This window comes from Sphingomonas sp. AX6 (assembly GCF_902506605.1).
In the GTDB taxonomy this organism is placed as follows: Bacteria; Pseudomonadota; Alphaproteobacteria; order Sphingomonadales; family Sphingomonadaceae; genus Sphingomonas.
The window spans coordinates 1523612-1578256 of the sequence record NZ_LR733979.1; the positions used below are offsets into that span (position 1 = coordinate 1523612).

61 protein-coding genes, 1 tRNA gene and 1 pseudogene (2 of these 63 only partly in view) are annotated in these 54645 nt (G+C 63.9%); 23 read left to right on the forward strand and 40 right to left on the reverse strand.

What is annotated here, in order from left to right; all coding sequences use genetic code 11:
- Positions 1-1008: the 5' portion of a hypothetical protein gene (locus ENHY17A_RS07365; RefSeq protein ID WP_159711476.1), read on the reverse strand. The gene continues 789 nt to the left of window position 1, outside the view; the window shows 1008 of its 1797 coding nt (coding positions 1-1008); its start codon is at positions 1006-1008; its stop codon lies beyond the left edge, outside the window.
- Entirely contained in the window at positions 989-1126 is a 138-nt protein-coding gene (locus ENHY17A_RS07370) for a hypothetical protein (RefSeq protein ID WP_201296356.1), read from the reverse strand. Before ENHY17A_RS07370 ends, ENHY17A_RS07365 begins: the two co-directional genes overlap by 20 nt.
- 78 nt (positions 1127-1204) lie before the next feature.
- Between ENHY17A_RS07370 and ENHY17A_RS07375 the strand changes: the two genes are divergently transcribed.
- Genes ENHY17A_RS07375 through ENHY17A_RS07385 form a run of 3 tightly spaced genes read left to right on the forward strand, consistent with a single transcriptional unit; the run spans position 1205 to position 3029 of the window.
- Positions 1205-1756, forward strand: coding sequence for a shikimate kinase (locus tag ENHY17A_RS07375; RefSeq protein WP_159711478.1), 552 nt, complete (start codon positions 1205-1207; stop codon positions 1754-1756).
- Positions 1753-2853 (forward strand): 3-dehydroquinate synthase, encoded by a 1101-nt coding sequence (aroB, locus tag ENHY17A_RS07380; RefSeq protein WP_159711480.1) that lies wholly within the window; start codon positions 1753-1755, stop codon positions 2851-2853. The genes ENHY17A_RS07375 and aroB overlap by 4 nt, the downstream gene beginning before the upstream one ends.
- Entirely contained in the window at positions 2853-3029 is a 177-nt protein-coding gene (locus ENHY17A_RS07385) for a DUF2256 domain-containing protein (RefSeq protein ID WP_159711482.1), read from the forward strand. The genes aroB and ENHY17A_RS07385 overlap by 1 nt, the downstream gene beginning before the upstream one ends.
- On the opposite strand, the gene ENHY17A_RS07390 is transcribed toward ENHY17A_RS07385, so the two are convergent.
- The 3 genes from ENHY17A_RS07390 to ENHY17A_RS07400 are packed head-to-tail and all read right to left on the reverse strand — an operon-like array spanning position 2997 to position 5559.
- A complete protein-coding gene (locus tag ENHY17A_RS07390) occupies positions 2997-3338 on the reverse strand; it encodes a DUF423 domain-containing protein (protein WP_159711484.1) in 342 nt (113 codons plus the stop codon). The genes ENHY17A_RS07385 and ENHY17A_RS07390 overlap by 33 nt on opposite strands.
- On the reverse strand, positions 3335-5125 hold the full coding sequence (locus ENHY17A_RS07395; RefSeq protein ID WP_201296357.1) for a cation:proton antiporter domain-containing protein: 1791 nt from the start codon (positions 5123-5125) through the stop codon (positions 3335-3337). Before ENHY17A_RS07395 ends, ENHY17A_RS07390 begins: the two co-directional genes overlap by 4 nt.
- A complete protein-coding gene (locus ENHY17A_RS07400) occupies positions 5125-5559 on the reverse strand; it encodes an iron-sulfur cluster assembly scaffold protein (RefSeq protein ID WP_159714291.1) in 435 nt (144 codons plus the stop codon). Before ENHY17A_RS07400 ends, ENHY17A_RS07395 begins: the two co-directional genes overlap by 1 nt.
- Positions 5560-5657: 98 nt before the next feature.
- Here ENHY17A_RS07400 and ENHY17A_RS07405 point away from each other — a divergent pair, with 98 nt between their 5' ends.
- Entirely contained in the window at positions 5658-6710 is a 1053-nt protein-coding gene (locus tag ENHY17A_RS07405; RefSeq protein ID WP_236547800.1) for a LacI family DNA-binding transcriptional regulator, read from the forward strand.
- A 50-nt stretch (positions 6711-6760) separates the two neighbouring features.
- Here ENHY17A_RS07405 and ENHY17A_RS07410 read toward each other — a convergent pair.
- Positions 6761-6850: transfer RNA gene (locus ENHY17A_RS07410), tRNA-Ser, on the reverse strand.
- A gap of 165 nt (positions 6851-7015) precedes the next feature.
- Between ENHY17A_RS07410 and hspQ the strand changes: the two genes are divergently transcribed.
- From hspQ to ENHY17A_RS07430, 4 genes are all read left to right on the forward strand, one after another.
- Positions 7016-7399, forward strand: a complete 384-nt coding sequence (hspQ, locus tag ENHY17A_RS07415) for a heat shock protein HspQ (protein ID WP_159711488.1) — start codon at positions 7016-7018, stop codon at positions 7397-7399.
- 131 nt (positions 7400-7530) lie between these two features.
- The gene (gene rplU / locus ENHY17A_RS07420) at positions 7531-7941 is read left to right on the forward strand and encodes a 50S ribosomal protein L21 (protein WP_159711490.1); all 411 of its coding nucleotides are present in this window, start codon (positions 7531-7533) and stop codon (positions 7939-7941) included.
- A gap of 29 nt (positions 7942-7970) precedes the next feature.
- Positions 7971-8240 (forward strand): 50S ribosomal protein L27, encoded by a 270-nt coding sequence (rpmA, locus tag ENHY17A_RS07425; protein ID WP_159711492.1) that lies wholly within the window; start codon positions 7971-7973, stop codon positions 8238-8240.
- A gap of 185 nt (positions 8241-8425) precedes the next feature.
- Entirely contained in the window at positions 8426-9013 is a 588-nt protein-coding gene (locus ENHY17A_RS07430; RefSeq protein WP_201296358.1) for a GNAT family N-acetyltransferase, read from the forward strand.
- 60 nt (positions 9014-9073) lie between these two features.
- On the opposite strand, the gene ENHY17A_RS07435 is transcribed toward ENHY17A_RS07430, so the two are convergent.
- From ENHY17A_RS07435 to ENHY17A_RS07445, 3 genes and pseudogenes are all read right to left on the reverse strand, one after another.
- A complete protein-coding gene (locus ENHY17A_RS07435) occupies positions 9074-9727 on the reverse strand; it encodes a hypothetical protein (protein WP_159711494.1) in 654 nt (217 codons plus the stop codon).
- Positions 9720-9938: a helix-turn-helix transcriptional regulator gene (locus ENHY17A_RS07440; RefSeq protein WP_159711496.1), complete on the reverse strand. Its 219-nt coding sequence runs from the start codon at positions 9936-9938 to the stop codon at positions 9720-9722. Before ENHY17A_RS07440 ends, ENHY17A_RS07435 begins: the two co-directional genes overlap by 8 nt.
- A 138-nt stretch (positions 9939-10076) precedes the next feature.
- Positions 10077-10940: pseudogene (locus ENHY17A_RS07445) on the reverse strand (metal-dependent hydrolase).
- A 73-nt stretch (positions 10941-11013) separates the two neighbouring features.
- On the opposite strand from ENHY17A_RS07445, the gene ENHY17A_RS07450 reads away from it, so the two are divergent.
- From ENHY17A_RS07450 to ENHY17A_RS07495, 10 genes are all read left to right on the forward strand, one after another.
- The gene (locus ENHY17A_RS07450) at positions 11014-11610 is read left to right on the forward strand and encodes a TetR/AcrR family transcriptional regulator (RefSeq protein WP_159711498.1); all 597 of its coding nucleotides are present in this window, start codon (positions 11014-11016) and stop codon (positions 11608-11610) included.
- 251 nt (positions 11611-11861) lie between these two features.
- Entirely contained in the window at positions 11862-12923 is a 1062-nt protein-coding gene (gene obgE, locus ENHY17A_RS07455; protein ID WP_159711500.1) for a GTPase ObgE, read from the forward strand.
- Entirely contained in the window at positions 12920-14047 is a 1128-nt protein-coding gene (proB, locus tag ENHY17A_RS07460; protein WP_159711502.1) for a glutamate 5-kinase, read from the forward strand. The genes obgE and proB overlap by 4 nt, the downstream gene beginning before the upstream one ends.
- Positions 14044-14949, forward strand: a complete 906-nt coding sequence (locus ENHY17A_RS07465) for an NAD-dependent epimerase/dehydratase family protein (protein ID WP_159711504.1) — start codon at positions 14044-14046, stop codon at positions 14947-14949. The genes proB and ENHY17A_RS07465 overlap by 4 nt, the downstream gene beginning before the upstream one ends.
- Positions 14950-14989: 40 nt before the next feature.
- Positions 14990-15232, forward strand: coding sequence for an acyl carrier protein (locus ENHY17A_RS07470; protein ID WP_159711506.1), 243 nt, complete (start codon positions 14990-14992; stop codon positions 15230-15232).
- 131 nt (positions 15233-15363) lie between these two features.
- Positions 15364-16626 (forward strand): serine palmitoyltransferase, encoded by a 1263-nt coding sequence (gene spt, locus ENHY17A_RS07475; protein ID WP_159711508.1) that lies wholly within the window; start codon positions 15364-15366, stop codon positions 16624-16626.
- 182 nt (positions 16627-16808) lie between these two features.
- A complete protein-coding gene (locus ENHY17A_RS07480; RefSeq protein ID WP_201296360.1) occupies positions 16809-18002 on the forward strand; it encodes an LptF/LptG family permease in 1194 nt (397 codons plus the stop codon).
- Entirely contained in the window at positions 17999-19099 is a 1101-nt protein-coding gene (lptG, locus tag ENHY17A_RS07485; protein WP_159711512.1) for an LPS export ABC transporter permease LptG, read from the forward strand. The genes ENHY17A_RS07480 and lptG overlap by 4 nt, the downstream gene beginning before the upstream one ends.
- 114 nt (positions 19100-19213) lie before the next feature.
- The gene (locus ENHY17A_RS07490; RefSeq protein ID WP_159711514.1) at positions 19214-19990 is read left to right on the forward strand and encodes a sterol desaturase family protein; all 777 of its coding nucleotides are present in this window, start codon (positions 19214-19216) and stop codon (positions 19988-19990) included.
- Between the two features lie 16 nt (positions 19991-20006).
- Positions 20007-21158: an N-acetyltransferase gene (locus tag ENHY17A_RS07495; RefSeq protein ID WP_159711516.1), complete on the forward strand. Its 1152-nt coding sequence runs from the start codon at positions 20007-20009 to the stop codon at positions 21156-21158.
- Positions 21159-21239: 81 nt separating this feature from the next.
- Here the strand turns inward: ENHY17A_RS07495 and ENHY17A_RS07500 are convergent, their stop codons facing one another.
- The 6 genes from ENHY17A_RS07500 to ENHY17A_RS07525 all read right to left on the reverse strand — a co-directional run bounded on the left by ENHY17A_RS07500 (position 21240) and on the right by ENHY17A_RS07525 (position 27664).
- Positions 21240-21512 carry a hypothetical protein gene (locus tag ENHY17A_RS07500; RefSeq protein ID WP_159711518.1) on the reverse strand — a complete coding sequence of 91 codons (273 nt, stop codon included), beginning with the start codon at positions 21510-21512 and terminating at the stop codon, positions 21240-21242.
- Positions 21513-21690: 178 nt separating this feature from the next.
- Positions 21691-22461 carry an exodeoxyribonuclease III gene (gene xth, locus ENHY17A_RS07505; RefSeq protein WP_159711520.1) on the reverse strand — a complete coding sequence of 257 codons (771 nt, stop codon included), beginning with the start codon at positions 22459-22461 and terminating at the stop codon, positions 21691-21693.
- Between the two features lie 8 nt (positions 22462-22469).
- Positions 22470-22808 (reverse strand): iron-sulfur cluster insertion protein ErpA, encoded by a 339-nt coding sequence (gene erpA, locus ENHY17A_RS07510; protein WP_159711522.1) that lies wholly within the window; start codon positions 22806-22808, stop codon positions 22470-22472.
- Positions 22809-22986: 178 nt separating this feature from the next.
- Positions 22987-24147 (reverse strand): M23 family metallopeptidase, encoded by a 1161-nt coding sequence (locus ENHY17A_RS07515; RefSeq protein WP_159711524.1) that lies wholly within the window; start codon positions 24145-24147, stop codon positions 22987-22989.
- Between the two features lie 344 nt (positions 24148-24491).
- Positions 24492-24956 carry a peroxiredoxin gene (locus ENHY17A_RS07520; RefSeq protein ID WP_159711526.1) on the reverse strand — a complete coding sequence of 155 codons (465 nt, stop codon included), beginning with the start codon at positions 24954-24956 and terminating at the stop codon, positions 24492-24494.
- Positions 24953-27664 (reverse strand): bifunctional [glutamine synthetase] adenylyltransferase/[glutamine synthetase]-adenylyl-L-tyrosine phosphorylase, encoded by a 2712-nt coding sequence (locus ENHY17A_RS07525; protein ID WP_159711528.1) that lies wholly within the window; start codon positions 27662-27664, stop codon positions 24953-24955. The genes ENHY17A_RS07520 and ENHY17A_RS07525 overlap by 4 nt, the downstream gene beginning before the upstream one ends.
- Here ENHY17A_RS07525 and ENHY17A_RS07530 point away from each other — a divergent pair.
- Positions 27663-27923: a hypothetical protein gene (locus ENHY17A_RS07530; RefSeq protein ID WP_236547801.1), complete on the forward strand. Its 261-nt coding sequence runs from the start codon at positions 27663-27665 to the stop codon at positions 27921-27923. The two genes, ENHY17A_RS07525 and ENHY17A_RS07530, sit on opposite strands and share 2 nt — an antisense overlap.
- A 177-nt stretch (positions 27924-28100) precedes the next feature.
- Here the strand turns inward: ENHY17A_RS07530 and ENHY17A_RS07535 are convergent, their stop codons facing one another.
- The 3 genes from ENHY17A_RS07535 to ENHY17A_RS07540 form a co-directional block, all read right to left on the reverse strand.
- Positions 28101-28739, reverse strand: coding sequence for a sigma-70 family RNA polymerase sigma factor (locus tag ENHY17A_RS07535; RefSeq protein ID WP_159711532.1), 639 nt, complete (start codon positions 28737-28739; stop codon positions 28101-28103).
- 70 nt (positions 28740-28809) lie between these two features.
- Positions 28810-28944, reverse strand: a complete 135-nt coding sequence (locus ENHY17A_RS14820; protein ID WP_268893991.1) for a hypothetical protein — start codon at positions 28942-28944, stop codon at positions 28810-28812.
- A gap of 48 nt (positions 28945-28992) precedes the next feature.
- Complete coding sequence (locus tag ENHY17A_RS07540; RefSeq protein WP_159711534.1) at positions 28993-29793, reverse strand: response regulator; 801 nt, start codon at positions 29791-29793, stop codon at positions 28993-28995.
- Positions 29794-29879: 86 nt separating this feature from the next.
- Between ENHY17A_RS07540 and ENHY17A_RS14720 the strand changes: the two genes are divergently transcribed.
- The 3 genes from ENHY17A_RS14720 to ENHY17A_RS07555 all read left to right on the forward strand — a co-directional run bounded on the left by ENHY17A_RS14720 (position 29880) and on the right by ENHY17A_RS07555 (position 32256).
- Positions 29880-30245 (forward strand): NepR family anti-sigma factor, encoded by a 366-nt coding sequence (locus ENHY17A_RS14720; protein WP_236547802.1) that lies wholly within the window; start codon positions 29880-29882, stop codon positions 30243-30245.
- A gap of 10 nt (positions 30246-30255) precedes the next feature.
- Positions 30256-31842, forward strand: coding sequence for a sensor histidine kinase (locus tag ENHY17A_RS07550; RefSeq protein WP_159711536.1), 1587 nt, complete (start codon positions 30256-30258; stop codon positions 31840-31842).
- Between the two features lie 288 nt (positions 31843-32130).
- On the forward strand, positions 32131-32256 hold the full coding sequence (locus ENHY17A_RS07555; RefSeq protein WP_159711538.1) for an entericidin A/B family lipoprotein: 126 nt from the start codon (positions 32131-32133) through the stop codon (positions 32254-32256).
- 56 nt (positions 32257-32312) lie between these two features.
- On the opposite strand, the gene tatC is transcribed toward ENHY17A_RS07555, so the two are convergent.
- The 19 genes from tatC to ENHY17A_RS07650 all read right to left on the reverse strand — a co-directional run bounded on the left by tatC (position 32313) and on the right by ENHY17A_RS07650 (position 50903).
- The gene (tatC, locus tag ENHY17A_RS07560; RefSeq protein ID WP_159711540.1) at positions 32313-33086 is read right to left on the reverse strand and encodes a twin-arginine translocase subunit TatC; all 774 of its coding nucleotides are present in this window, start codon (positions 33084-33086) and stop codon (positions 32313-32315) included.
- The gene (gene tatB / locus ENHY17A_RS07565; protein WP_159711542.1) at positions 33083-33526 is read right to left on the reverse strand and encodes a Sec-independent protein translocase protein TatB; all 444 of its coding nucleotides are present in this window, start codon (positions 33524-33526) and stop codon (positions 33083-33085) included. Before tatB ends, tatC begins: the two co-directional genes overlap by 4 nt.
- A gap of 71 nt (positions 33527-33597) precedes the next feature.
- Positions 33598-33867, reverse strand: a complete 270-nt coding sequence (locus tag ENHY17A_RS07570; protein WP_159711544.1) for a twin-arginine translocase TatA/TatE family subunit — start codon at positions 33865-33867, stop codon at positions 33598-33600.
- Between the two features lie 28 nt (positions 33868-33895).
- Positions 33896-34483 (reverse strand): SMC-Scp complex subunit ScpB, encoded by a 588-nt coding sequence (gene scpB / locus ENHY17A_RS07575; protein WP_236547803.1) that lies wholly within the window; start codon positions 34481-34483, stop codon positions 33896-33898.
- Positions 34480-35205, reverse strand: coding sequence for a segregation and condensation protein A (locus ENHY17A_RS07580; RefSeq protein WP_159711546.1), 726 nt, complete (start codon positions 35203-35205; stop codon positions 34480-34482). Before ENHY17A_RS07580 ends, scpB begins: the two co-directional genes overlap by 4 nt.
- 342 nt (positions 35206-35547) lie before the next feature.
- Positions 35548-35886 carry a GFA family protein gene (locus ENHY17A_RS07585; RefSeq protein ID WP_159711548.1) on the reverse strand — a complete coding sequence of 113 codons (339 nt, stop codon included), beginning with the start codon at positions 35884-35886 and terminating at the stop codon, positions 35548-35550.
- 124 nt (positions 35887-36010) lie between these two features.
- Positions 36011-37018 carry a glycoside hydrolase family 3 N-terminal domain-containing protein gene (locus tag ENHY17A_RS07590; RefSeq protein WP_159711550.1) on the reverse strand — a complete coding sequence of 336 codons (1008 nt, stop codon included), beginning with the start codon at positions 37016-37018 and terminating at the stop codon, positions 36011-36013.
- A 266-nt stretch (positions 37019-37284) separates the two neighbouring features.
- A complete protein-coding gene (locus tag ENHY17A_RS07595; RefSeq protein WP_159711552.1) occupies positions 37285-38040 on the reverse strand; it encodes an SPOR domain-containing protein in 756 nt (251 codons plus the stop codon).
- The gene (argS, locus tag ENHY17A_RS07600; RefSeq protein ID WP_159714303.1) at positions 38040-39764 is read right to left on the reverse strand and encodes an arginine--tRNA ligase; all 1725 of its coding nucleotides are present in this window, start codon (positions 39762-39764) and stop codon (positions 38040-38042) included. Before argS ends, ENHY17A_RS07595 begins: the two co-directional genes overlap by 1 nt.
- Positions 39765-39811: 47 nt before the next feature.
- On the reverse strand, positions 39812-40714 hold the full coding sequence (gene rarD, locus ENHY17A_RS07605) for an EamA family transporter RarD (protein ID WP_159711554.1): 903 nt from the start codon (positions 40712-40714) through the stop codon (positions 39812-39814).
- A 55-nt stretch (positions 40715-40769) separates the two neighbouring features.
- Entirely contained in the window at positions 40770-43568 is a 2799-nt protein-coding gene (locus ENHY17A_RS07610) for a DUF3857 domain-containing transglutaminase family protein (RefSeq protein ID WP_159711556.1), read from the reverse strand.
- 105 nt (positions 43569-43673) lie between these two features.
- Positions 43674-45596, reverse strand: a complete 1923-nt coding sequence (gene uvrC, locus ENHY17A_RS07615) for an excinuclease ABC subunit UvrC (RefSeq protein WP_159711558.1) — start codon at positions 45594-45596, stop codon at positions 43674-43676.
- A 39-nt stretch (positions 45597-45635) separates the two neighbouring features.
- The gene (locus ENHY17A_RS07620; protein ID WP_159711560.1) at positions 45636-45956 is read right to left on the reverse strand and encodes a DMT family transporter; all 321 of its coding nucleotides are present in this window, start codon (positions 45954-45956) and stop codon (positions 45636-45638) included.
- Between the two features lie 178 nt (positions 45957-46134).
- On the reverse strand, positions 46135-48015 hold the full coding sequence (locus ENHY17A_RS07625) for a CHASE3 domain-containing protein (protein WP_159711564.1): 1881 nt from the start codon (positions 48013-48015) through the stop codon (positions 46135-46137).
- A 259-nt stretch (positions 48016-48274) separates the two neighbouring features.
- Positions 48275-48919 carry a F0F1 ATP synthase subunit B family protein gene (locus ENHY17A_RS07630; protein ID WP_159711566.1) on the reverse strand — a complete coding sequence of 215 codons (645 nt, stop codon included), beginning with the start codon at positions 48917-48919 and terminating at the stop codon, positions 48275-48277.
- Complete coding sequence (locus tag ENHY17A_RS07635; RefSeq protein WP_159711568.1) at positions 48912-49406, reverse strand: F0F1 ATP synthase subunit B family protein; 495 nt, start codon at positions 49404-49406, stop codon at positions 48912-48914. The genes ENHY17A_RS07630 and ENHY17A_RS07635 overlap by 8 nt, the downstream gene beginning before the upstream one ends.
- Before the next feature lie 73 nt (positions 49407-49479).
- Positions 49480-49707: a F0F1 ATP synthase subunit C gene (locus ENHY17A_RS07640; RefSeq protein WP_055927075.1), complete on the reverse strand. Its 228-nt coding sequence runs from the start codon at positions 49705-49707 to the stop codon at positions 49480-49482.
- Between the two features lie 55 nt (positions 49708-49762).
- A complete protein-coding gene (locus ENHY17A_RS07645; protein ID WP_159711570.1) occupies positions 49763-50542 on the reverse strand; it encodes a F0F1 ATP synthase subunit A in 780 nt (259 codons plus the stop codon).
- A 43-nt stretch (positions 50543-50585) separates the two neighbouring features.
- Entirely contained in the window at positions 50586-50903 is a 318-nt protein-coding gene (locus ENHY17A_RS07650) for an AtpZ/AtpI family protein (RefSeq protein ID WP_159711572.1), read from the reverse strand.
- A gap of 144 nt (positions 50904-51047) precedes the next feature.
- Here ENHY17A_RS07650 and ENHY17A_RS07655 point away from each other — a divergent pair, with 144 nt between their 5' ends.
- A complete protein-coding gene (locus ENHY17A_RS07655; RefSeq protein ID WP_236547804.1) occupies positions 51048-51788 on the forward strand; it encodes a hypothetical protein in 741 nt (246 codons plus the stop codon).
- 352 nt (positions 51789-52140) lie between these two features.
- Here ENHY17A_RS07655 and ENHY17A_RS07660 read toward each other — a convergent pair whose 3' ends face one another.
- The 3 genes in view from ENHY17A_RS07660 to ENHY17A_RS07670 are tightly spaced (each overlapping or abutting the next) and all read right to left on the reverse strand, a layout consistent with a single transcriptional unit that may run on beyond the window.
- On the reverse strand, positions 52141-52527 hold the full coding sequence (locus ENHY17A_RS07660; protein WP_159711576.1) for a YdbL family protein: 387 nt from the start codon (positions 52525-52527) through the stop codon (positions 52141-52143).
- Entirely contained in the window at positions 52527-52730 is a 204-nt protein-coding gene (locus ENHY17A_RS07665; RefSeq protein WP_443018292.1) for a YnbE family lipoprotein, read from the reverse strand. Before ENHY17A_RS07665 ends, ENHY17A_RS07660 begins: the two co-directional genes overlap by 1 nt.
- Positions 52727-54645, reverse strand: partial view of a YdbH domain-containing protein gene (locus tag ENHY17A_RS07670; protein ID WP_159714308.1) — the 3' portion only. 1231 nt of this gene lie beyond the right edge of the window; only the last 1919 of its 3150 coding nucleotides appear in the window; its start codon lies beyond the right edge, outside the window; its stop codon occupies positions 52727-52729. Before ENHY17A_RS07670 ends, ENHY17A_RS07665 begins: the two co-directional genes overlap by 4 nt.

The window sequence follows — 54645 nt, forward strand, 5'->3', positions numbered from 1 at the left end:
GGCGATCACCGGCGAAAGCGCGCTCCAATGCCCGACATGCCCGCCGACCGTCCGCATCATGTCTTCGGGGATTTCGCTCGCGGTCGCCATCGCCAGCCCGTATCGCCACGCCGTCAATTGCGTCACGCCGTCCCATTCGACGGTCACCGCGCGCCGCCCGCCCGCGCCCGATCCAACGACTTTTTCGGCGAGCACATAATCGATGCCGGTCGCCACGCGTTGCCTGCGCGCCGCATCGGCCAGCCGTCCGGCTTCGTCCGGATTGCCGCCCAGCCCGGCGCACATCGCCTGCGCCATCACCCAGCCGCGCTCGTTCGATACTTCACGCGCGGTGCCTACCAAGGGGCACAAGCCACCCGCATCGCCGGTTGCCAACTGCGTCTGCATCGCGATCTGATAGAGTTTCGGAGTATAATTCTCGACGTCCACGGCCTGCGTGACGCTACGCGCGGCGGTCGATTCGCCCATGCGGATCAGCAGCCACGCGCGCTCGGCAGCAAAGTCCGCGCCGTTGACGCTTGTCGGCGTATCGGTCTGCGCCAGCAGCACGCGACGCAACCCGATATGCAGCCAGCGCGATGCGACCGGCGCATCCAGCCGCCGCATCAACGTTTGCAGGAAGCGCCCATCGGCATCGCCCCACCCGCTCGCATCCACCACCGCGCTGCCGCGAGTGGGCACGCCGACGATCAACAGCGACCGCTTGGCCGATTCGGGCAATTCGTAGCGCAGCAATTCGGACGGATCGAGCGGCGTGGGCGATGCGGTCGGCGTCGGGGTCGGGCTGGGTCCAACGCCCGGCAAGGGCTGGATGATCGGCGACGGGGCCGCAGTCGGCACCGCACCGGGGCGCGGGGTCGCAGCAGGCACTGGCGTCGGGGCGGGCGCAGGCGCGGGATCGCCGAACCCTTCGGGCAACAGCGATTCCTGGCCCGTCGCGGGAAGACCGCTGGCCAGCAATGCGATCGCCAGAACCGGGATCGCGACCTTAGTTGGTGAGATTTTCAAGCGACACGGCCTTTTCGACGCGGACCGGTTCCTTTTCCGAATCGCTTCCCGCCAGCCAGAACAGGCCACCGACGATTGCGACGATTACGACGAGCAGGATGATAAGCGAACGGTTCATCTGTTGTCCGGGGCCAGAGTTTTCTTGGGTCCGCGCCTTTTGCCGGACGCGATTTGCGCATGTATAGCGCCTGCGACGATGCTGCAAACCCATGACACTCCGAATGCGCGAAAAGCGCGGTGGAACGGCGAGCCGATCGTGCTCGTCGGGCTGATGGGCGCGGGCAAATCGACCGTCGGGCGCAGGCTGGCGCAGAAAATGCGGCTGCCCTTCGTCGATGCCGATCACGAGATAGAGTTGGCGGCGGGGATGACCGTCACCGAAATCTTCGACAAATTCGGCGAACCCTATTTCCGCGACGGAGAACGCCGGGTGATTGCGCGCCTGATCGACGGAGAGCCCAAGGTGGTGGCGACCGGCGGTGGCGCGTTCATGAACGACGACACCCGCGCGCTGATTTTGGAGCAATCGATCGCGATCTGGCTCGACGCGGAACCGCATGTGCTTGCCGAACGCGTCCAGCGTCGCGACACGCGGCCCCTGCTGCGCGGCCGCAAACCGATCGAAGTGCTGACCGAATTGTCTGCGGTGCGGAACCCCATCTATGCGCTAGCCCCGATCCGCGTGGTCAGTCAGGACGCGCCGCATGATGCGACGGTGAACGCAATCGTCCAGGAATTGGGGCTGTGACCGTCATCCCCGTTGCCCTTGGCGACCGCAGCTATGACGTGCGGATCGAAAGCGGGCTGCTGGGCCGTGCGGGTGAAATACTCGCAACCCTGGCGCGTGGACGTCGGATGGCAATCGTCACCGATGCCAATCTCTCTCGGCATCTCGCCACATTGCAGGCATCGCTCAGTACAGCGGGCGTGGATAACGAAGCGATCGTGCTGGCACCGGGAGAGGCGACCAAAAGCTGGTCCGTGCTCGAAAGCCTGACCGACCGGCTGCTCGACCTCGGCATCGAACGATCGGACCATGTGATTGCGCTGGGCGGCGGCGTGATCGGCGACCTGGTCGGCTTTGCCACCGCAATCCTGAAACGTGGCTGCAAGTTCGTGCAAATCCCGACGACGTTGCTCGCCCAAGTCGATTCGTCGGTGGGCGGCAAGACGGCGATCAACACGCGCGCGGGCAAAAATTTGATCGGCGCGTTCCATCAACCGGCTTTGGTGCTGATCGACCCCGACACGCTCGACACTCTGCCCGCTAGGCAAGTGCGCGCGGGTTATGCCGAGGTCGTCAAATACGGCCTGATCGACGACCCAGATTTCTTTGCATGGTGCGAAGCGAACGGCGCGAAGCTGATCGCCGGAGAACACGACGCCCGCGCGCACGCCATCGGCCATTCGGTCGCCGCAAAGGCACGCATCGTGGTAGAGGACGAAACCGAAACCAGCGGACGTCGCGCACTGCTCAACCTCGGCCATACCTTCGGCCATGCGCTTGAGGCCGAAACCGGCTTCTCCGACCGCCTGTTCCATGGCGAGGGCGTCGCGGCGGGCATGGCGCTGGCCTATGCTTATTCGGCCGAGCGAGGTCTTTGTTCGCACGAAGACGCCGCGCGGGTCGCAGCCCATCTGCGCGGTATCGGCCTGCCCGCCCGCCTGTCCGACTGCGGCATCGACGCCAACGGAGAGACGCTGGTCGGCCACATGATGCACGACAAGAAGATGGCGAGCGGCACCCTGCCCTTCCTGCTCGCGCGCGGCATAGGCCAGACCTATCTCGACAAGTCGGTGGATTTGACTGCGGTGGCCGCGTTCCTCGACAGCGCAAACGCCTGATGCCGAACGGCGTCGCCAAGCGCGATTTGCCGTCGAAGATTTGCCCGGCCTGCGCGCGCCCGTTCAGTTGGCGAAAGAAGTGGGAACGCGACTGGGAACAGGTCGTCTATTGCTCCGACAGGTGCCGTCGAACGAAAACCGGATCAGCTTCGCATCCCCAACCAGGCCACCCATAACCAGCCCGCGATCATCGCCGCCCCGCCGATCGGCGTGATCGCCCCGAACCAGCGCGGTGCCCCCAGCGCCATCGCATAGAGCGTCCCTGCAAAGATCAGCGCGCCGACCAGCATCGTCAGTGCCGGTGCCCTGCCCGCCTCGCGCAGCATCGCAATAACCGCCACCGCCGCGGCCGCATGGATCAGTTGATAGGTGCCGCCCGTCTGCAACCATTCCACAGCCTTGCCGCTCGCGCCGTGCGCGCCGAATGCGCCCGCCGCGACCGCCATGGCGCCTGACACGCCCGCCAGTCCGATCACCCAGTTCATACGCCCGCTTCTTTCGCTGCCGCCTTACGCAGTCGCTTCTGCCGGGTCTGGCTGAACATATCGTCGCGCCCGGCATAGATGTCCTGCGCCTCGACCTGGCGCGCCAGCCGGCGCGTGTCCATGGTTCGATATTCCAGCTCGGTGCGCTCGATCTCGCCGTCGTCGACGCCGACATGACGTAGTGCCAAGCGCGCCATGTCGATGCCCGATTCGAGCACTTCGCGGACCATGCCGTCGACCGGCGCCGAGCCCAGTTCGACCACCGCACGGCGATCGAACACGCGCAGGAAAATCCCGGCATGCGGAAACGCCTCGCGGACATGACCCAACGCCTCGACGGTGAACTGCTTGCCGTCGAGGCAGAACAGGATCAGCTGCGCGTCCGCCGCCCCTGCCAGCCGCAACAGGTCCAGACGGGTGCCGTCGCCATAATAGACCTTCATCCCGAAATCGCCTGCGATCTCGATCGTCTCCGGGTTGCGATCGATCAGCGTCACCGACAGGCCCTGTCCGATCAGCATCTGCGCCGCCGATTGCCCGAACCGACCATAGCCGACGACGATCGCCGTCGCACCGTCATGCTTCGGCGCTTCCAGACCCGTCGGCGTACGGACGGCTTCGGTCCTGAACCGGCTCGCGAACATCATCAGGAACGGCGTGGTCGCCATCGACAGCGTGACGATCGCGCCAAAGATGCTCGCCGCCTCGGGCTCGATCAGCAACGCGCTTTGCGCCTGGGCGAACAGAACGAACGCGAATTCCCCGCCCTGACTCAGCAACAATCCCATCGCCAGCGCCGGTTTCCACGCCATGCCGAACAGCTTGGCGAGCATCGTGATCACCGCCGTCTTGGTCGCGACCAGCGCCATGGCCATGCCGACGACGAAAATCGGCCGCTCGGCGATCGCACCCAGATCGAGCATCATGCCCACCGCCAGGAAAAACAGCCCCAGCAGGATGGTGCGGAACGGATCGATATCGGCTTCCAACTGGTGGCGATACGGACTGTCGGCCAGCATCACGCCCGCCACGAACGCGCCGAGCGCGGTGGACAGCCCTAGCGCCTGCATCAAAGCGGCGCTGGCGATGACGGTGAACAGTCCAGCGAACACGAACATCTCGCGCTCGCCCAGATTACCGATCAACCGAAACAGGGGGCGGAGCAGGTAACGCCCGGCCAGCACCAGACCGGCGACCGCCAACAGGGTGTAGAGGACAAGCAGCCAGCCCGGCGGGCCGTTCGCGTCCGTCGGATTGCGTGACAGCGCCGCGATGATGGTGATCAGCGGAACGATCGAAATATCCTGAAACAACAGCGTCGAAAACGCCCGCTCGCCCGATGGCGTCGCCAGCCGCCCCGCCGATTGCAACATCGGCAACACCTGAGCCGTCGACGACAGCGCCAGCGGCAGGCCAAGCGCGATAGCCGCGGCGATCGAGAAACTGGTGCTGAATTGTACCAGCAGGATTATCGCGATCCCGCACAACACCACCTGCAACAGGCCGAAGCCGAAAATGTCACGCTTCATCCGCCACAATCGCGCCGGGCTCAATTCCAGTCCGACCACGAACAGCAGCAGCACGATGCCCAGTTCGGCAATCGCCAGCTTGGTCGCGGCATCGCCGACCAACCCCAGCACGCTCGGCCCGACCATCACGCCCGCAACGAGGAACCCGAGCGTCGCGCCCAGCCCGAACTTGCGGAACAACAGGACGAAGAACAACGCCGCCCCAAACATCGGCGCGAAATCGGTCAGGATCGAATGCGCCGCGCCATGATCGTCCATCAGTCGGTTCTTTCGCGCATGGAAATCTCTGCCGCTTCCGCCGCCGCCTCGAACGCCAGCCGGATCGAGGCATGACGCGCGCTATGCGGGCGCGCGGGATCGAAAATGTCGAGGCCCGGCCAGTCGGGCGGAACGTCGCCGCCCGCCAGCCAGCCCGCCAGCGCATCGCGCACGGCGGCGAGTTCGGCGGGTGATTTGCCGATCGCGTGGTCGGCCATCAACGCCGACGCCGCCTGACCCAAGGCGCAGGCGCGCACCTCCAGCCCCAGTTCCGCGACCCGTCCGGCATCGTCGGTCACGACATCGACCGTGACCCGACTGCCGCACACTGGGGATCGTTTCTCGACGCTGGCCATCGGCTCTGCCAATCGCGCATGATGCGGGATCGATGCGGCCAGACGCAGGATGCGGGCATTATAGAGCGGAGCGTTCACGCGAGCCATTTAGGCATGTTGTCGGACAAGCGCGAGGGGGGGATCGACGATTGCCAATCGCCGCACACGATCATATCCCGCCGTCGCAGGAGAAAATGATGAGCCGATCAACCAGGCGCGGTCAGGGCAGTGCCACCGTACAGGATGTGGCGCGCGAAGCCGGCGTGTCGGCGATGACGGTCTCGCGCGTCGTCAATCGCGGTCCCAATGTGCGCGAGGAAACGCGCCAAACCGTGTTGGAGGCGATCGAAAAGCTCAGCTATCGCCCTAATTCGGCGGCGCGCGCGCTGGCGGTGGGCGAAGCGACGCAGATCGGCCTGCTTCATTCCAACCCGTCGGCCGCCTATCTCAGCCAGTTCCTGATCGGTGCTCTGACCGGCGCACGCCGCGCCGGCAGCCATTTGCTGCTCGAGCCGTGCGACGGCGAAAGCGATGCGGAACAGGCAGAGGCGACGCGCCTGTTCGTCAGCGTCGACGTGCGCGGCGTAGTGCTGCCGCCGCCTTTGTCCGAATCGGTCGCGGTGCGCGACGTGCTCGATGAAGCGGGCATCCCCTGGGTCGCGATCGCGATGGGCCAACATGTCCCCGGCACGCTGAACGTACGGATGGACGATTTCGGCGCGGCGCAGGCAATGGCCCGCCATCTGGTCGACCTGGGCCACCGCGACATTGCGGTCATTCGCGGCCATCCCGACCATTTTGCCAGTGCCGAACGCGAGCGCGGCTTCTTCGCGGCACTCGCGGAGGCGGGTATCGAGCCCGGCGCATCGTCGATCGAACAAGGCTATTTCACTTATCGCTCGGGTATCGAAGCGGCCGAACAAATCCTGTCGGCGCCGCGCCTGCCGACCGCGATCTTCGCCACCAACGACGATATGGCTGCCGCTGCGGTGGGCGTCGCGCATCGTCGCGGTCTGCACGTCCCCGACGACCTGAGCATCGTCGGCTTCGACGATACCGCTATCGCCACCAACGTCTGGCCCGAATTGACCACCATCCGTCAGCCGATCGCCGAGATGGCACGGATCGCGGTCGAAATGCTGCTGACCCGGCTGGGACGCGACGACCCCCGCGACCGATCGATCGACCACGTCCTACCGTTCGAACTGGTGGTCCGCGAATCGTCGGGCCAGGCTGCCGACCGCCGCTAGCGCGCGCCAGGCGCATTGCGAAAAAGGGGACCGTGAAACGCAAAAGGAAGTGGCGGAGAGGGTGGGATTCGAACCCACGGTGAGCTTGCACCCACGCCGCATTTCGAGTGCGGTACATTCGACCACTCTGCCACCTCTCCGCGAGGTCATATAGGCGCGGGCTGGGCCGTGCCGGTCGATGAAGGCGGGCGTCTAATCGACAACGTCGCGGCTTGCAAGGGGTGGAACGCCCTGTGCTTGCGACTATCCACAGCAACCTGCTGAACCCCGCTTGTGCGCTGCGCAATTGACATTAGATTGTCGTCATGTCGCACCGTTTTTCTGCCAACACGCTGCCTCTCGACGCCGATGTGCCGGTGCCGCCGATCGCGCACGCGCGCTTCAACGTCGGCGACGTGCTGCGCCATCGGTTGTTTGATTTCCGCGGTGTGGTGTTCGATATCGACCCCGTTTTCGCCAATACCGACGAATGGTACGATGCGATTCCGGAGGATGTCCGCCCGCGCAAGGACCAGCCCTTCTACCATCTGCTCGCCGAAAACGCCGAATCATCCTATGTCGCCTATGTCAGCCAGCAGAATTTGGTGACCGACGACAGCGACGAGCCGGTCGATCATCCCGCCATTCGCGGGCTGTTCGATACCACCGACGACGGTCGCTATCTGCTCAAGCGCGAGCACCGCCACTGATTCGACCGCGAACACCGATTTTGTCGCACCCATAAGGTTGACAGAATCGGACGCATCGCATAGCCGCACCCTTCCTTCCCGCGCGGCCCCGGCCTTGCGCGGGTACATGTATTGAAAAAAGAGCAGAGCCAATGTTCGCAATCGTGCGCACGGGCGGCAAGCAGTATCGCGTTGCCGCAGGAGACAAGATCGTTGTCGAGAAGATCGACGGCGAGGCCGGTTCGTCGGTCAAGCTGAGCGACGTCCTTCTTGCAGGCGACGGCGGCGAGCTGAAGTCGGTCGAAGGCCTGATCGTCTCGGCGGAAGTCATCGCGCAGGCGCAGGCCGAAAAGGTCATCATCTTCAAAAAGCGCCGTCGGCATAACTATCGCCGCAAGAACGGCCACCGCCAGCAGCACACGATCCTGAAGATCACGGCGATCGGCGGCGAAGAGAAGAAGACGAAGACCGCGGCCAAGAAGGCTGACGTCGACGCGGCTCCTGCCGAAACCGAAACCAAGGCAGCGCCCAAAAAGGCCGCAGCCAAGAAGACCGACGCGTAAGCGCCGACCTGATCCGAGGAGTTTAGACAATGGCACATAAAAAGGCAGGCGGTTCTTCGCGCAACGGTCGCGATTCCGCGGGTCGCCGTCTCGGCGTGAAGAAGTTCGGCGGAGAAGTCGTCATCGCCGGCAACATCATCGTGCGCCAGCGCGGCACCAAATTCTACGCAGGCACCAATGTCGGCATGGGCAAGGATCATACCCTGTTCGCGCTGACCGATGGCCGCGTGGAATTCCGCGAAGGCAAACTCGGCCGCAAATTTGCGTCGGTAGCGCCGATTATGGCGGCCGCCGAATAACATCGGACAACCAGCCGGGTTGTCCACCAGGACGACCCGGTTCCGGGATGACACCCGGAACAACCAGACAAGGGAGACGGGTCGCCCCGGCTCCCTTTTTTCTTGTTCCCTCCCCATGGCCATGCGTCGCCATCCCGTCATCAAAATCGGGCATGGCGACGCTGCGAGAGAGGAAGGAGTGCCCCATGTTCGTGCGTACCAAGCGTTTGAGCCTGCGCCCCGGCTGGATCGAGGATGCCCCCGCATTGGCGGCGGCGATGGGACACGAAGCGGTCGTGCGAAACCTCGCCACCGCTCCCTGGCCCTATCATGTCGACAACGCTCGTGACTGGCTGCGCGCCGAACGCGGGGCGACGACGCCGCTGTTCCTGATCACCACCGCTGAAGGCGGCGGGCCGGCGCGGATCGTCGGCGGCATGGGGCTAGGGCCGCTCGGCCACAACGCCTATGACCTTGGCTACTGGATCACCCCCGACGCCTGGGGCCTCGGCTATGCGACCGAGGCGGTACGCGCGCTGATCGACACCGCGCGGCACAGTTTGCGGATCGCACGGCTTACGGCAGGGCACATGACTGACAACCCCGCATCGGGCGCAGTGCTGCGCAAGGCAGGCTTCCGCGCGACAGGCCGGATTGAAAGTGTCCACTCGCTTGCGCGCGGGGCAACGGTGCCATGCCAAACCTATGCGATCGACCTGAGCGACTGCGCGGATGGCCCCTGCCCCGACGGCACCACAGACGATGAGCAAATGAAGCTGCGGTTGGCAGCATAAAGCGCATTGAAAAGGGGAGCGGCGATAAAACTGCCGCTCCCCTCCGATTACCTGTCGAGATCAGGGTTTGCCAAAGCCGAACCGCAGCGAAATCACGAAGCTGACGGCCAGATAAATTGCCATCAACGAGACAGCGAGCGGCCAAAGGCCGATTTCAGGTGCCAGTTCCAGCCGCACCAGCGCCGCGTAAGAGATAAAGACGAGTTGCACTCCGAAAAAACAGACAGCGCAGGTTACAAGCATCGCCTGCCGGACCATCTCGTCGCTCTCTCGCCAGATGCGAAAATTGAGCCGCGTTTCCCATATCAGCAATAGCAGCAAAGCAAGCGCCACAAGCAGCGCGGATGTCCGTCCGGCTCCGGCCAGTCCCAAACCCGCCGACGCGACCGGTAATGCCAGGAATACTCCCGACGCGATAAGCACCAGTGCCTGCAGGCGTGTGCTGTGGATTGCCGCCGGATCGACCACTTCAGGATCGTCGCGCCCTTCGACGCGCTTCTTGAACCGCGCCTCGTCCAGCGTGAACCAGAACACCACTCCTGCCGTCGCGATCATCATTGCCGCAATCAGCAGCGCCGCAACGTCAGCGCCCTGCATCCAATCCAACGAGCCCTTCGGAATGACCTGCCCAAACAGGTAGCCACCTATCGCACCGAAGACACCGCACAATGCAATGCCGCCGCCTTTCTTCGCCCACATGATGCGATCAACCATTTGCCGTCTCCCCCGGTGTCCAATCATCTAGGAAGATATGATCGACGGGCACCCCGAACAGCTTTGCCATGCGCAGCGCCAGCGGCAGGCTGGGATCGTATTTGTCGGTTTCTACCGCGTTTATGGTCTGGCGCGACACGCCCAGCGCCATCGCAAGCGCGCCCTGGCTAAACCCGTGTTCGGCGCGCAAATCGCGCAGGCGGTTTTTCACGCCGTCACCCCAACCAAATAGCCAATCGATTTGCATGTCACCCTCCGCTCCCTCTTAAAGTGTAAAGAGCTCTTGTCACCTCGACTCGCGAGGTGTCAAGAGCTCTTTACTAAATAGGCAGGCTCAGAGGCGTGGCAGTCAGGCGGACAGAGCCATCCGCGCATCCGCGAATTCGCTATCCGCCTTGCCGATCAACGCACGATCATCCTCGTTCCAAGGATGGAAGCCGGGCAGGAAGAACGCGATCCATGCGCCCAAAATCTTGCGCATCATGCCGGGCTTGGCGAGCACGTACCACGCGAGCCGCCCCCATATGCGCGGGCCGGTAAGGCCGTCCTGGCGCAGTAGGTCGAGCACGCCCTTTCGTCGTCCGTTGAAGAAGCGGCCGGTGACGATCAGCATCACCAGCGCCTTGATCCGCCAGCGTTTGAGCCGCGACCAGTCGCGCGTCGCGTGGAGCCAGGTGTCATAGGCGACGCCTTTGTGCTCGACTTCCTCCAGCGCATGCCAGCGTCACATATCGCCTGCGTCGGCGTCCGCCCCCGCCAGATGGCGTGGATCGGAGAGCAGTTCGTGCGCCAGGATCGCGGTGAAATGTTCGAGCGCCATCGTCGCCGCCAGGCTGGCGATCGCCGGACGCCCCTTGGCCAGATCGAGCACACGATCGACTTCCTTGTCCAACCGACTGATGTCGTACCCCTGATCGGTGACGTGGCGGTTGAACGCGACATGCTCGCGGGTGTGCATCACTTCCTGTTTGGTGAAGGCAGCGATTTCGGCAGCGAGCTTGGGCGGCGCGCCGTCACGAAACTTGCGGACGCTATCGATGAAGAAGCCTTCGCCCTTGGGAAAGGTGACCGACAACGCGTTGTAAACGGCGGTCGCGATCGGATCATTGTTCAGCCACCAGCGCCCGTAGCGCGCCTCCCCGCGACCGAACCGGCGGTCGCGCGGCGTGATTTCCAGATCCTTGGGCGTGGGAGTGGCGACAGCCTTTGCCATGTCCATCATTTTGCTCCAAACAAGCGCGTTCAGCCCGCGCTGACAGTCCTGTCAATTGGTGTTACTTACACGAATGTCAACAATAAGAAAACGGCTCAGCCCCGAAGAATCACGCATCGCCGCGCTGGATGCCGCGCGCACATTGCTGATCGAAATGGGGCCGCAGGCGGTGACGCTGAAGGCGGTCGCGTCGCGGATCGGGCGCACCCACGCCAATCTGCTCCATCATTTCGGATCGGCGGCCGGGCTGCAAAAGGCGCTGATCGCGGCGATGGCCGACAACATCACCGGCACGATCGGCGCCGCGGTGCTGCGCGCGCGGACCGGCGACCATGATCCGCGCGAAGTGGTCGAGCTGACCTTCGACGCATTCGATAAGCAGGGCGCGGGCGCGTTGGCGAGCTGGATGATCCTGTCGGGCAACGAGGATGCGCTCGACCCGATCCTCGAGGCGATCCACCGGCTGGTGGATGAGCTGGGAGAGGACGCACACCAGCCGGGCAAGATGCCGATCCATGACGAGACGCTGCAACTGGTGCTGCTCGCGCTGGGGGACGCGCTGCTCGGCGCACCGATGGCCCGCGCGCTGGGTTTGCCCAGAGAGCGAGCGCGCGAACTGGCAGCGCAGTGGTTGATGGCGTCGCACCGGGTTGAGGGGGTTCGAAGCTAGGCGGACTCCAGCCGTTCGTACCGAGTAGCCTTCGAGCTTGTCGATAAGGCGTATCGAGGGATGTTCTCCACAGACGCTGTCTCGATACGGCTTCTCGACTTCGAGCCAAAGCTCGAAGTTTATCCTGAGCGTCTGCCTTGGCCGGCAGTCGAAGGGCTCGAACCCTACTCGACACCAACGGGTTAGGGGGGATCAGGGCTAACTTCCCCCTTCCCACTGGCGAAATCCGCCGATTTCGCTACACGGCGCTCATGCATTTTCTGGATCAGGCAAAAATCTTCGTCCGCTCGGGGATGGGCGGGACCGGCGCGGTCAGCTTTCGGCGCGAGAAATATATCGAATATGGCGGCCCCGACGGCGGCAATGGCGGCAAGGGCGGCGATATTATTTTCGAGGCGGTTCACGGTCTGAACACGCTGATCGATTTCCGCTATACCCAGCATTTCCGGGCACCGCGCGGCAAGGGCGGATCGGGGTCCAACCGCACCGGCGCGGGCGGACGCGACCTGATCGTCAAAGTCCCGGTCGGCACCCAGATCCTGGCCGATGACGAAGATCGCACGCTATTGCTCGACCTGACCAAGGAAGGCGAGCAGGTCGTGTTCCTGCGCGGCGGCGACGGCGGGCGCGGCAACCTCAGCTACAAGACATCGACCAACCGCGCGCCGCGCCAGCACGGCACGGGCTGGCCGGGCGACGAAGCGTGGGTGTGGCTGCGGCTGAAACTGCTCGCCGATTGCGGGCTGCTCGGACTGCCCAATGCCGGCAAATCGACCTTCATCAACGCGGTGACCAATGCAAATGCAAAGGTCGGCGCCTACGCTTTCACCACCACGCGGCCGCAATTGGGCGTGGTTAGTCATAAATCGCGCGAATTCGTCGTCGCCGACATTCCAGGTCTGGTCGAGGGTGCGGCCGAAGGCGTCGGTATCGGCGATCGGTTTCTGGGCCATGTCGAACGTTGCCGCGTGCTGCTCCATCTGGTCGATGCGCATGGCGAAAACCCGGCAGAGGCATATCGCATCGTGCGCAATGAGCTTGAGGCATACGGTGCGGATCTGACCGAAAAGCCCGAAGTCATCGCGCTCAACAAGTCCGATCTGCTCGACGAGGAATTGACCGAAGCGCTGGTCGCCGAACTGGTCGAGGCGAGCGGCGGCGCGCAGGTGCTCCCCATGTCGGGCGCGGCCGGCGTCGGCGTCGGTGCGGTACTCGACCGGCTGATCGAGGTGATCGGCCCCGAACCGGGCAGTGCCCCCGACACCGGCGAAAGTGACGATGACCAACCGGCAAAGGAGTGGTCGCCCCTATGAGTGAAGCCGACCGTTTCTCCCCCGCCAACTGCCCGCGGCTGATCCTCAAGGTTGGGTCGGCGCTGCTTGTCGACGATGAAGGTCGCGTCAAACGCGCGTGGCTGGAAACCTTTGCCAGCGATCTGGTCGAACGGACCAGCGCAGGCCAGGAAATCGCCCTGGTATCCTCGGGCGCGATCGCGCTGGGCGCGCGTCGGCTGGGATTGCCCGGCGGGGGACGCAACAGTCTGGAGGATGCTCAGGCATCGGCGGCGACGGGCCAGATTGCGCTGGCGCAGGTGTGGGCCGAACTTTTGTCCAGCCGCGGGCTGAACGCCGCGCAGGTATTGGTCACGCTGGGCGACCTTGAGGATCGCCGCCGCTATCTCAACGCATCCGCCACGTTGGGGCGGCTGTTGACGCTAGGCGTGGTGCCGATCGTCAACGAAAACGACACGGTCGCGACCGAACGCATTCGGTTTGGCGACAATGACCGACTGGCCGCGCGCGTCGGCCAGGCGGCGAACGCGCAGGGCGTGATCCTGCTCTCCGACATCGACGGGCTGTACGACAGCAATCCAATGCGTAATCCGGACGCGAAGATGATTCCCGTCGTCCCCACGATCAGTGCGGAAATCGAGGCGATGGCCGATACCGGCTCCGCATCGGGCATGGGATCGGGCGGCATGGTGTCGAAGATCGAGGCGGCGCGGATCGCGACCGGGTCGGGCATGCACATGGCGATCATCTCCGGTCGAATCCCCCATGCGCTGCGCCGCTTCACCGAAACCGCGCACGGCACGGTGTTCGTCGGTGATGGTACTGCGGCGGCGCGCAAGGCGTGGTTGGCCGGCGGCATCAGCGAAGGCGGTACGATCATCGTCGATGCTGGCGCGGTAGAAGCGCTGCGGCGCGGATCGAGCCTGCTCCCCGCGGGCGCGCTGCGGATCGAAGGCGAATTCCACCGCGGCGACCTGGTCGTCATCCGCGATTCGAGCGGACGACGCATCGCGCGCGGGCTTTGCGAATATGATTACGACGACGCCTGCAAGATCATCGGGCGCAGGAGCGAGGATATTCTCCACATCCTGGGCTACGCGCCTCGTTCGGCACTGGTCCACCGCAGTCATATGGCGGTGCTTTGAGCGTTCTTGCGATTACGGGTGGCACCGGGTTCGTTGGATCGACCCTGATCGATCTCGCGCTGGCGGGAGGGCATGACGTCCGCGCCCTCACCCGCCGCCCCCAGCCCCCTCGCCAAGGCGTGACCTGGATCGAGGGCGCGCTCGACACGCCGGGTGCGCTCGATCGTCTCGTCACTGCCGCCGACGCAGTCATCCATGTCGCAGGCGTGGTGAATGCGCCCACCCGCAAAGGCTTCGCGAGCGGTAATATCGACGGAACGCGCGCCATGATCGGCGCCGCGACCCGCGCGAACGCCCGCCGCTTCGTTCAGGTGTCGAGCCTTGCCGCGCGCGAGCCCGGCCTGTCGGCCTATGGCTGGTCGAAGGCAGAGGCTGACGCATTGCTGCAATCCTCCGACCTCGACTGGACGATCGTCCGCCCGCCCGCCGTCTATGGCCCCGGCGATATGGAGATGTTCGATCTGTTCCGGCTGGCCAGCAAGGGACTGGCGCTCCTCCCCCCTGCCGGTCGCATGTCCGCAATCCACGTTGCCGACCTTTCGCGATTGCTGCTGGCACTCGCGGCGACCGATCCCGGTAAGCATATCTACGAACCCGATGACGGCCATCCCGGCGCGTGGACGCACGTCGAATTCGCCCACGCGATCGGTGCGGCAGTCGGCAAGCGCGTCCGTCCCTTTGCCGCCCCCCGCTGGCTGATGCGTGCGGCAGCCGCTGGCGACAAGCTCGCGCGCGGCGACAAGGCCAAGCTGACCCGCGACCGCGTCGATTATTTTTGCCACCCCGATTGGACCGCACGCGCAGACGCAAAACCGCCAACCCAACTGTGGCAACCGCAGATCGCCACGCCGGAAGGCCTGGCCGACACCGCGGCATGGTATCGCGCGCAGGGGCTGCTATAGAAGCGCCCCTAACCCTGTTTCGACTTTGAGAGAGCCATCGATGAGCGACCGCGCCGCCACCTTCGACACCGTCAAGGCACAGATCGAACCCTTCAACAAAAAGGGCGTCGCGCTGACCGAGGCGACCACCTTCGCCGGCGACCTCGAATGGGACAGCCTGACGGTGATGGATTTCGTGGCCGCGGTTGAGGACGAATTCGACATCCTCATCACCATGAACATGCAGGCAGAAATCGAGACCGTCGGCCAGTTGGTCGATGCGGTCGAGAAGCTTAAGAAATAACCCACGCACTCCGTTTGTGCTGAGCAGGGGCTGAGCGCAGCCGAAGCGCTGTATTGAAGCATCCTTCGATACGCCCCTTCGGCTTCGCTCAGAGGCTACTCAGGATAAACGGGGCTGGATTGGAAAACCCCATGACCGAAGCCGCCGCCACCTCGCACGCCCTTCCCGCCGGTGCGCCGCCCGCCGCCGCCGACCGCGACCTGATGTCCAAATTCGACGCCCTGATCGCCGAGCGTCAGGCGTTGATCGACACCGGCGTCACCGACCCGTTCGCGATCGTGATGGACGAAGTGAAATCGCCGACCGAGGCCGTCATCAAGGGCAAGGATACGATCCTGCTCGGCACCTATAATTATATGGGCATGACCTTCGACCCCGACGTCATTCAGGCGGGCAAGGACGCGCTCGACCAATTCGGATCGGGCACCAACGGTAGCCGGATGCTCAACGGCACCTTCCGCGACCATATGGATGTCGAAGACGCGCTGCGTGAATTCTACGGCGTATCGGGCGCGATCGTATTTTCGACCGGCTATATGGCCAATCTCGGCATGATCTCGACGCTGGCGGGCAAGGGCGATTACGTCATCCTCGACGCCGACAGCCACGCCTCGATCTATGATGGCTGCAAACAGGGCGACGCGGAAATCGTCCGCTTCCGCCACAATGACGTGAACGACCTAGACAAAAGGCTGGGTCGCCTGCCCGAAGGCGTCGGCAAATTGGTGGTGCTGGAGGGCGTCTATTCGATGCTCGGCGACATCGCGCCGCTCACCGAAATGGTCGCGGTTGCCAAAAAGCACGGCGCGATGGTGCTGAGCGACGAGGCGCACTCGATGGGCTTTTACGGCCCCAACGGGCGCGGCGTGTACGAGGAACTGGGGCTGGAAGCGGACGTCGATTTCGTCGTCGGCACCTTTTCCAAATCGGTCGGCACCGTCGGCGGCTTCTGCATTTCGAACCACCCCAAGTTCGAGGCGATCCGGCTGGCCTGCCGTCCCTATATCTTCACCGCCTCGCTTCCGCCCTCGGTGGTCGCAACTGCTGCTACCTCGATCCGCAAGCTGATGACCGCGCACGACAAGCGCGCCCGCCTGTGGGAAAGCGCGCGGACGCTGCACGCCGGCCTGACCAAAATGGGCTTCAAACTCGGCACCGAAACGTGCGAATCGGCAATCATCGCGGTGATTCTTGAGGATCAGACGCAAGCTGTGGCGATGTGGCAGGCGCTCCTCGACGGTGGGCTGTACGTCAATATGGCCCGCCCGCCCGCGACCCCCGCGGGCACCTTCCTGCTGCGCTGCTCGCTGTGCGCGGAACATACGCCGGAGCAGATCCGGACCGTGCTGGGCATGTTCAAGGCAGCGGGTGAGGCAGTCGGGGTTATCTCCTAATACCGTCATCCCAGCGAAAGCTGAGATATCGTGCGGCAGGGACGGACAATCGGCCTGATATCCCAGCTTTCGCTGGGATGACGGTATTTGGGTAGGGGGTGACGCCCGCCCCGCCCTCGCCTATATCCTGACCATTCCGGGCCATTCGCCCACCCATTCGCGAACGGACCCGGCCCGCCTCCATGCAGTCGATCGACCGATACATGGCCCGCCTGATCGCGGTGCCGCTGTTCTCGACGTTGCTGATCGCGGCGATGCTACTGGTGCTCGACCGGATGCTGCGGCTGTTCGATTTCGTCGCGACCGAAGGCGGACCCGTCGGCGTGGTGTGGCGGATGCTCGCCAATCTGCTGCCCGAATATCTGGGCCTCGGCATCCCGATCGGGCTGCTGCTCGGCATCCTGCTCGCCTTCCGAAAGCTTTCCACCTCCTCCGAACTCGACGTCCTGCGCGGCGTGGGGATGAGCTATGGTCGGCTGCTGCGCGTGCCCTTTTACTACACCATCGTCCTCGCCGCACTGAACCTCGCCATCGTCGGTTATGTCCAGCCGAACGCGCGCTATAATTACGAGGAATTGCGCTTCGAACTCCGCTCGGGCGCGCTTGGCGCATCGATCAAGGTCGGCGAATTCACCAGTTTCGGCGAAGCGATGACGCTGCGGATCGAGGAGAGCGAGGACGACGGCGCGTCGCTCACCGGCATTTTCGTGCACGTGAACACCGGCGAGGGCAGCTATCTCGCCGCGACCGCAGAAACCGGCCAATTCCTCGCGACCGACGATCCCGACGTCATCATCTTTCGCCTGACCAACGGCAATCTGGTGCATAATTCGCCCAGCTTCACCGAGCCGCGCGTGCTGTCCTTCACCGCGCATGACCTGCCGATCGACCTGCCCCGGTTCGAAAACTTTCGCCCCCGCGGGGGCCGCGACCTCGAACGCACGCTGGTCGAATTGATGGAGGTCAGCAAGAACCCGCAAGCCCCCAAGGAAGATCGCGATGCCAGCGCCGCGAATTTCCATTTCCGCGTGGTCGAGGTGGCGACGATGTTCCTGTTGCCGTTCCTGGCACTCGCGCTCGGCGTGCCACCCAAGCGATCGACCTCCGCGCTCGGCGTGTTCCTTGCGATCGTGATGATCGTCACGATCCACAAGGTTAACGAATATAGCGAATCGGTTGCAGCCCTAGGCCGCGTCGATCCCATCCTTGCACTGTGGGGACCGTTCGCGCTGTTCGCGGGCCTCGTCTTCTGGATGTTCTACCAGATCGCCTTTGTCCCCGGCGGTCAGCCGATCGGCGCGATCGACCGCGTGTTCGGCAAGCTGGGCAAGGCGATCGGAAGGCTGCTTCCCGGCCGCAAGAGGAAGTCGGCATGAGCAGCCAGATGCAGTTCTTCCCGTCGCGGACCATCGCCTGGTACATGGCCAAGATGTTCGTGATCCGGACCTTTGCCATCATGTCGGGGCTCGTCCTGATCCTCCAGACGCTCGACCTGCTGGCGGAAAGCGGGCGTATTCTTGCGTTCGACGGCAACGGCCAGGCGGAGGTCTGGCGTTACGTGTCGCTGCGCACGCCGCAGATCATCGAACAGTTTCTGCCGTTTTCGGTGCTGCTGGCGACCATCATCACGCTGACGACGCTCAACCAGAACAGCGAAGTCATCTCCATGAAGGCGGGCGGTCTGTCGGCGCACCAGATCCTTGCGCCACTGATCCTCGCCAGTTTCGCGGTCGCGGCGATTTCCTTCGGCTTCAACGACCGCATCGTTGCGCGCGCGACCGCCACGCTCCAACAATGGGAAGCGGTCGATTTCGGGCCGCTACCCATCGATCGCGGCGACCGCGCCAATATCTGGGTGCGCGAGCGCGACAACCTGATCCAGGTAAAACAGTTGCGCGGGCGCGGCGACGCCGCCGAATTGGGCGGCATCACCATCTATGAGCGCGACGGCGGCGTGCTGCGCTCGGTGGTCACCGGATCGACCGGCGCGCGCGACGGCGATGGCTGGCGGATGGAAGGCGCACGCCGGTTCGACGTCCAGTCCGGCGGGGTGACCGAATTGGGCAGCGTGCGGTTCGCGCCCGGCGTGCGCCCGGACCAGTTCACGCTCGCCAGCGTCAATGCCGACGGGCTTTCGTTCGGCGCGCTGAATGCGGCGATCGACGATCTGGAAGCCGCCGGACGCCCCACCCAGGCGCTGAAAGGCGCGCTGTGGCACAAGCTGTCCGGGCCGCTCTCGTCCATCCTCATGCCCCTCCTCGGCGCGGTCGCGGCGTTCGGCGTCGCACGGTCGGGCAAGCTTTTCTGGCGTGCGGTTATTGGAATGGGGCTCGGCTTTGCCTATTTCGTGGCCGACAACTTCGCGCTGGCGATGGGGAACCTTGGGGCATACCCGCCGTTCCTCGCCGCCTGGGCACCGTTTTTGCTGTTCGCGATGATCGGCGAAGCGGTTCTGGTCCGGACCGAGGAATAGCCCTTTCCACCTGCTAAGAAGGTCGCAAAACCGCCGCATTGCATCTGCACAGCGGACGTTCACGTAATTCGGTTAGGATACCGGCAAGAGATTAGCGTCAAGGGTTGCAGGATTATGAAAGCAGCAACGAACGACCAGCCAGGCTTCTGGCAGCGGTCGCACCATCTGGACAAGATGACGTTCAAGCAATTGGTCGTCGCCTATTTCCAATACCCCGCGATCATCGCCTATCTAGCGCTGTCGGTTGTGGCGATGGTGGTGTTCGCCTATTATCCGGCGACCCTGTTGCAAACGCTGGCGTCGGTTGCCGTCGCGGCGATGATCTATCCGCTCGCCTGGTATTTGATCCATCGTTACATCCTGCACTCCAACTGGATGTTCAAAGTGCCGGGCATGGCCTCCACCTGGAAGCGTATTCATTACGACCATCACCAGGATCCCAATCATCTGGAGGTGTTGTTCGGCGCGCTGCACACGACGCTGCCCACGATCGCCATCGCCAGCATTCCGTTCGGCTATGCCATTGGTGGCGTCGGCGGGGCGATGGCGGCGTTCGCCACGGGTCTTCTGACCACGGCATTCTACGAATTCTGCCACTGCATCCAGCATCTGGCCTACAAGCCCAAGAACAAGCTGCTCGCGGCGTGGAAGAAGAACCACATGGCGCACCATTTCCACGACGAGAACGGCAATTTCGGGATCACCAGCTATTTCTGGGATCACCTGTTCGGCACCTACTACGATCGTGCCAAGGGCGATCGTCCGGACAAGAGCGAAACGGTGTTCAACCTGGGTTATACGCCCGAGGTTGCCGAGAAATATCCGGCAGTGAAGAACCTGTCGGGCGGGATCGTCGCCACCACCCATCCGCGCAAGCGCGAAGCCGCCTGAGCCGGACGCACGCAGGGTGAGCGTCACCGTCCGGCCGGTTGCGAGCGCCGCCGATAAAAAGGCGTTCATCGCCCTTCCCTACCGCCTCTATGCAAACGACCCGCACTGGGTTGCGCCGCTGAAAAGCGAAGTCGCGGGCCAGATCGACCCGGCCAAGAACGGCTGGTTCAGCCATGCCGAAGCGCAGTTGATGCTCGCCGAGCGTCAGGGCCGCGTGGTCGGGCGCATCTCCGCGCATCTCGACACGCTGGCGCTCACCATGCCCGCCGAGCAGGGTTTCGGCCCCGGTGTCGGCTTCTGGGGCATGTTCGAGGCCGAGGATCAGGAAGCGGGCAACGCGCTGATCGCCGCAGCCGAGGCGTGGCTGCGCGCCAAGGGCATGACCTGCGGGATCGGCCCGATCAGCCTGTCGATCTGGGAAGAACCCGGCCTGCTGGTGCAGGGGCACGACCATTCGCCGACGGTGATGATGGGCCATCACAAGGCCGATTATCAGGGCTGGATCGAAGCGCTGGGCTATGGCGTGGTTAAGGAACTGCGCACCTACGATCTCGACATCACCGGCGGTTTTCCGAAGATTGTCAACCGCATCATCCAGTCGGGCGAGCGCAACGACAGCATCGTCATCCGCCGCGTCGACAAGTCGCGCTTTGCCGATGAGGCGGCAATCATTCTCGGAATCCTCAACGATGCTTGGAGCGAAAATTGGGGCTTCGTGCCGCTCACCCAGCCCGAGATCGACGATGTGGGCAAGAAGCTGAAGCCCATCGTTTACGAAGACCTGATCCGCATTGCAGAGATCGATGGCGAGCCGGTGGCGTTCATGATTACGCTACCCGACCTCAACGAACCACTGAAGCCGCTAAAGGGGAGCCTGTTCCCATTCGGCTGGCTGAAACTGCTGATGTGGCTCCGCCGACCCAAGGCGCGGACGATGCGAGTGCCGTTGATGGGCGTGGTCAAACGGCTGCAATCGTCGCGTGTCGCGGGGCAGCTCGCCTTCATGATGATCGAATATATTCGCCGCGATGCCATCACCAAATATGGTGCCACGCGCGGCGAGCTTGGCTGGGTGCTCGACGACAATCAGGGCATGGTCGCGATCGCCGATGCGATCCAGTCCAAGGTAAATCGAGTCTATGCGGTGTATCAGCGCGATATCGGCTGAGGCCCAACCCCGGTCGCCGTTCGATCGAAAAATCGCCGGTCGGGAACGGGCGGACCCGACCGGCAGTTGCTCATCAACCGTTTAGCGGAGGGTAGCGCGTTCGGCTTCCTTGACGATATCGACGCCGTGGCGCGACCATTCGGCCGCGGTCATGCACGAACGACGTTTGATGCGAGAACCGGTGGTGTCCGAGTCGACACAATAGCGCTGCGCGCCTTTCGCCGTCGCGGACTTTGCAGAAGCCGCGCGATCGACCTTGGGATCGGGATCTCGCGCAAAGGCGGGAGCTGCGGTTGCGAACAATGCGATACCGGTCAGACTGCCGATCGCGGCGCGGGTGAATTTGGACTGCATCTTTCCCTCCATCGGTGAGCGCGAACAGGGGTTGCGCCTCACAGATCAGGAAGTGCATTACTCATGCGAAACACTGAGATCGTTTAATTACAAATGGTTAGTGTGATGACATTTCGATTACATGTGTAAACAACGCCAACTCGTCGTGTATTATACCAACAACACGCAAAGTGCGCCCCTAGCTCAGCCTCACCCAGGTGGGCGCGTGGTCGCTGGCCTTTTCGCGCCCGCGATACTCCTTGTCGACGCCTGCATCGACAAAGCGATCAGCAGCCTCGGGCGATAGCAACAGATGGTCGATCCGGAATCCCGCATCGCGCTGCCATGCGCCCGCCTGATAGTCCCAGAACGTCCAGACGCCTCCGCCCGGAAACCGGGTACGAAGGCTGTCGGTCCAGCCCTGCGCCAGCAAGCGGCGATAGGCCTCGCGAGATTGCGGCTGCATCAGCGCGTCGTCCTGCATCGCCCGCACCGAGAACGTATCGTCGTCATTGGTGATGACGTTGTAATCGCCCGCCAGCGCCACCGGGCGCTCCTCCGCCAGCAATTCGCCCGCGCGCGTACGCAGCCGTTCCATCCAGCGCAATTTATAATCGAATTTCGGCCCCGGCTGCGGATTGCCGTTGGGCAGATAGATCGACGCGACGACCAACCCGTCCACCTCTGCCTCGATATAACGGCTATGCTCGTCCTCATCCTCGCCCGCCAGCCCGCGCTGACGTTCGATTGGATCGCTGCCCTTGGCCAGGATCGCGACGCCATTGAACGCCTTCTGCCCATGCCACACCGCGCCGTACCCGGCCGCGCGAATGTCAGCCTCCGGAAAGGTTTCGTCGGAGGATTTGAGTTCCTGGAGACAAACGATGTCCGGCTGCTGCTCGGTCAGATACTCGACCAGCCGCGGCAGCCTCGCCTTGATGCCGTTGACATTGTAGCTGACGATTTTCACTTGGGTCGTCAGACCGCGAAGCTGGAGCCGCAGCCGCAGCCTGCGGCGGCGTTGGGATTATCGACCCTGAACGCCGCGCCGCCCAGCGATTCGACATAATCGACGCGCGCGCCGCGCACGAGGTCGAGGCTGATCGGATCGACCACCAGCGACACGCCATCGGTATCGGCACGGATATCGTCGGCCTCGACGCTATCGGCCAAGCCGAATTTATACTGGAAGCCCGAACACCCCCCGCCCTCGATCGACAGGCGCAGGATCGCAGGCTTGGCCTGACGCTCGGCAATCGCCGCGACGCGTGCAGCGGCGGCGGGCGTAAGTTCGAGGGGAAGGGTTTCGGTAGTCATCCCCAACAGATAGGGAACCGGCAGCGTGCGAGCAATGGCGGTGGGGCAAGTCAGTATCACCTATCCCCGTTCGCATTTAGCTTGTCGAAATGCTGTCCTTTCTTCCGGCAACGAGCCCCACGAAAAGGCCCGGCGAAGCGATTGCTTGCCGGGCCGTTCGTTCACGCCTTCGCGATACTTATTTTTCGGGGCCACCCATGCCGGCGGCATTGCGGCTCTTGAGCGCGCGATCCTGCATTGCCACGAGCTGGTCGCCCGCCTGGATATAGGGGGTGGGATTGACTGCGCGACCGTCGATGCGGACTTCGTAATGAAGGTGCGGGCCGGTCGAGCGACCGGTCGAACCCATCAGCCCGATCAACTGACCGCGGCGAACGCGGGTGTTGGCATCGACCAGCATCTTCGACAGATGCGCGTAGCGGGTCTGAATGCCCTTGCCGTGGTTGACTTCGACCAGCAGGCCATAGGCGCCTGCGCGCTGCGAGCGCGACACGATGCCGTCTGCGGTTGCGTAAATGGGGGTGCCAACCGGACCTGGAATGTCGAGTCCCGCGTGCATCGCCTGGGTGCCGCGGAACGGATCGCTGCGCACACCGAAGCTGCTGGTCAGGCGCATTTCGGCGACCGGCTGCATCGACGGGATCGCGATTGCCGCTTCTTCCAGCGAATCGAGCCGCTTCCAGCTCATCACCAGCGAACGGAATTGGGCGTCGGCCGATGCGTCAGCGGCGTTGTTTTCGTTCACTTCCTCAAGCGGACCACCCATTGCTGCCTGCGATGCGATCCGGTTCGGGGTAAGCCCCATCCGGCGCAATTCGCGAGCGGTCTCGGCATAGCGCGCCTGAAGCGCGGCATTGGCCTTCACCACCATCGCCATCTGACCGGCTTCGGCCCGGCGCAGCGGTGCAAGGATTTCGGCAGTCTGGGCGTCGATCTTGCCCGATGCGGTCAGCGCGGCTAGATCGAAATCGGCCGGATCGCCTTCTCCCGCCATCGCGGCGACGATCAGCGCCTGGCGCTGTTCCAGCAATTTGGCGTGTTCGGCAGCAGCCGTGCGCACCTTGGCGACATCGGCCTGCATCTCGGCGACTTCGCGCTCCATCTCGGCGAGCTGCGCGTCGCTGGTGCCGATCGCGGCACCCGATGCGGCCTGCGTCACGCCATAGGCCGAGAAGCACAGGGTCACGGCAGCGACCCCCGCCATCAATGCCTGGGCACGGCCACCGACGCTGAATTCACGCAATTCGCGCCCATCGTTGAAGATGAAATCCCTGGAGGTGAAAAGCGAACGGAACTTTTGAAGCCCCGTCGTCGTTAGGCTGTTTACGGTTGCGATCATTGATCCCCGGCGACCCGAATTTGGAGCCCCGCCCCTTTGCCAAGGCGGTGGCAGAAAATTGCGATGTCCCGTCAGCAGCCCCTCCGCTCCGGAACACCGACGTTAGTGCGGAACCGGATCGTTAAGCACAAGCGATTGCGATTGTTCGCGGGGCAAAGCGGCTTCGTCGCGCGGCGAGTCGTTGGATCGCACGGTTTCAGGTCCGTGATATTACCGATTGACCGACAACTCCTCGCGCGTTTCGGCAACGAAACCATCTTGCTTAGGTACCGATTCGGGCGCGTGGATCGACCCGATATTCTCGCCGTCCGGGCGAAGACATCCCCTCGTGCGATCGTTCAATCTCAACGAAGCGACCGCGCCGCTTCCAACACCGCCTCGACATGACCCGGCACCCGTACCTTGCGCCATTCGCGGACGAGCGTTCCATCGGCGTCGAACAGGAAGGTCGACCGGTCGATCCCCATGTACTTTCGGCCATAAAGCGATTTCTCGACCCATGCTCCGAAAGTTTCGAGAACCGACCCGTCGTCGGTTGCGAGCACAATGTTCAGATCATGCTTGGCCGCGAACTTCGCGTGCTTTGCGGGAGTATCCTTCGAGACGCCCAGGATATCGACATCGAGCGCCGAGAAATCGCCCGCGAGATCGCTGAACCCCTGAGCCTGTTTGGTGCAGCCGGGCGTATCGTCCTTGGGATAGAAATAGAGCACCAGCGCCCTGCCCTTTCGGCTCGCCAGCGACTGCGCGCTGCCGTCCATCATCGTCAGCACGGCATCGGGCAACGGATCTCCGACAGCGATCGTCATGGGGTCACTCCTGTCTGTTGGCTGGTCTGCTCGCGCACGTGCGCCCAGCATTCGCGCACCGTTTGCCGCGCAGTATCGAGTGCCGCAACCACTGCTTCCCAATTCTCATGGCCGGTAGCCTGCGCGACGATCGCCTGGGTTGCGGGTGGCGGCGCATCGCCGTCGGGTGCGACCAGCCGCAGCGCGACCAGCAGCCGCGTCATCAGGTCGTGCGCGCCCTCCAGCTCGGGCGAGACCAACCCGGCCTTCGCCAGCAACCCGATCGCGCGGCCCAGATGCGGGTCGAACCCGGCGCGGTGGATCAGCTGCTGGACATGCACCGCGAACTCCAGATCGACCAATCCGCCCTCCAGCAGCTTGACGTCGAACGGCCCGGCCGGCGGCTTGTGCGCCGCCATGTCGTCGCGCATCTGTGCCGCTTCCGCCACGACATCGCGCGCCGGTCGATCACCCTCCAGCACCGCGTCGATCACCCCCTGCACCGCCGCCCGCGCTTCGGGCGAGCCATAGACCGCACGCGCGCGGGTCAGCGCCATATGCTCCCACGTCCACGCTTTCTCGCGCTGATATTTGGCGAACCCGTCGAGCGACACGACCAATGGTCCCTGTGCCCCCGAAGGCCGCAACCGCGTATCGATTTCGTAAAGCGGCCCCGACGCGGTCTGCACCGACAGCGCACCCGACAATCGCTGCGCCAGCCGGTTGTAGTAAAGGACAGCGCCGAGCGGTTTCTTTCCGTCCGATTCAGCCGAATAATCCCCGGTAAACAGATAGATCAGGTCAAGGTCCGATGCGTGCGTCAGCGCCGCTCCGCCATAGCGCCCCAGCGCCAGGATCATCAATTCGCTGTCGGGTACCCGGCCATGCGCGCTCGCAAATTCGGCGATCGTTGCATCGGCCAGCACCTGAAGCGCAGCATCTGCCAGTTGTGCATAGCCGTGGGATACGATCAGCGGATCGGACGCCCCCGCAACGATCTGCACCCCCAATGCGAAGCGCGTTTCGTTGACGATCTTTCGAACATGATCGAGCAGCGCCTGATAATCGCCGCGCGCATCGCCCCCGCGCATTTCGTGCGCCAACGCCTCCGCATCGGGCACCTCGCCCAGCGCGGTCGCGTCGATCAACCGGTCGAGCAGTTCGACGCGCCGCCCCAACAGGTCGGCAAGCGTCGGCGCATGACTCAATATCGTGCCCAGCAACCGTGCCAGCGCCGGGCGCGCCTCCATCAATCGAAAGAAATTGATCGCACTCGGCAGTCGCGACAGGATCGCATCGAGCCGCAGCATCGCCGCACCGGGGTCCGCCGCCTCGCGCATCGCCTCGACCAGTCTGGGCAACGCTGCCTCCAGCGCGGTCTGCGCCGCCGGACTGCGCAATGCCGGATAGCGTGCTGCGCGCCACCCCTGAACCAGCCGCGCAGCCTGTTCCGCATCGGCGAATCCGGCGGTCTTCAACTGCCCGATCAACGACTCCTGCTCGCTCGACAACGTGTCGGCATCGTCGGCATCAAGCGCATCGTACAACGTCCCCACCGCCTCGATATGCGGACGCACCAGCGCGATCAGAGCGTCCCCGTCCGCCAGCCCGTGCAAGCGCGCGACCTGATCCAGAGACTCGCATGATTGCGGTAGGGCATGGGTCTGGCGATCGTCGATCATCTGGACCCGGTGCTCGATCGTCCGCAGCAAGCGATAAGCGTCGCCGAGTGTCGCCGCGTCCCGTTCCCCGATCCACCCCGCCTTCGCCAGATTGCCCAGCGCATCGAGCGTCGCGGGCACGCGCAGCGCCGGATCGCGACCGCCATGAATCAGTTGATGCACCTGCGCGAAGAATTCGACTTCGCGAATGCCGCCGCGTCCGCGTTTCAGGTCATATCCGGGGCCGAATGCCTGGCCCTGCGCATAATGATCGCGGATTCGGCGCGTGATCGAACGAATCTCGCCGATCGCGCCATAGTCGAGCGCGCGTCGCCACACGAACGGTCGAATGGCGGTGAGGAAATACGCGCCGAGCGCTGCATCACCCGCGCACGCCCGCGCCCGGATGAATGCTGCGCGTTCCCACGGCAGCGCCTGCGATTCATAATAGGAGATTGCCGCTCCCACCGGGATCGCGATCGGCGTCGCTTCGGGCGATGGCCGCAGTCGCAGATCGACGCGCAGCACATATCCGTCGCCGTCGCGCGCCTGAAGCAATTCGACGACCCGCTTTGCGATCCGCACCGCCGCTTCTTCAGGGGCTTCGTTCGGCTTGGTCGGCAGCGTTGTCGGGTCGAACAACAGGATCGGGTCGATGTCGGACGAATAATTGAGTTCGCGACTACCCTGTTTGCCAAGCGCGATGGCGACGAATCCGCGCGGTTCGGCCCCCGGCGTCCGCTCCCCGATTGCGGCACGGATCGCCCGGTCTAGCGCGCGATCGGCGAAATCGGTGAGGATTCCGGTCACGCGTTCGAGGTCGTAAGTGCCCGCCAGGTCGCCCACCGCGACGATCAGCGCCAGCCGCCGCCGCGCAACGCGTAGCGCCTGCGCGATCGGCATATCGGTGGTCCCCGCTTCGGCGACCGCAATCGGATCGGCCAGCGCCTTCGCCATTTCGGCGACCAATTCGGGCTCGCGTGCGGCGGTCATCGACAGGAACGGCGAGTTCGCCGCGATCCGCGCCAAAGCGTCAGCGATATCGACCCGCCCACCTGTGTCCGTCATGCCGCAGTCACATCCTTTTCTTTACCGCCGCGAAATCAGGCAACGATTGTCGTTCTCGGTCGTTCTACCCGGCATGAGCTTCCTGAGCCAAACCGACCGAAACGGACATGCGGGCCACCCCTATGTGGTGCAAAGCCCGGTGGAGATCGCACGCCTCGGTCCGGCCCTGCGTCAGGCGTATGAGCGGAACGCGCTGCCCAGCGACATGCAGGCATGTCTCGACAAGCTCGACAGGCTGACGGGTTCGGCAAGAAACTGACGGTTCCGGACTCGGCTTATTCGAGTTCAGCACAGCGCCTCCCGTTTCGTTTCGAGCGCAGTCGAGAAATGTGAAGTGGGGTTGGCAAGCGTTTCTCGACGAGGCTCAAAGCGAACGGGTCGGGAAGCTTTTCGACCTAAGAACCAGATCTTACAAAGCTGGAAATCCCATCCGATCTCACCGTCCGCGGCTGAGCTCGTCCACTTCGTCCATGATGGTATCGAGCGTCGATCGATCCGGATCCTGCTTGTGCAACCGCCTCGATTCGAGCTGGCCGTCGCTTAGCAACCCCTCCAGCGCGACACGACCGCGCGCCACCCGGCTCTTGATCGTGCCAACGGCGACACCACAGATTTCTGCGGCTTCTTCATATGCGAAGCCGCCCGCGCCGACCAAAATCAGCGCCTCGCGCTGCGGTTGCGGCAGATGCAGCAAGGCGCGCTGCATGTCCGACAATTCGACATGACGATCCTGGCTGGCCGGTGCCGCCAGAATGCGGTCCGCCACCAGATCGTCCCACTCGCCGCGGAACCGCGAACGCCGCATCTGCGACAGGAACAGGTTGCGCAGAATGATGAAGGTCCAGGCGCGCATATTCGTGCCCGCCTGAAACCGCTGACGCGCGGCCCATGCCTTGAGGAGCGTTTCCTGCACCAGATCGTCGGCTAGGTCGCGATTGCCCGATAGCGAACGCCCGAAAGCCCGCAGATGCGGGATCACCTGGGCAAGCTGGGTTTTGAAGTCATCATCGGAAAGCGGGACATGCTCCACCCGTTCCACGGGTTCGCCGTCTTCGTCATGTTCGGGGTCGGTCATCGAATTCCGATCGGGCGCAAAGGCGGATGGCGAACCATCCGCCGTACGTAACGCCTGAAGTGCGGGGTTGCTAGAGATAGGTGAGTATGACGAAGACGATAATCACCAGCACCAGCGATACGGGAAGGATGACGCGCGTCATGTGCGGAGTCGCCCCCGCACGTGCACGCTCGCCATCGATATGGGTTTCTTTGTCGTCAGCCATACCCACTCAACCCCCGAAAATCGTTTTGGGTCCGTCCCGATCCGCGAATTAATTGACCGGAACGGTCGCCTGATCGAAAAACAGCGCCTGGCTGATCGCCGCCTTCACGGTCGAACGCTGGAACGGCTTGGTGATCAGGAAGGTCGGCTCGGGCCGCTCGCCGGTCAAAAGACGCTCCGGGAACGCCGTGATGAAAATCACGGGCACGTTGAATTCGGCCAGGATGTCCTTGACCGCGTCGATCCCCGACGAATCATCGGCAAGCTGAATGTCGGCCAGCACCAGACCAGGCCGATCCTCCATCGCCAATGCCACCGCTTCGTCGCGGGTGACCGCGACACCGGTCACATCATGGCCCAGATCGCGGACGATCTGTTCGATGTCCATCGCGATGATCGGTTCATCCTCGATGATCAGCACGCGGGCGCGGGTCTGGCGATCGATTTCCGACAATGCGTCGGATACCAGTTCGTCGACTTCGCCGGTCGAAGCACCGATCAGATAGGCGGTGTCCTCGGTGGTGAAGCCTTCCATCGCGGTCAGCAGCAGCGCCTGGCGCGAGATCGGGGCGATACGGGCAAGCCGGGCACGAGCGATCGCCTCGTTATCATCGTCCTCGCCGGTATCGACGTCACCGTCGTCGACATGCGTAGACGACCAGATGACCTGAAACGTGCGGTACAGACCCAACCGCGGGTCGACATCGCGCGGAAATTCTTCGGGCGCTGCGACGATCGCCTCGAGCGTGGCGCGAACGTAGCGATCGCCCTCGGTCTGGCTGCCAGTGAGCGCGCGGCCGTAGCGACGCAGGAAGGGAAGATGCGGCGCGAGCTGCTGTCCAAGCGACATGGGCGAAATAAACTCCTTCGAAGCGAACCGCGTCATTTGAGAAGCGATTCAACCATTTGCAATCCTGATTCGGCACGCATCGAAGTTTGCCCCCCGATTTTTGTACCGAGCATGGAACCAACGAAGCGATCTTTGGTTTCATGATTTCTGCGTGGCGTGTAACTGCCGCCAAAATCGCCCGTTTCGGTGGCGAGATGATTTTTAGTGTCCCGGATTATGCGGGTTCTAAGGGGGACGTTGTGCAGTCGGGAAACGGTACAGAAAATGAACCCGGTCGAACGGACGAAATGAACACTTCAGATTCCAAGACTTCAAATGCTCCATCGCCCAAGTCCGGCCTACGCAATCCCAAGGAGAAATCCGTGGGTGACGCGTTGCGCGCGGTCTATCACGATGCGGTCGACGAACAGGTGCCGGATTCGATGCTCGACCTGTTGAACAAACTCGGCTGACATTCCTCGCATGACCGATCAGCCCCTACCCGGCAGCGGGGCCGACCGCCGCCCGGCGGCTTTGTTCGTCAACCTTCCGACCGGCGCAAAGCTCTTCGCGATCCTCTCGGTCGCACTGCTGCCCTTCGCCATCATCGCGTTTTTCGCTTCGGTCCAGACAACGCGCATCGCCGATCAGGAAACGCGTTCGCGGTTGCGGGTTGCTGCGACCGAAAGCGCCCGCGCGCTGTCGATCGAATTGCTGGGCGATATCGGGGCGCTGCGCGTCGCGCTCGATACGCTGGGCAGCGATCCCGCCAATGCCCCCGGTTGTGCGCGATTGCAGGGCGTGTTCGCGCAGCAATTCGCATCGGGCACGCGTTTCGCGGTCGAGACGATCGACGGACGATTGGTCTGCGGCACGCGGATCGATGTTCCCGAAGTCGAGACGCCACCCGTGCCGGGCAATCCCGCAGCGACGATCATCGAGGATCGGGGCTTGGCGCTCCGCATCGTCAACGCGCGTGGCACCGCGACTGCGACCGCGTTCTTTCCATCGAGCTTTCTGGCCGAAATCGCGCGTCCGACCGAGTTCGCCCCGCCCTATTCCGCGCGACTGACGCGAGGCGGCGATTCGCTGACCTTGCGCGAATTGACCGAGCGCACCGCGCTCGACCGGCGCGAGCGGCTGGTGGTCGATCTCGAATTCGAAGGACTGGCACTCGACGTATCGGTACGAGCTGCGCCGATCACCCCGCCGATCTTGGTGACGATGCTGCTACCGCTCATCATGTGGTTCGCCGCCGCGGCGATATCGTGGTTCGTCGTGGATCGCCTGTTGATCCGTCCCCTGCGCCGCTTGCGCACGACCGTCGGCAGCTATGTGCCGGGCACGACAATGCCCGAACTCGCCGCGATGCGCGCCCCCGCGCAGGAAATTCGCGAATTGGGCGCGACCTTTGGCCGGCTGACCGAAACCGTCGCCGAACACGAGGAGAATCTGGCGCAGGGACTGGTCCGCCAGACCCGGCTGACTCGCGAAGTCCATCACCGGGTGAAGAACAATCTTCAGGTCATCGCCAGCCTGATCAATTTCCATTCGCGCGGGGCCGAAACGCGCGAGGCGGCACAAGCCTATGCGTCGATCCAGCGGCGCGTCGATGCGCTCGCGGTCGTCCACCGTTACCATTATGCGGAAATGGAGGAGAATCGCGGGATCGAACTACGATCCGTGCTGGGCGAGCTGGCGTCTAACATCCGCGCCACCGCCGCCGACATCGACGGCGCACCGACGATCACGCTCGATCTCGATCCGATGATGGTCAGCCAGGACGTCGCGGTCGCCGCAGCATTCCTGATGACGGAGATCATCGAACTGGCGATGGCCGCGCGCAATCCGACCTCGATTTCGATCTCGCTGAAACCGCACAGCAGCGATAGCGGCGTCGCGCTGCTGAGGGCGTCGTCGCCGTCGCTGGTGTCCAGTCCGGAATTCGATCATCTCAGCGCGTCGCGCTACGGCAGGGTGATCGGCGGCCTGGCCCGCCAGTTGCGCGCCCCGCTCCAATATGATCCGCTCGTCGGCAGCTACGACATCGCGATTTCGGTGATTGGTTGAGGGTCCAAATCTTTTTTTCGGATTTTTCGAACTTTTTTTGCATCGCACCGGGAACCCGCATTGACATGCGTCGTTCTACACTTCGGATAGCGACTCTTTGCCCCCCCGCTCTCGCTATCCAAGACATAGGCCCGAAACCGTCCACCCTCCCCCCCCCGGTGACGTTTTCGGGCCTTAATCTTTTTCCCAAATATCCACTGCGCTAAATGCGACGAAATCCGTTGTCCTCGCGGAACGACTGGTTCAGTGGCGCATTGACGCAGTCTAGTCACTTCGAAAGGGATTTTTATGCGTAAGATGATCGGTATCGCCCTCGCCGCCAGCGCATTCCTGGTTAGCGCGTGCAACACGGTCGAAGGCATCGGCCGCGACGTCCAGTCGGCCGGTGACACGGTCGAGGATGCTGCTAACTAAACGGACGCCGTAAGGCAGATGAAAGGGGCCGTCGCTACCAAGCGGCGGCCCTTTTTCTATGCGTCGGCTTGCTCTGCTTCGGCCTCAGCCTTCGCCGCTTCGCGCTTGCGGGTGAAGCGGATGCCGATCAACGCAATTTCGTAAAGCAGGATCAGCGGGACTGCGAGCAGGAACTGCGACACCACATCGGGCGGGGTCAATACCGCCGCCAGGATGAACGCCACCACGATCGCGTAGCGCCGCGCGGATTTGAGCTGCTCCAGCGTCACGATCCCGGAGCGCTCCAACAGCATCAACAGCACCGGCAGCAGGAAACTGATCCCGAACGCGAACAGGAACTGCATGATGAACGACAGGTAATTGCCGACCGACGGCAGGGCGTCCTGCTGGATGCCGCCCATATCGCCCTGATATTGCAACAGGAACGTCAGTGCTGTCGGGATCGCAATGAAATAGGCGAAGGACGCCCCACCGATGAACAGCACCGGCGTCGCGAGCAGAAATGGCAGAAGCGCGCGCTTCTCACGCTTGTAGAGCCCCGGCGCGACGAATTGCCACAATTGGTTGGCCAGCACCGGGAACGACAGCATGATCGCGGAGAAGAACGCGACCTTCACCTGGACCAGAAACGCCTCGAACAATTGGGTATAGATCACCCGCTCCTGCCCGGCGGCAATCAGCGGCTGGACCAGAAACGCGAAAATCTGCTCGGCGAAATAGAAGGCGACGAAGAACGTCACCAGCAGTGCGCCCACGCAATACAGCATCCGGCGGCGCAATTCGATCAGGTGATCGAGCAGCGGCGCTTCCGACGAATCGATGTCCCTCATGGCAGCCGGTCCGGTCGCGGCAGCGGCTCGGGCGACCCAAGCGGCAATTCGGGTTCGTCGCGGATGGGCGTCGGTTCGGGCCGGACTGGTGCCTCGTCGTGAATCACGGGCTTGGCAGTCTGCTGCGGTCCGGCATCCTCCTCAACGTCCCCCTCGTGCGGCGGCAAGGCTTGGGGCGCAGGCGGATCGGGATAGTGCGCGGTCGGCGGATGCTCGCGCATGATGCGCTCATTTTCCGCTTTCCATTTCTTTTCCATTTCCTCCAGTTCGGCCTCGCGCATCATCGTGTCGATACCGGTGCGGAAATGCGCGGCAGTGCGCTTAGCCTTGCCGACCCAATTGCCGACGAAGCGCATCGCTTTCGGCAAGTCCTTGGGGCCGATCACCAGCAACGCGATAATCGCGATCAGCAGCAATTCGGTCGGGGCGACGTCGAGCATCGAAGAGCCTTAACGGAACTGGCGCGCGGCGAAAGCGATCGTCGCGCGCTCAGCAAAGGAAATGCGAGCGCTCAGCGCTGGCTATCGTCGCGGGCGGGCGTTGCCACCGGATCGACGGGACGCGGCTCGGCATAGGGCTCGACCGGACGGGGGTCGGCGGCGCGCGGTGCCTCGATACGGCTCGGCTCGACGGGCTTCTCGTCTTCCTCGGCCATGCCCTTCTTGAAATTCTTGATGCCCTTGGCGACGTCGCCCATCATGTTCGAAAAGCGGCTGCCGCCGAACAGCAGGATCACGATGATCCCGACGATCAGCCAATGCATCAGGCTGAAACTACCCATGGCGTAAATCTCCTAAGCTCACGCCTATCTAGGCGGAGTCGGCGTCGCTTTCCACCTCTAAGCCTTCAAACGCAAGATCGACCGGATCGAGCAGCCCCGCCGTACGCAGATCGTCGATACCCGGCAAGTCGCGCCGCGACTGCAGCCCGAAATGGCTGAGGAATTCGGGCGTGGTGGCATAGGTGAGCGGACGCCCCGGCACTTCTCGGCGTCCCGCGGGCCGCGCCCACCTCGCCTCCATCAGGACGTCCAGCGTGCCTTTCGAAATCTGCACCCCCCGGATCGCCTCGATCTCAGCCCGCGTCACCGGCTCATGATAGGCGATGATCGCCAGCGTCTCGATCCCCGCGCGGGACAGCTTGCGCGGTTCCTCGCGGTCGCGGCGCAGGAAATTGGCGAGGTCGGGCGCGGTCTCGAAATGCCAGCGATCGCCGCGCTTCACCAGATGAATGCCGCGCACCGCATAATCCTCGACCAGCGCATCGAGTGCGGCGCGGACATCGACCGCGTCGCCGACATAGGCGCGGATTTCGGCGACCGTCATCGGCGCATCGGCGGCGAACAGCACCGCTTCCACCGCGCGCCGGGTTTCGTCGATCATGCGTTCATCGGTCATGGGGCCGCCTTCAGATAGAGCGGTGCGAACGCCGATTGCTGCTGCATCTCCAGCTTTCCCTGCCGCGCAAGCTCGAGCGCGGCGACGAAGGAAGACGCCAGCGCCGACTTGCGATACGCCCCCGCCGCCTCGCCGGGCAGGAAGCGTTCGATCGCGGTCCATTCGATCGCGCTGCCCAGCATCGCCGACACGCGCTCCAGTGCGGTCTCCAGCGTCATCACCGGACGATTGGCGACGACATGCAGCACCGGGCGGGTGCGCGCCGAAATGCGACCATAAGCGGCGATCAGATCGAAGATCTCGGCCTGCCACAGGCTCCTGCGCACCACCCGCAATCCCTCGGGCAGCGCGCGCCGAAACACGTCCCGCCCGATCCGGTCACGCGCGATCAGCCGCGCCCCCGCCTCGCGCATCGCATTCAGCCGTTCCAGCCGCAATTGCAGCCGCAGCGCCAGTTCCTCAGGCGACGGCTCAACCGTCGGGTCGCGCGGCAGCAACAGCCCGGATTTCAGATAGGCGAGCCACGCCGCCATCACCAGATAATCGGCCGCAACCTCCAGCTTCACCGCCCGTGCGCCTTCGATAAACGCCAGATATTGCTCGACCAGTTCGAGGATCGACAATTGCCGCAAATCGACCTTCTGCGTCCGCGCAAGCGCCAGCAACAGGTCGAGCGGCCCATCCCATCCGTCGATATCGATCGTAAGCGTTTCGGTGGTCACGGACGAGAGCCTAGCGCAAGTTGGGGTTGGGGTGGAATGGCGACGTTCGGAACGGCGGCGCGTTTCCTGAACAAGTTGACAAAGTTGACAGTCTCGCCAGTTTTTCGCCGGAAGCGACCGGGTGACGTCTGCGACGCGACACCGATGCGCCAATCACGCGGCGGGTGCGCGTCGTTGGCGCGACGAAGGGGTGTTCGATTTGGCTGGAGGCGTGTTCCATCCATCAGGATAGATCAGATGAAATCCTACATTGCCAGTGGAATGAACGGCGGGAATTGGGTGGACATCGGACATTTGCGGTCGTGGGGAAGGGGGTTGAGAGTCGAAGACAGAGAAGGCGCACTAATAGCGCGCGCCGTCGATCATTCGACGCGGCAGATCGCGCCACAATGAGGGTTCAAACATTCGAAGGTTGAGCCCCATGCGCTGATAGGCCGGATCGGTCGCCGTCCAGTGCGTTATGCAGCCGCAGGTCGGGCAATGCCAGAGGTCCAGTGCGCGGTCGCCCTGCTGGTAAGAGATGCCTTCACCCTCCACCGTGACAGCGTCCGGAGGGCAATAGTGCCATAGGCTGGCAGTGCGCCGACATATCGAGCAATTACATTCGCCGGCTTCGGACGGCTCTTCGCGCAAGAGCAGCCGAGTCCGCCCGCAGTGGCAACTTCCCTGATGTTCGCTCATCCTCGTTGTTCCTCCATTCGAAGGGGGACAGCTTGCTGGCCGAACCGGTCTGGCGAGCCCTAGCTGCTCCACCGGTCGAGTTTACGCAGCGATCGAATGCCCGCAATGGGGTCGTTAGCTGTCATTACGCCAAAGCCAGCAACTCATCCCGCTTAGCGACCAGTTCCACCATCTCCGCGCTGTCCGCAACACTCGCGATCGTCGCCATCGCCCGGTCCAGCCGTTCGCGCGACTTGGCGCCCATCTCACTCAGCCGCGACGCGATCTCTTCCATCTCGTCCATCCGCGCCCAGCAATCGAGCACTAGGTCGCACCCTGCTGCCACTGCGCGGGCGGCTTTTTCGCCGGCGGTGCCCGACAGCGCCTTCATGTCGATATCGTCGGTCATCAACAGCCCGTCGAAACCGATGCGACCGCGGATGACCTGCTCGATGATCTTCTTCGACAGCGATGCGGGGTTTTCCGCGTCCCAGGCGGTGAACATCAGGTGGCAGGTCATGCCCATCGGTGCCCAGTTGAGCGTGCGGAACGGCGCGATGTCGGCTTCCAGTTCGGCGTCGCTCGCATCGACCACGGGCAGTTCGTAATGGCTGTCGACGCGCGCGCGCCCATGACCGGGCATGTGTTTGACCACCCCGACCACGCCGCCCGATTTCAGCCCGTCGAGCGTGGCGCGACCCAGCGCCGCCACCCGCATCGGATCGCTGCCCAGTGCGCGCGACGCAACGGCGGGCGTGGTGTCCGGCGAGGCGAGGTCGAGCAGCGGCAGGCAATCGACATTGACCCCGACGTCGCTGAGCATCAGCCCCAGCGCATGGCCGTTCGCCCGCGCCGCCTCGATCGCGGAGGACGGTGCCAGGTCATAGAGCCGGTCGAACGCCGGACCTGCCGGAAATTCGGGCCATTCGGGTGGCTGCATCCGCGCGACGCGACCGCCCTCCTGATCGATCAGGATCGGTACATCGTCGCGGCCGGTCAGGTCGCGAAGGGAATCGGTGAGTGCGCGCATCTGGGCGCGGGTTTCGCAATTGCGTTTGAACAGGATGAAGCCCGCGGGCTGGCTTTCCGCGAAGAATGCGCGTTCGTCGGGGGTCAGTGCGGGGCCGGACAGGCCGAAGATTACAGGCTTCATGGACGCGGGTTTAGCGTGCGTTTGGAGACATGGCGAGAGGACGAGGCGGCTGGGGACGGTTCAGCAAGATGCCGTCAGAGACTCGCCAAACCCCTCCCCGTTTGTGCTTCGACACGCTCAGCACGAACGGTAAATGGGGGTGCGCCCTTATCCCCAACCCGTCATCCCAGCGAAGGCTGGGATATCGGGCGATCGTGAGCGCGCGCTTACGGCATGATATCCCAGCTTACGCTGGGATGACGGAATGAATGCTGGGGAGCGGTGAGTTACGAACCCGCCACGAAACAAGGCTCGCCCGCGACCTTCAGCTTGCCGCACAATTCGCGTGCCTGCGCCGCGCTGCCCGCATTCACGCGCAACCGGAATACGGTGCGGCCATCGACTTCGGCCTTCTCCACCGCCTTGCCCAGCGGGGCGAGGTACGAGAACCGGCTCGACAACTGCTTCCATGCACCGTTCGCCCCGCCTTCGCTCGGGAAGGAGCCAAGCTGCACCACCGATCCACCCGCGGTGCCGCGCGCCGTCGGGGGTGCGGCCTGCACCGGCGCGCGCGCCTCGACGCGGCCCTTGGCCTGCGGCACGTTGGCGACGACACGCTTCGATCCTTCGACCACCGGCGGCGGCGCTTTCCGCTGAACCGTGCCCTGCACCGGCGCTTCGGGCACCGCGCCCAGATCGACCGATCCGTTGCTCGCCCCGCCTTCGCTGGTGACGAATACCTGATCGCCCTTGCCCGCGACGTCCATGCCGCCGGGCTGATCGGGCTTGGTCTTGTAATCGCCCTCGGGTGCGGCGATCAGTTCGCCGGTGCCATCGGGACCGCCGCCGGGTCGATTGGCGTACCACCAGCCGAACGCGACCGCACCGATGATCGCGACCGCGACCACGAACAGCAGCACGCCCCGATTGCGGCCACCCTCCTCGGCGAAGTCCTCACCAGCGGACTCGAGCCACGGCAGGCCGTCGTCACGTCGGGTGGTATCGCGCCACCCATCGCTTGTCCCGCCCCTGCCGTCACTCATCAATTCATCTCCGTCGCGGCCTCCACGCCCATGACGCGCAAACCATTGCGGATAATTTGCCCGATTGCGTCGGCCATGAAAAGCCGCGCACTGCTAAGCGCCGGATTCTCCGCAATCAGCGTCCGGCGATCCGGACGATCGTTGCCGACATTCCAGGCAGCATGGAAATCGGCGGCCAAGTCGTAGAGATAAAAGGCGATTCTATGCGGCTCACGCGCCAGTGCCGCACTCTCGACGATGCGCGGGAACTGGGCGGCGCGCTTCACCAGCGCCAGATCCTCTGTATCAAGCAGGGACAGGTGCTCCGCATTGGCCGCGACCTGTGCCTCTGCGGCACGACGATTGAGCGAAGCGAGTCGCGCATGGGCATACTGAACATAGAACACCGGATTGTCCTTCGACGCCTCCACCACCTTGGCAAAATCAAAGTCCATTTGGGCATCGGCCTTGCGCGTCAGCATGGTGAAACGGACGACGTCCTTGCCGACTTCGCGCACGACATCGGCCAGCGTGACGAAATTGCCCGAGCGTTTGGACATCTTTACCGGCTCGCCGCCGCGCAGCAGTCGGACCATCTGCACCAGCTTCACGTCGAACCGGGTCTTGCCTTCGGTCAGCGCGGCGACCGCAGCGACGATGCGCTTGACCGTGCCCGCATGGTCCGCGCCCCAGATGTCGATCAGTTCGTCGGCGGATTGCGCTTTCTGGAAATGATAGGCGAGGTCGGCCCCGAAATAGGTCCAGCTACCGTCCGATTTCTTGATCGGGCGATCCTGATCGTCGCCAAATTTGGACGAGCGGAATAGGGGGAGTTCGACCGGTTCCCAATCCTCGGGCGTCTCACCCTTGGGAGCCTCCAGCACGCCGTCATACACTAGGTCGCGCTCGCGCAGCCACGCTTCCGCCGCCTCTGGCTTGCCCGCAGCCTGAAGCTCGGCTTCGGATGAGAACAGGTCGTGATGGATGCCCAGCAGCGCCAAATCGTCGCGGATCATCACCAGCATTGCCGCGACCGCTTCCTTGCGGAACGGCGCCAGCCATTCGGCTTCGGTGGCGGACACGAACTTGTCGCCATGCTCCGCCGCCAGCTTCGCGCCGACGGGTTTCAGATATTCGCCCGGATACAGCCCTTCCGGAATCTCGATCGTCTCGCCCAGCGCCTCGCGGTAGCGCAGGTGGGCCGACCGCGCGAGAACATCGACCTGCCCGCCCGCATCATTCACGTAATATTCGCGGATGACCTTATGCCCCGCCCATTCCAGCAGGCTCGCCAGCGCATCGCCGACCACCGCGCCGCGGCAATGGCCCATGTGCATCGGCCCGGTCGGATTGGCGGAGACATATTCGATGTTGACCGTGCGGCCGGTGCCCATGTCGGACTTGCCATATGCGTCGCCCGCGGCATCGATCGCGCGCAGTTCGTCGCGCCAGGTTTCGTCGTTCAGGCTCAGATTGATGAAGCCCGGCCCTGCGACGGAAACGCTGGCCACCTCGTCGATCTTTCCCAGTTCAGCGGCGATCTTCTCTGCCAGCGCGCGCGGATTGGTGCCCGCGGGCTTGGCCAGCACCATCGCCGCGTTGGTCGCGAGATCGCCGTGGCTGGCATCGCGCGGCGGCTCGACCGTCACCGCGCGACGGTTGAGGTCGGCGGGCAGGTCGCCGGTGGAAACGAGCGTGTCGAGCGCGGCATCGATATGCGCGGCAAAGCGGGTGTAGAGCGTCATGGTCGCGCGCATAGACCAAGCGATGGCCCCGCGCAAAAGCCCAATCGTCAGGGGGTTGGGCGCGGCCTCCGCACGCTGCCAAACACATAGAGGGCAAGCCCGCTCCAGATCAGCGCAAAACAGATGATGTGCGACAGCGTCATGACTTCGCCGAACACCGTGATCGCCAGCAAAAACTGCAGCGTCGGTGCCAGATATTGCAGCAAGCCCAACGTCGAATAGGGCAGCAACCGCGCCGCGCCCGCGAACAGCAGCAGCGGCACCGCGGTCACCGCGCCCGCCAGCACCAGCAACCCGGTCATCCCCGCCGCATCGCCGAAGATCAGCGCATCGCTGCGCGCCAGCCACGCCATATAGGCGAGCGCGAAGGGCGTCAGGATCGCGGTCTCGATCGTCAGCCCCTCAAGCGATTCGACCGGTGCCACTTTTCGCACCAGACCGTAGAACGCGAAGGACACCGCCAGCGTCAGGCTGATCCACAGCCCCGCGCCTGCCCCGACCGCCAGTACAATCACGCCCGCCGCGGCGAGCGCAACCGCCGCCATCTGGGTGCGCGTCAACCGCTCGCCCAACACGACCACCCCGATCAGCACATTGACCAGCGGGTTGAGGAAATAGCCCAGGCTCGCCGCCAGCACATGCCCATTCTGCACCGCCCAGATATAGATCAGCCAGTTGACCGAAATCAGCGCCGCGCTGACCGCCAGCAGCCCCAGGGTGCGGGTGTCACGCAGCACCGCGAGCAATTTCCCGAACCGCCCCGTCACCGCGAGAATACCGACCAGCAACACCAGCGACCAGACGACGCGGTCCGCCACGATCTCCCCCGCCGTCACCCCCGCCAAAAGCAGGAAGTAAAGCGGCAGGAACCCCCAGATCAAATAGGCACCCAGCCCAAAGGCGAGCCCGCGGCGGTCTAAACTGGCGGCGGGGGTTGCGGGTGCTTGCATGAAGCGCAGCTAGGCCTTGCTGCGCCTGCGAACAAGGGCGGCATTGCTTGGGCGGTCAAACCCTGGGCTTTACCCCCCAGCGATCATAATCCTCGCCGATCCGGGGCGACATCATCCGGGCGGCGTCGAGATCGCGCCTCGCCCCCTTCGCGTCGCCGCGATGCGACAGAACGATTCCACGCAGATAGGTCGCGGCGGGCATGTCGGGCACAATGTCGAGCGCGGCGTTCAGATCGGCGATCGCCTCTTCCAGCCGCCCCATGCGGAAATAGACCATCGCCCGGCTGTCGAGCGCCGCGGCCGGATTTTCCGCCAGCGTGATCGCCCGAGTGCAATCCTCAAGCGCGGCGGCGAGGGCGACATTCTCGGTCCCTTTCAGCCAGCAGCGGTTGTTCAGCATCGTCGCGTCACGCGGCGCGGCGGCGATCGCGGCGTCGAGCGCTTCGACGGCGTCGTCCACCGCGCCGGTACGGGCGAGCACAGTCGCCTTGACTGCCAGGAAACCGCGGCCGTCTTCGTCATCTGCGGACGCGCGGGGATCGACCAGCGCTAGTGCCCCGTCCCCATCGCCGCGTTCGGCGCGCAGCATCGCCAACGCGCGGATTGCGCCTGCGTCGCTCGCGTCGAGTTCATGGGCCGCGTCGAAATCAGCCATCGCCTTCACATCGTCGCCCAGTGTCCGGTAATGACCGCCGCGGGTCAGCCGATATTGCGGTTTGTCGTCGATCGCGATCGCCGCAGTCAGATCGTCGATCGCGCCTTTGGTGTCGCGGATGCGCGCGCGGAACCAGGCGCGGTTGGACAATAGCGTACTGTTGTCAGGCGATTGCGCGATGTCGGCGGCGTAGGCCGCCAGGATCGGATCGAACCGCCCGACGCCGCGTCCGCGGTCGATCTGTTGCCATATCGGCGTCTGGTCGGGCGATACCGCATAGGCCAGGTCGGATTTGGCTCGCGCGATCGCCTGACGCGTGGCCGCCAGATCGGCGGTCGCGACTTCCGCCCCGTTTGCCGCCTGAAGCTCGCGGATCGTCAGCAGACCGCGCTCCAGCGATACGGCGCGACCCATTTCCAACCCGCCTATCGTCGCCGACCAGTCCGGCGTGCCTTCGATCCGCACATCGGCAGGCATTCGCGTGCGGGTTGTGACCACCATCCGCGCCGGATCGCCGGTCGCGACCGGAATGTCGCGCCAACTGCCGCGCGAACGATCGGGCGCGAAGTTCACATTGCCGAGAAGATATTCGATGGCGATGCGCTTTACAGCACCCTCTCGTTTCCAGCCCGGATAGGTAACCCCCGACGCGGTCAACGTCGCCGTCGCCGAACTCGCATCATAATCGACCTTTTCACCATACACGGTGCCGGTCCCGACATAGGGACGGATCAGGCCGGTGGTGGCTTCGGCGAGTTGATCGCGCGTCCCCTGACTGCCCAATTGCTGCAACTGCTGTGCGTGCTGGCCGCGAAACGTCATCCGGATCGTGAAGGGTGCGGGAAAATCGACCCCGGCCCGCTGGTCGAGTTCGAGCAGGGTGTCGAAATCGGCCCGGTGCGGCGCGCGCAGTTCAAGTGGCATCAAATCGGCGCCGTCGGCGCGCAGCGGTAAAACGTGGCGGAACGGCAACGCGTCGCCGATGTCCGCCAGCCGGTCACCCGACCGCGTGCCGTCCAGCCAGAGCGACCGACCGTCGATTTCGCCACGCACGACGACATGGTCGAACGCGGCGGCGCTAGGCAGGCGTTTGGGTACGAAATCGCCCATCTGCGTATGCGCCAGCACGGCCTCGGCCGTGATGTCCATTTCACGCAGCATCGCGAGCAGCAACAGCGTCTTTGCCTTGCAATCGCCATAGCGCAGCGACCAGGTCTGGCTCGGCGACTGGGGCACATAATTGCCGCCCGCCATGCCGTTGAACAAATAGCGGATTTCGTCCTGAACGAATTGCAGCGCCAGCGCCGCGCGGGTGCGCGGATCGGCGCTCTGGGCCTTGATCTTGGCGACTTCAGCAGCCAGCGGACTATCCGACGCGATCAGCCCTTCGGTTGCATAATGCGGTGCCATGGTGCGCGACACCGCCCGCCAGTCGGCAAAGGTGGTGGCTTCAACGATTGGCAGCGGGCGAAACCGCATTGGCGCGTCGTCGGGCAGATCGGGCGTCTTTGCGAGCGTACCGACGAATTCGACCTCGTCGAACCCGTCGGCGTTGCTCTGGCGCGGCGTCGCTCCGCTGGCCAGCGCGCGCCATTTGAGCGGCGTACCCTCCGGCCACAGCACCCGCACCCGCGCGAAATCGGCGCGCGCCGGATCGCCGATCAGCGGCACGACCGTCTGCGCCTGCCCGTTCAGCGCCTCATCCTTGTTGGTGACCGACGTGGTGATGCGCAGCACGTCGCCGACGCGCAACCCCTGAACGGTCATTGTGGCGGTCAGCACGCCGGTCATCTGAAGTTGTTCAAGCTGCTCCTCGCGCTGGAGAACCGCAAAGCGCTCGCCCTTCGCCAACAGATCGATGGTCTCCCCGGCGCGCAGAATTTGCGCACGGTGGATGACCAATTCGCCGTGATGCGGCTGCCATGGCAGCTGGACCGTGCCCGCCTGGCTGACGACCTGCGCGGACGCCATGCGCAGCGCCTGATCGGCATAGATTGTGACTCGACCGCTCTCGAACCGATGTTGCTGGTCGAGGATCAGCAACACCGGCGAATTGGCGTCGAGCTTCGCAAGGTCGATCGGCGGCGCAGGTTTCGCCCATGCGGGTGCGGCGCGATAGACCGGCGTCTCGTTTGCCATCGCCACTGATGCACTTGTCCCGGCCAATGCGACGACCGTTACGCCCAGACCCCAACGCATTCCGATTGCCCCCGAATTTCCCCTCTGGCCCGTCAACCTATCGGAGCGGGCGCGCGGGTCAACCGTTGACGATCACGTTCGTCGGCGACGGCGCGACGCCGCCGCTCAACGGCTGTGGTAGAAATCATACACCAGTTGCGCGACCGCCGCCGATACGCCGGGTGCCTGTTGCAGGTCCTTCAGACTGGCGTTGCGTACCGCGCGGCCGGTGCCGAAATGCATCAGCAGAGCCTTCTTTCGCGCAGGGCCGATGCCGGGGACTTCGTCGAGCGGGCTCGCGCCGATCGCCTTTGCCCGCTTCGCCCGGTGTGCGCCGATCGCGAAACGGTGAACCTCATCGCGCAGCCGCTGGAGGTAGAAGAGTACGGGCGCATTGACCGGCAACTGGAATTCGCGCCCGTCCATCATGTGAAACACCTCGCGCCCGTCGCGGCCGTGATGCGGCCCCTTGGCGATACCGACGACGCAAATGTCCTCGATCCCCAGTTCTTCCAGCACTTCCGTCACCGCGTTCAACTGCCCGCGTCCGCCATCGACCAGCACCAGATCGGGCCAATCCCCCTGATCGCGGTCGGGGTCCTCGGCCTGCGCGCGCGCAAAACGCCGCGAGAACACTTCGCGCATCATCGCATAATCGTCGCCGGGCTTGGTCTCGCTGCGTTTGATGTTGAACTTGCGATACTGGCCCTTGCGATACCCCTCCGGCCCGGCGACGACCATCGCGCCCAGCGCGTTCGTCCCTTGAATATGGCTGTTGTCGTAGATTTCGATGCGGTCGGGCGGATCGGCCAGGCCGAACAGCTCGGCGACCTCGCGCAGCAATTTCGCCTGGGTCGTGCTTTCGGCATTGTGGCGATCGAGTGCTTCCTCGGCATTGCGCTTCGCCTGGTCGAGCAGCCGCTTGCGGTCGCCGCGCTGGGGCACCGAGATCGCCACTTTGAACCCCGCGCGTTCGGCCAGCGCCTGCTGCACCACCTCGGCCTCAGGCAGCTCGCGATCGACGAAAATATTCCGCGCGGGCGGCACTTCCTCATAGAATTGCATCAGGAAGCTTTGCAGCACTTCGTCCTCGGGCACGTCGGCAGTGTGCGCGGGAAAGAAGCTGCGATGCCCCCAATTCTGGCCGCCGCGGATGAAGAATGCCTGGATGCCCATATGGCCGTGGCGGTTGGCGAGCGCGAAGATATCGGCGTCGCCCACCCCTTCGGCATTGATCGCCTGCGTCCCCTGAATGAAGGTCAGCGCCTTCAACCGGTCGCGCAGCACCGCGGCCAATTCGAAGTCCATATTCTCCGCCGCCGCCTGCATCTGCGCGCCCAGCTTGGTCTGAACCTGAGTCGATTTGCCGCCGAGAAACGCCTTCGCATCGGCGACCAGCTCGGCGTAATCGTCCTTCGAGATGCGATCGACGCAGGGGGCCGAACAACGCTTGATCTGATGCAGCAGGCAGGGTCGGTCGCGGGTGTTGAAAAAACTGTCGGTGCAGCTTCGCAGCAGGAACAGCTTTTGCAGCGCGTTGAGCGTCTGGTTGACCGACCCGGCGCTGGCGAACGGGCCGTAGTAATTTCCCTTCGCACGCCTGGCCCCGCGATGCTTCTGCACGCGTGGGAAATCATGATCGGCACGCAAAAGGATGAACGGAAAGCTTTTGTCATCGCGCAATAGCACGTTGTAGGCGGGGCGGTATCGCTTGATGAGCTGCGCTTCCAGCAGCAGCGCTTCCGCCTCGTTGTTGGTCGTGACGATCGTCATGCCGCGCGTCTGCGACACCATCCGCTGGAGCCTTTTCGGCATCCGTTCGACTTGAACATAATTGGCGACGCGGTTCTTGAGCGCGCGCGCTTTCCCCACATAAAGCACGTCGCCACGCGCATCCTGCATCCTGTACACGCCGGGCCGCGCGGGCAGCGTTTTCAGCACATTGCGGATGGCGGCCACCCCCGCCTGCAGATCCGGCTTGTCCGATCCGCGCACGGTGTAGGTGGCTTTTTCCTCGTTGAACCGGTCGGGGGTGTTGGGCGACGACATTGCGCCCGATTTAGGGAGCGGTGACGGGTTAGGCCAGCCTTACGCCGCGGCGGTCAGCTTGGTCCCGATCACGCCGATCACGATCAAGGCCATGAACATGCCCTGCACCGGGGTGATCTTGTCCCCGAACAAGACCGTGCTGGCGATGATGACCCCCACCGCGCCCAGCCCGGTCCACACCGCATAGGCCGTCCCTGCCGGGATGCCGCGCATCGCCAGCGCGAGCAGACCCATATTCACGAAGCTGAGCGTGATCGGCACGATCGCGGCGAGCCACGTCCCCTTGTCCCCCGCCCATTTCAGGCTGAGCGCCCAGCAGATTTCGGTGAAGACGGCGATGAACAGGATGACCCAGGCCATGTGACGGTTACTCGGTTGTGAGGAATGGAGACTAGAGAAATCCGTTCGTTTCGAGCGTAGTCGAGAAACGCGGGCTTGGCGCTCGGGACACGTTTCTCCACTTCGAGCCAAAGGCTCGAAGCCTGTCCTGAGCGCCTGCCTTGGCAGGCAGTCGAAGGGCTCGAAACGAACGGGTTGGTTATTTTCCGGTCGGTTCGCCCACCGTCGCCACATCGGCATCAATCACCGCGCGGATCTTCACCGCCAGCTCGGCAATCGTGAACGGTTTCGGCAGGAACGCCACGTCATGGTCGAGCATGCCGTTATGGACGATCGCGTTCTTGGTATAACCGGTGGTGTAGAGCACTTTCAGCCCCGGCCGCTTGGCCCGTGCCGCCTCCGCGAGCAGCCGCCCGTTCATGTCGGGCATGATGACGTCGGTGAAGAGCAGGTCGATGCGCGGTTGCAGTTCCAGCACGGTCAGCGCCTGGTTCGCGTCCGATGCCTGGACGACCAGATAGCCGAGTTCGCGCAGTGCATCGACCGACATGTGGCGGACGCGGTCCTCGTCCTCCACCACCAGGATGATCTCGTCGGGCTTGGCACGCGGCAGCTCGGCATAAGCCTTGCCTTCCTCGACGCTTGCCGCCTCGCCGAAATGGCGCGGCAGGTATAGCTTCACGGTGGTCCCGACGCCGATCTCCGAATAGATCTTCACATGCCCGCCGGACTGTTTGACGAAGCCGAACACCTGGCTCAGGCCCAGTCCCGTCCCCTTGCCCACGCCCTTGGTGGTGTAGAACGGGTCGAACGCCCGCTCGATCACTTCGGCGGGCATCCCGGTGCCGCTGTCAGTGACCGACACCATGACATATTGGCCGGGTTCGACTTCGTTATGGTCGGCGGCATAGCGGTCGTCGAGATGCGAATTCGCCGCCTCGATCGTCAGCTTGCCGCCATCGGGCATCGCATCACGTCCATTGACGCACAGGTTGAGGACGGCGTTTTCGAGTTGCCCGGTATCGGCAAAGGCCGACCAGATCCCGCCCGCGATCACGGTTTCGACACGGACATTCTCGCCCAGCGTCCGTCGCAGCATTTCGGACATGCCGCCGATCAGCTTGTTGACGTCGATTGCCCGGGGTGCGAGCGGTTGCTGGCGTGAAAAGGCAAGCAGTCGCGACGTCAGCTGCGCGGCGCGCTCGGCCCCCTCCATCGCATTGTCGATGCACGGCAGCGCCTTTTCCGGCCCCTGTTCGATGCGTCGCTTGGCAAGGTCGAGCGAGCCGATGACGATCGCCAGCATATTGTTGAAATCATGCGCGATACCACCGGTCAGTTGGCCGATCGATTCCATCTTCTGCAACTGGCGAAGCTGACCCTCGGCCGTCTCACGATTGGCGGCTTCCTCGCTTAGCCGGGCATTGGTTTCGGCCAGCATGTCACGCGCCGCCGACGCCGCGATCAGGCGGCGGCGCACATCGCGCACCGCAAACCACGCCAGCGCGACCGCGGCGAGCGCACAGACGACCAGCAAGGTGCCCAGCAACCACGCCTTCCACGTCGCATCGTCGCTCCGCGCTTCGACCAATTCGACCTGGCGCGCGCGCATGTCGGTGACCAGCGCCCGCGCATCGTCCATGATCGATTTCCCGGCATTCAGCCGCGCGATCACCAGTTCGCGATTGCTTCCGACGCCCAGCCCCAGCGTTTCCTCGGCAGCCGCCATGCGCGCATCGGCGAGCACGCGCAGCCGTGCGACATCGGCTTGCTGTTGCGGATTGCCGACCACGTCGTCGAGCAGATCAAGATGCTCGGGTATCCGCTTCTGCGCTTCGAAATAGGGCGCGAGGAAATCGGCGTCGCCGGTCAACAGATAACCGCGCTGGCCGGTCTCGGCATCCTGCAGCTTGATCAGAACGCGGTCGAGCCGTTCCTGCGCGACCAATGTGCGCGCGAAATCGCTTTGCGCGCGCTGAAGATCGACGAACAGCGCGATCGTCCCCGCAACCGCGAGCACCAGCAACGCGAATCCCGCGACTAGGGCGATCAGCCCGCGATCGAAACGCTGTGTAGTCACGAAACCCGCTATCCCCAATTAAGCGGCTGGAAGCGACTGCCCTTCGCTTGGGCAGGCGCATGCGTCAAGTGCGGGAGGTAAAGCTTTCCGCTTCCAACCCCAGCCGTCATTGCGAGCGCAGCGAAGCAATCCAGAGCGTTCCGCGCGACACTGGATTGCTTCGCTGCGCTCGCAATGACGGCTGAAAGCAATGCAGAAACGAAAAAGGCCGGACTTTCGCCCGGCCTCTTCATCATTCACATTCGGTAAGGAAACCCGATCAGTTCAACCGCGACAGCCCCGCGATTGTGCGATCGACCAGCGGCTTGTCCGCCGCCGCACCATGCTTGTCGGCGATGATCGCGGTGGCCGCACGCGCTGCCGCGTCCGCCGCCTTCGCGCGAATCTCGGCGATTGCGGTGCGTTCGGCAGCCGAAATCTTGTCTTCGGCCATCTTGGCGCGGCGCGCGGTCAGTTCCGCCGCATCGACTTCGGCCTTGGCGATGATGCCCTGCGCCTCGGCTTCGGCGTGATGCACCATCTCGGCGGCCTGCGCTTCGATCGAGGCGATCTTGGCGGCATATTCGTCGCGCAGCGCTTCCGCTTCGGCGCGCAGCGCCTTGGCTTCGTCGAGCCGCAGCTTGATCGCCGCGATCTGGTTGTCCAGCCCGCGCGTGATCAGCGACGGCACCTTCTTCCAGATCAGGATGGCCAGGAACACCGCCATCGCCAGCGATACGACGACGGTCGCGTTGACCACGCCGAAAATCGCCGGGTCGGCATAGCCCGCAGGGACATCGGCCTGCTCAACGGTCAGCGCTTGGGCACCGGTATTCGGCACGGCCATGCCTTCGCCCTGTGCGGCTTCGGAGAGGTTCTGCTGAACCTCCAGCGAACCGGCGGAGAGATTGCCCGGATTAGCCATGCGCCATCGCTGCCTTCACTGCCGAACGCGCATCGGCGTCGGTGACTTCCGCGCCCGACAGGCGAGCGACGATGTCGCGCGCCGCATCGGCCGCGACGATTTCGATCTCGGCCATCGCAGCCTGCGATGCCCCGGCGATCCGCGCTTCGGCCTCGGCGATCCGCGTCGCGGTCGCCTCGTTTGCCTTGGCAGTCGTCGCCTCGCTGTTCGCGGCGGCGGTTGAACGCGCCGCCCCGATCAGCTTTTGCGCCTCTTCACGCGCGGCATTTTCTTCCGCACGCCACTTTTCCTCGGTCGCGTCCGCGGCTGCACGGGCAGCATCGGCAGCGGCCAGGTCGTCGCTGACCATCTTGTCGCGCTTGTCCGACGTCCCCTGCACCTTGGACGCGATGCCCCGGCCGATGACAAAATAGACGAGCCCGAACGTCACCAGCAGCCAGAAGATCTGCGAGGCGAAGGTTTCGGCGACTTGAGCGATTTGAGGCATGGTTACTTCCTGATCGTCCGCCCGGCCCGCACCCTAATGAATGCGAACCGGGAAATTCGGATGTCGTGTAGGGTTACGCGACGAAGATCAGCAGCACTGCAACGACGAAGGCGAGCAGGCCGAGAAGTTCCGCGGCCGCGAAGCCGATGAACAGGCGGCCCTGCTGGCCGTCTGCGGCACCCGGATTGCGCAGTGCGCCTTCCAGGAACTTGGCGAACACGTTGCCCACCCCGAGTGCGGCCAGGCCTGCACCAATTGCTGCCAGACCGGCACCCAGCAACTTCGCTGCTTCTGCGTCCATGATAATGCTCCTTAGGATAATCTGTTTGGTTGTTGTTACGGTTTGAAAACGAAACTCAATGCAGATGCTCGGCGTCGTTGATGTACAGCGACGTCAGCAGCGCGAAGACATAGGCCTGGATCCCCGCGACCAGCAGTTCGAGTGCCGAGACGCCGATCATCAGCGCAAAGCTGGGGATGCCCACCAGCAGCCCGGTGCCGATCCCGGCCTGACCACCGGCGACGACGAAGCTCGCCAGCACCTTCAAAAGGATATGCCCCGCGGTCATCGCGACGAACAGTCGCAGCGCCAGGCTGAACGGGCGGACCATGAACGACACCAGCTCGATCACGAAAATGAGCGGCAGCAGCAGCATCGGCGTGCCATGCGGCACGAACAGCGAAAAGAAGTGGAAGCCATGCTTCCAGAAACCGACGATCAGGACGATGCCGAAGCTCATGATCGCGAGCACGCCGGTGACCGTGAAATGGCTGGTCACGGTAAACGGGTGCAGCCCGACCAGGCCCAGCGGCAACAGGCCGATCAAATTGGCGAACAGGATGAACATGAAAAGCGAGAAGACGTAAGGGAGGTATTTCCGCCCTTCCGCGCCGATATTCGCTTTCAGCAGGTTATCGATGAAGCCGGTGAACCCCTCGACCATCATCTGCCAGCGGCCGGGAACGACCTGCTGCTTCATGCCGCCGAGCATGAATGCCCACAAAGCGATCACGGTCGCGATCATCCACACCGCCGAATTGGTGACGGCGATCTGCTGACCGAACAGCGAGAATCCTTCCCAGACATTCTGCACCTCGAACTGGTGCATCGGGTCGATCTTGCCTTGCTCCGCCACGCTGCGTCCTAGTCCTTAAGCCATTTGACCAAAGCGCCCGAAATCACTTCGAGCGCTTGTTGGAAAGCCGGATGATGTTCCTGAAGGCGCTCGCGATCCCAAGACCGAGCAGCGTCAACAGGAGCCAGGGAGAGGTGCCCAGAAAGCGATCGAGTACCCACCCGATCAATGCACCGCCGACCATTCCCCCGATCAGTTCGGCGAGCACGCGCTGGCCCAGACGCTCGTCGTCCTGGCCCTTGTCGCGCGCCCGTCCCGACCGGATCGCCTCATCGGTTTTCGCCTTGTCGAGCCGCTGGTTCAGCGACGTGATTCGGGCGTCCTCCGGGAGGGGGTCTAGTCCGGGCTCCTGCTCTGCCATCGCTCACTCCCGCAAAAACCGTATCCGGCGCGGCCATGAACAAATGACGAAACGAAGAGCCCGCCAAGGCGCGGCCCGTTTAGAAACGGTCCCCCTTCGAGTCAACCTTGCCAGCGCACGTCCGATCGTCGCATTGGACACTTTATGTCGCCCACTTGCAACAGCCTGCGCCTTGTCGCCCTGCCCGTCCTCTTGCTGGTTGCCGGATGCGGGGAAAGCGCCGAAGCGGACAACGCCGCCGGGCCCGTCGCGAACGCCTCGGATGCCGTAGCGTCAACTCCAGCCCAGCCCTCCGAACCGGGTCGCGTGGTCCACACGATCGCTCCCGCCGCGCGCGATCATGCCGGGCTGGTCGCACTGCTCGATGCCGATGCGGCGCGCGGGCGTGCGGTGATGGAAGCGGCGTCGAAAGGTTCGCAAGCATCGCGCGGTTGGCGAAAGGACTGGCGCGTCACGGCGCGTACCAGCCGCCTGATCGCCGTCGCCGCCGAACGTGTGGCACCCACGCAGACGGATGCGCTGCTGCGCACCGACGCAGTGCTGTGGGACACGCGCGGCGAACGCCCACTGACCGCCGAACGCCTGTTTACCGACCCGGTCGCAGCAATAGCGCTGATCGAGACCGCATTTTGCGAAACGCTTGAGGCGGAACGCGCGCGCGAACACGGCTTCGACCGCGCGCGCAGCCCCTGCCCCGGCGTCGAAGCCGGCCATTTCGCGTGGGAAGCGGTCGGCGGCGATCTGATTTCGCGGCTATCGATGCACTTCCCGGCGGAAGCTTTGGGAGAGACCGGGCCGGGCTATCGCATCGCGGTGCCGGTGGGCGGTGAATTGCTTCCGCTGATCCGCACCGAATATCGACCCGATTTCGCGGCGAGGGAATAACCTACCCCACTCCCAAGAAATCCGTTGGTGTCGAGTAGGGGTCGAGCTTGTCGAGAACCCGTATCGAGACAGGCCCTTCAAAACCACCTCCCTCGATACGCCTTCTCGACTTCGCTCGAAGGCTACTCGGGACAAACGGAGGGGGATTCAGAGTATCGCCACCTCACCCGTTCATCCCGAGCGAAGTCGATGGGCTTTGCCGAGCGCAGCCGAGGCCTCTTCTTCCGTTCTCGCTTCGCTCGAACATGCCCCTCGACTTCGCTCGGGACGAACGGGGTTTCGGTTAGTACCAACAAATAAGGCCGGAGCTTCCGCTCCGGCCTCTCAATTAACTCAACTCTCAGGCCGCGCGTCACACGCACCGCGGATCGCGCTGTGGCGGTCCACTCCCCCGCGTTTGCCACGACCCGTCGGGGGCTTGATATTTCTCTCCCGGCGATGTCCGCGCGATCAGGTTGCAGCCCGATACGAACGCGAATTGCTCGACCGAAGCCGAATTGGCCGCGCGCCGCGTGTACGCGGCCTTGCGCCGGATATTGATGTCATTAACCATCGACCGCAGTTCGGGCGTCGCCGACCCGACGATCCCCAGATAGCCATCGACCTTCTCGCCGACCTGGCCCGCCTCGCGCGCGGCCTCGTATGCCGGGTCGCGCTGTGCGTGCGCCACGCCGACCGCGCCGGTCGTGGCGATCGCCGCGGCTCCCAGCGTCATCAGCATCTTGGTCACGATACGCATCAGAAAATTCCTCGATTCTGTTCGATGAGGGCCTTTGCCTCACCATCCAACCTATACACCACTTCCTGGGTGATGTTGATGTTCAGGTTGATCTCGATCGGCTTGTCGGGCGCGTTTACGGTGACGCACCCCCCAAGGCCGGTCGATCCGATCGCGGCGAGCATCACCGCCATCAACCCTTTCCCAGTAGCTGAACCTCTCATGGCATTTCCTCGCTTTCGGGGGGCTGAACGGGATCGCCCGTTATGGTTTCGCGACGAACCGCGTCCGGCCCGTCGTCCTGATTTTGCTGGCGTTCCTGGGCATCGAGCAGCGCGGGCAGGTTGCGCTCGATCAGCCGCGTCGGATCGTAATAGCTACGCACCGAATCGAGCAACTGTCGGAACGGCGCTTTGACGCGCAGATTGAAGATGATCGGCAGCCGCGCCAACCGCTTGGTGATGAAATTCGAACTCGCGCCCTCGCCCTGGCTTACACCGGCAAAGCGGATTGCGGTGACCATCTCGCCCGCGATCGGCCCGTCGATGTTGATCGTCAAATTCTCGTAATCGAGCGATTTCAGCGCATCGAACGCGAAATTGCCCCAGGTGCCGAGATTTTCCTGACTGATCTCCCCGACATAGGCGACATTGCCGCCGCCTTCCCTTGCAGTCAGGCGCCCGCCCTCGATCCGGCCACCATTCTCATCGAAAATCATCGGCAATTCGCCGTCGAAAATGCCGGTGACGAGCAGATTGTCGAACTCGAACTGCTGGACGAATTGCGCGGCATCGACGCCCTCGACCCGGAAGGTCATCCGCCGCTCGGTCGTTTGCGAAAAATCGAGCAGCGTCGGCTCCAGGATCATCTTGCCCCCGGCCAGCGGCCATTCGCCGCCCAGCACCTGGACCTTCTGATCGCCGACCAGTTGATAGCGCACGATCCCGTTTTCGACCGCGATCCCCGGATTGACCACCGCGATCGCCGCCGACTGGTCCGGTGCGGACACCAGCCCCAGTAGGTCGGTGAATTCAAGCTTGCCGGATATTCCTTCGACCGGACCAAAGGCAGCGGCCAAATCCATGTCCTCTGTCGCGAAAATGCCGGTGGAGGTCACCGCCTGCGGCGACCAGGCGATCCGCGCGTCGCCCGCAATGCTTCCCTGCACATCGGCGATCACGCCGAAGGTCAACCGCGTCAGTTCCTCGGGCTGGAAATCGTCGCTGAAGGTGATGCCGGTCACATCCAGATTGGCTTCGCCCGCGCCCGCACCCAGATCATGAACGATATCGACATCGGCGACCTTCACCCGCTTGTCGGGATGGACCAGCGCGCCGCTCGCGCGAATGTCGTTGCCGCGCAGCGTCAGCGCGACATTCTCGCCCCGCAGCGGCACGAAGCGCGGGTCGGGCGCGGCATCGGCGACCATCAGCGCGCCGCCGACACTCAGCAATCCATCCGCCAGCGACCAGTCGCCCACAGCATCGGACAGCAGCAAAGGCACATTCCCGATCTGACCGCTGGCATCGGCATAAGCCCCGTCGATCCGCGCGCCCGCGACCCGCCCGTCGAGCGTCGCGATGTCGAGCCGCGACACGCGCTCGCTATCCCCGAGCCGCGTTTCCACCCCGGTCAGCGCGAAGCGATTATCGGCGAGGAAATAGCGCGCTGACTGCGCCGCGATCGTCACCGGATTGCTCCCCAGCCGACCGCCCAGCCGGGCATTCGCGATCCGCATCCCGCCGCCAAGCGTGCTGCCATCAACCCGCACCATCGCCGCGCCTTCAGGACATACGGTCATCCGCGACGGATCGAGCGTCAGTGCAGAGACCTCCAAACGCTGGAACGCCATCGGCACGCACCCCGGATTGACGGTCAGCGCCGTTCCGCCGCCCCAACGCGCATCGATCGGCATCACCAGCCCATCGACCCGCCCGGCAGAAAACGGCCCCGACAGCGTCGCCCGCGTCGTAATGCGCGTCCGCCCATCGGCAGTCGCGGAAAAATCGACCGGCGTCATCGCCAGCGCCGCGCCATTTGCGGCATAGGGCGACAGGATCGCAGTACCGGTCACCGGTGCGAAGGGCGCCGCCTGCGACACCCGCACCACGCCTTGCGGCAATCCGCCGCCCGCCAGCG

Bases quoted from the DNA above. Each gene is read 5' to 3' on its own strand.
- ENHY17A_RS07370 (WP_201296356.1), bottom strand. From the start codon at position 1,126: ATGAACCGTTCGCTTATCATCCTGCTCGTCGTAATCGTCGCAATCGTC.
- ENHY17A_RS07375 (WP_159711478.1), top strand. From the start codon at position 1,205: ATGCTGCAAACCCATGACACTCCGAATGCGCGAAAAGCGCGGTGGAAC.
- ENHY17A_RS07385 (WP_159711482.1), top strand. From the start codon at position 2,853: ATGCCGAACGGCGTCGCCAAGCGCGATTTGCCGTCGAAGATTTGCCCG.
- ENHY17A_RS07390 (WP_159711484.1), bottom strand. From the start codon at position 3,338: ATGAACTGGGTGATCGGACTGGCGGGCGTGTCAGGCGCCATGGCGGTC.
- ENHY17A_RS07395 (WP_201296357.1), bottom strand. From the start codon at position 5,125: ATGGACGATCATGGCGCGGCGCATTCGATCCTGACCGATTTCGCGCCG.
- ENHY17A_RS07405 (WP_236547800.1), top strand. From the start codon at position 5,658: ATGAGCCGATCAACCAGGCGCGGTCAGGGCAGTGCCACCGTACAGGAT.
- hspQ (WP_159711488.1), top strand. From the start codon at position 7,016: ATGTCGCACCGTTTTTCTGCCAACACGCTGCCTCTCGACGCCGATGTG.
- rplU (WP_159711490.1), top strand. From the start codon at position 7,531: ATGTTCGCAATCGTGCGCACGGGCGGCAAGCAGTATCGCGTTGCCGCA.
- rpmA (WP_159711492.1), top strand. From the start codon at position 7,971: ATGGCACATAAAAAGGCAGGCGGTTCTTCGCGCAACGGTCGCGATTCC.
- ENHY17A_RS07430 (WP_201296358.1), top strand. From the start codon at position 8,426: ATGTTCGTGCGTACCAAGCGTTTGAGCCTGCGCCCCGGCTGGATCGAG.
- ENHY17A_RS07435 (WP_159711494.1), bottom strand. From the start codon at position 9,727: ATGGTTGATCGCATCATGTGGGCGAAGAAAGGCGGCGGCATTGCATTG.
- ENHY17A_RS07450 (WP_159711498.1), top strand. From the start codon at position 11,014: ATGTCAACAATAAGAAAACGGCTCAGCCCCGAAGAATCACGCATCGCC.
- obgE (WP_159711500.1), top strand. From the start codon at position 11,862: ATGCATTTTCTGGATCAGGCAAAAATCTTCGTCCGCTCGGGGATGGGC.
- proB (WP_159711502.1), top strand. From the start codon at position 12,920: ATGAGTGAAGCCGACCGTTTCTCCCCCGCCAACTGCCCGCGGCTGATC.
- ENHY17A_RS07470 (WP_159711506.1), top strand. From the start codon at position 14,990: ATGAGCGACCGCGCCGCCACCTTCGACACCGTCAAGGCACAGATCGAA.
- spt (WP_159711508.1), top strand. From the start codon at position 15,364: ATGACCGAAGCCGCCGCCACCTCGCACGCCCTTCCCGCCGGTGCGCCG.
- ENHY17A_RS07480 (WP_201296360.1), top strand. From the start codon at position 16,809: ATGCAGTCGATCGACCGATACATGGCCCGCCTGATCGCGGTGCCGCTG.
- lptG (WP_159711512.1), top strand. From the start codon at position 17,999: ATGAGCAGCCAGATGCAGTTCTTCCCGTCGCGGACCATCGCCTGGTAC.
- ENHY17A_RS07490 (WP_159711514.1), top strand. From the start codon at position 19,214: ATGAAAGCAGCAACGAACGACCAGCCAGGCTTCTGGCAGCGGTCGCAC.
- ENHY17A_RS07500 (WP_159711518.1), bottom strand. From the start codon at position 21,512: ATGCAGTCCAAATTCACCCGCGCCGCGATCGGCAGTCTGACCGGTATC.
- erpA (WP_159711522.1), bottom strand. From the start codon at position 22,808: ATGACTACCGAAACCCTTCCCCTCGAACTTACGCCCGCCGCCGCTGCA.
- ENHY17A_RS07515 (WP_159711524.1), bottom strand. From the start codon at position 24,147: ATGATCGCAACCGTAAACAGCCTAACGACGACGGGGCTTCAAAAGTTC.
- ENHY17A_RS07520 (WP_159711526.1), bottom strand. From the start codon at position 24,956: ATGACGATCGCTGTCGGAGATCCGTTGCCCGATGCCGTGCTGACGATG.
- ENHY17A_RS07530 (WP_236547801.1), top strand. From the start codon at position 27,663: ATGCCGCAGTCACATCCTTTTCTTTACCGCCGCGAAATCAGGCAACGA.
- ENHY17A_RS07525 (WP_159711528.1), bottom strand. From the start codon at position 27,664: ATGACGGACACAGGTGGGCGGGTCGATATCGCTGACGCTTTGGCGCGG.
- ENHY17A_RS07535 (WP_159711532.1), bottom strand. From the start codon at position 28,739: ATGACCGACCCCGAACATGACGAAGACGGCGAACCCGTGGAACGGGTG.
- ENHY17A_RS14820 (WP_268893991.1), bottom strand. From the start codon at position 28,944: ATGGCTGACGACAAAGAAACCCATATCGATGGCGAGCGTGCACGTGCG.
- ENHY17A_RS07540 (WP_159711534.1), bottom strand. From the start codon at position 29,793: ATGTCGCTTGGACAGCAGCTCGCGCCGCATCTTCCCTTCCTGCGTCGC.
- ENHY17A_RS07550 (WP_159711536.1), top strand. From the start codon at position 30,256: ATGACCGATCAGCCCCTACCCGGCAGCGGGGCCGACCGCCGCCCGGCG.
- ENHY17A_RS07555 (WP_159711538.1), top strand. From the start codon at position 32,131: ATGCGTAAGATGATCGGTATCGCCCTCGCCGCCAGCGCATTCCTGGTT.
- tatC (WP_159711540.1), bottom strand. From the start codon at position 33,086: ATGAGGGACATCGATTCGTCGGAAGCGCCGCTGCTCGATCACCTGATC.
- tatB (WP_159711542.1), bottom strand. From the start codon at position 33,526: ATGCTCGACGTCGCCCCGACCGAATTGCTGCTGATCGCGATTATCGCG.
- ENHY17A_RS07570 (WP_159711544.1), bottom strand. From the start codon at position 33,867: ATGGGTAGTTTCAGCCTGATGCATTGGCTGATCGTCGGGATCATCGTG.
- scpB (WP_236547803.1), bottom strand. From the start codon at position 34,483: ATGACCGATGAACGCATGATCGACGAAACCCGGCGCGCGGTGGAAGCG.
- ENHY17A_RS07585 (WP_159711548.1), bottom strand. From the start codon at position 35,886: ATGAGCGAACATCAGGGAAGTTGCCACTGCGGGCGGACTCGGCTGCTC.
- ENHY17A_RS07590 (WP_159711550.1), bottom strand. From the start codon at position 37,018: ATGAAGCCTGTAATCTTCGGCCTGTCCGGCCCCGCACTGACCCCCGAC.
- ENHY17A_RS07595 (WP_159711552.1), bottom strand. From the start codon at position 38,040: ATGAGTGACGGCAGGGGCGGGACAAGCGATGGGTGGCGCGATACCACC.
- argS (WP_159714303.1), bottom strand. From the start codon at position 39,764: ATGACGCTCTACACCCGCTTTGCCGCGCATATCGATGCCGCGCTCGAC.
- rarD (WP_159711554.1), bottom strand. From the start codon at position 40,714: ATGCAAGCACCCGCAACCCCCGCCGCCAGTTTAGACCGCCGCGGGCTC.
- ENHY17A_RS07610 (WP_159711556.1), bottom strand. From the start codon at position 43,568: ATGCGTTGGGGTCTGGGCGTAACGGTCGTCGCATTGGCCGGGACAAGT.
- uvrC (WP_159711558.1), bottom strand. From the start codon at position 45,596: ATGTCGTCGCCCAACACCCCCGACCGGTTCAACGAGGAAAAAGCCACC.
- ENHY17A_RS07620 (WP_159711560.1), bottom strand. From the start codon at position 45,956: ATGGCCTGGGTCATCCTGTTCATCGCCGTCTTCACCGAAATCTGCTGG.
- ENHY17A_RS07630 (WP_159711566.1), bottom strand. From the start codon at position 48,919: ATGGCTAATCCGGGCAATCTCTCCGCCGGTTCGCTGGAGGTTCAGCAG.
- ENHY17A_RS07635 (WP_159711568.1), bottom strand. From the start codon at position 49,406: ATGCCTCAAATCGCTCAAGTCGCCGAAACCTTCGCCTCGCAGATCTTC.
- ENHY17A_RS07640 (WP_055927075.1), bottom strand. From the start codon at position 49,707: ATGGACGCAGAAGCAGCGAAGTTGCTGGGTGCCGGTCTGGCAGCAATT.
- ENHY17A_RS07650 (WP_159711572.1), bottom strand. From the start codon at position 50,903: ATGGCAGAGCAGGAGCCCGGACTAGACCCCCTCCCGGAGGACGCCCGA.
- ENHY17A_RS07655 (WP_236547804.1), top strand. From the start codon at position 51,048: ATGTCGCCCACTTGCAACAGCCTGCGCCTTGTCGCCCTGCCCGTCCTC.
- ENHY17A_RS07660 (WP_159711576.1), bottom strand. From the start codon at position 52,527: ATGCGTATCGTGACCAAGATGCTGATGACGCTGGGAGCCGCGGCGATC.
- ENHY17A_RS07665 (WP_443018292.1), bottom strand. From the start codon at position 52,730: ATGAGAGGTTCAGCTACTGGGAAAGGGTTGATGGCGGTGATGCTCGCC.